General features: G+C 62.7%; 54 protein-coding genes, 4 tRNA genes, 1 pseudogene and 1 riboswitch (1 of these 60 running past the window's edge). Of the genes and pseudogenes, 35 read left to right on the plus strand and 24 right to left on the minus strand.

Going from position 1 to position 54,296, the window contains the following annotated elements:
- Positions 1-104: 104 nt before the first annotated feature.
- Positions 105-1,340, minus strand: a complete 1,236-nt coding sequence (locus HMPREF2912_RS06055; RefSeq protein ID WP_083299142.1) for an HNH endonuclease signature motif containing protein — start codon at positions 1,338-1,340, stop codon at positions 105-107.
- Between the two features lie 196 nt (positions 1,341-1,536).
- Between HMPREF2912_RS06055 and HMPREF2912_RS06060 the strand changes: the two genes are divergently transcribed.
- Entirely contained in the window at positions 1,537-2,115 is a 579-nt protein-coding gene (locus HMPREF2912_RS06060) for an LURP-one-related/scramblase family protein (RefSeq protein ID WP_070596787.1), read from the plus strand.
- On the opposite strand, the gene HMPREF2912_RS06065 is transcribed toward HMPREF2912_RS06060, so the two are convergent.
- Positions 2,112-3,167, minus strand: coding sequence for an HAD-IB family hydrolase (locus HMPREF2912_RS06065; protein ID WP_227485605.1), 1,056 nt, complete (start codon positions 3,165-3,167; stop codon positions 2,112-2,114). The two genes, HMPREF2912_RS06060 and HMPREF2912_RS06065, sit on opposite strands and share 4 nt — an antisense overlap.
- Positions 3,168-3,233: 66 nt before the next feature.
- Here HMPREF2912_RS06065 and HMPREF2912_RS06070 point away from each other — a divergent pair, with 66 nt between their 5' ends.
- The 9 genes from HMPREF2912_RS06070 (at position 3,234) to HMPREF2912_RS06110 (ending at position 12,434) form a co-directional block, all read left to right on the plus strand.
- The gene (locus HMPREF2912_RS06070) at positions 3,234-3,473 is read left to right on the plus strand and encodes a glutaredoxin family protein (protein WP_070533963.1); all 240 of its coding nucleotides are present in this window, start codon (positions 3,234-3,236) and stop codon (positions 3,471-3,473) included.
- A gap of 103 nt (positions 3,474-3,576) precedes the next feature.
- Positions 3,577-4,953: a glutamyl-tRNA reductase gene (locus HMPREF2912_RS06075; RefSeq protein ID WP_070596786.1), complete on the plus strand. Its 1,377-nt coding sequence runs from the start codon at positions 3,577-3,579 to the stop codon at positions 4,951-4,953.
- Positions 4,954-5,844 carry a hydroxymethylbilane synthase gene (gene hemC / locus HMPREF2912_RS06080; protein ID WP_070596785.1) on the plus strand — a complete coding sequence of 297 codons (891 nt, stop codon included), beginning with the start codon at positions 4,954-4,956 and terminating at the stop codon, positions 5,842-5,844.
- Positions 5,845-6,022: 178 nt separating this feature from the next.
- On the plus strand, positions 6,023-7,729 hold the full coding sequence (locus tag HMPREF2912_RS06085) for a bifunctional uroporphyrinogen-III C-methyltransferase/uroporphyrinogen-III synthase (protein WP_070596784.1): 1,707 nt from the start codon (positions 6,023-6,025) through the stop codon (positions 7,727-7,729).
- A 62-nt stretch (positions 7,730-7,791) separates the two neighbouring features.
- Positions 7,792-8,769 carry a porphobilinogen synthase gene (gene hemB / locus HMPREF2912_RS06090; RefSeq protein ID WP_070521091.1) on the plus strand — a complete coding sequence of 326 codons (978 nt, stop codon included), beginning with the start codon at positions 7,792-7,794 and terminating at the stop codon, positions 8,767-8,769.
- A 10-nt stretch (positions 8,770-8,779) separates the two neighbouring features.
- Positions 8,780-9,478 (plus strand): hypothetical protein, encoded by a 699-nt coding sequence (locus tag HMPREF2912_RS06095; RefSeq protein WP_070596783.1) that lies wholly within the window; start codon positions 8,780-8,782, stop codon positions 9,476-9,478.
- On the plus strand, positions 9,475-9,972 hold the full coding sequence (locus HMPREF2912_RS06100) for a tellurium resistance protein TerC (RefSeq protein WP_070596782.1): 498 nt from the start codon (positions 9,475-9,477) through the stop codon (positions 9,970-9,972). The genes HMPREF2912_RS06095 and HMPREF2912_RS06100 overlap by 4 nt, the downstream gene beginning before the upstream one ends.
- Positions 9,973-10,010: 38 nt before the next feature.
- On the plus strand, positions 10,011-11,051 hold the full coding sequence (gene hemE, locus HMPREF2912_RS06105) for a uroporphyrinogen decarboxylase (RefSeq protein WP_070596781.1): 1,041 nt from the start codon (positions 10,011-10,013) through the stop codon (positions 11,049-11,051).
- Positions 11,052-12,434 (plus strand): protoporphyrinogen oxidase, encoded by a 1,383-nt coding sequence (locus HMPREF2912_RS06110; protein ID WP_070596780.1) that lies wholly within the window; start codon positions 11,052-11,054, stop codon positions 12,432-12,434.
- Here HMPREF2912_RS06110 and HMPREF2912_RS06115 read toward each other — a convergent pair.
- The 3 genes from HMPREF2912_RS06115 to HMPREF2912_RS06125 all read right to left on the minus strand — a co-directional run bounded on the left by HMPREF2912_RS06115 (position 12,431) and on the right by HMPREF2912_RS06125 (position 15,729).
- Positions 12,431-14,050, minus strand: coding sequence for an ATP-binding cassette domain-containing protein (locus HMPREF2912_RS06115; RefSeq protein ID WP_070596779.1), 1,620 nt, complete (start codon positions 14,048-14,050; stop codon positions 12,431-12,433). The two genes, HMPREF2912_RS06110 and HMPREF2912_RS06115, sit on opposite strands and share 4 nt — an antisense overlap.
- A gap of 84 nt (positions 14,051-14,134) precedes the next feature.
- Positions 14,135-15,151, minus strand: a complete 1,017-nt coding sequence (locus tag HMPREF2912_RS06120; RefSeq protein WP_070596778.1) for an ABC transporter permease — start codon at positions 15,149-15,151, stop codon at positions 14,135-14,137.
- Positions 15,151-15,729 (minus strand): ABC transporter ATP-binding protein, encoded by a 579-nt coding sequence (locus HMPREF2912_RS06125; RefSeq protein WP_070683568.1) that lies wholly within the window; start codon positions 15,727-15,729, stop codon positions 15,151-15,153. Before HMPREF2912_RS06125 ends, HMPREF2912_RS06120 begins: the two co-directional genes overlap by 1 nt.
- 386 nt (positions 15,730-16,115) lie before the next feature.
- Here HMPREF2912_RS06125 and HMPREF2912_RS06130 point away from each other — a divergent pair, with 386 nt between their 5' ends.
- Entirely contained in the window at positions 16,116-16,739 is a 624-nt protein-coding gene (locus HMPREF2912_RS06130) for a Fic/DOC family protein (RefSeq protein WP_070533937.1), read from the plus strand.
- A gap of 9 nt (positions 16,740-16,748) precedes the next feature.
- Here HMPREF2912_RS06130 and HMPREF2912_RS06135 read toward each other — a convergent pair whose 3' ends face one another.
- Positions 16,749-17,588: an NAD(P)-dependent oxidoreductase gene (locus tag HMPREF2912_RS06135; protein ID WP_070561628.1), complete on the minus strand. Its 840-nt coding sequence runs from the start codon at positions 17,586-17,588 to the stop codon at positions 16,749-16,751.
- Between the two features lie 25 nt (positions 17,589-17,613).
- Positions 17,614-17,684, plus strand: a riboswitch (guanidine-III (ykkC-III) riboswitch).
- Between the two features lie 11 nt (positions 17,685-17,695).
- On the opposite strand from HMPREF2912_RS06135, the gene HMPREF2912_RS06140 reads away from it, so the two are divergent.
- Positions 17,696-18,010: a DMT family transporter gene (locus HMPREF2912_RS06140; protein ID WP_070561609.1), complete on the plus strand. Its 315-nt coding sequence runs from the start codon at positions 17,696-17,698 to the stop codon at positions 18,008-18,010.
- 672 nt (positions 18,011-18,682) lie between these two features.
- Here the strand turns inward: HMPREF2912_RS06140 and HMPREF2912_RS06145 are convergent.
- The 5 genes and pseudogenes from HMPREF2912_RS06145 to HMPREF2912_RS06165 form a co-directional block, all read right to left on the minus strand.
- Positions 18,683-19,227: pseudogene (locus tag HMPREF2912_RS06145) on the minus strand (recombinase family protein).
- A gap of 165 nt (positions 19,228-19,392) precedes the next feature.
- The gene (locus HMPREF2912_RS06150; RefSeq protein ID WP_070521059.1) at positions 19,393-20,688 is read right to left on the minus strand and encodes an ABC transporter permease; all 1,296 of its coding nucleotides are present in this window, start codon (positions 20,686-20,688) and stop codon (positions 19,393-19,395) included.
- On the minus strand, positions 20,685-21,359 hold the full coding sequence (locus HMPREF2912_RS06155) for an ABC transporter ATP-binding protein (protein WP_070521058.1): 675 nt from the start codon (positions 21,357-21,359) through the stop codon (positions 20,685-20,687). The genes HMPREF2912_RS06150 and HMPREF2912_RS06155 overlap by 4 nt, the downstream gene beginning before the upstream one ends.
- Positions 21,356-22,966 (minus strand): permuted SH3 domain-containing protein, encoded by a 1,611-nt coding sequence (locus tag HMPREF2912_RS06160; protein WP_070683570.1) that lies wholly within the window; start codon positions 22,964-22,966, stop codon positions 21,356-21,358. The genes HMPREF2912_RS06155 and HMPREF2912_RS06160 overlap by 4 nt, the downstream gene beginning before the upstream one ends.
- A 223-nt stretch (positions 22,967-23,189) precedes the next feature.
- Entirely contained in the window at positions 23,190-23,669 is a 480-nt protein-coding gene (locus HMPREF2912_RS06165) for a hypothetical protein (RefSeq protein WP_070683572.1), read from the minus strand.
- A 202-nt stretch (positions 23,670-23,871) separates the two neighbouring features.
- Between HMPREF2912_RS06165 and hemL the strand changes: the two genes are divergently transcribed.
- The 7 genes from hemL (at position 23,872) to HMPREF2912_RS06200 (ending at position 30,314) form a co-directional block, all read left to right on the plus strand.
- On the plus strand, positions 23,872-25,206 hold the full coding sequence (gene hemL, locus HMPREF2912_RS06170; RefSeq protein ID WP_070521048.1) for a glutamate-1-semialdehyde 2,1-aminomutase: 1,335 nt from the start codon (positions 23,872-23,874) through the stop codon (positions 25,204-25,206).
- 31 nt (positions 25,207-25,237) lie between these two features.
- The gene (locus HMPREF2912_RS06175) at positions 25,238-25,846 is read left to right on the plus strand and encodes a histidine phosphatase family protein (protein WP_070596770.1); all 609 of its coding nucleotides are present in this window, start codon (positions 25,238-25,240) and stop codon (positions 25,844-25,846) included.
- Positions 25,846-26,451, plus strand: a complete 606-nt coding sequence (locus HMPREF2912_RS06180; protein WP_070521042.1) for a TlpA disulfide reductase family protein — start codon at positions 25,846-25,848, stop codon at positions 26,449-26,451. Before HMPREF2912_RS06175 ends, HMPREF2912_RS06180 begins: the two co-directional genes overlap by 1 nt.
- Positions 26,448-27,254 carry a cytochrome c biogenesis CcdA family protein gene (locus HMPREF2912_RS06185; RefSeq protein ID WP_070683574.1) on the plus strand — a complete coding sequence of 269 codons (807 nt, stop codon included), beginning with the start codon at positions 26,448-26,450 and terminating at the stop codon, positions 27,252-27,254. The genes HMPREF2912_RS06180 and HMPREF2912_RS06185 overlap by 4 nt, the downstream gene beginning before the upstream one ends.
- A gap of 12 nt (positions 27,255-27,266) precedes the next feature.
- Entirely contained in the window at positions 27,267-28,898 is a 1,632-nt protein-coding gene (locus HMPREF2912_RS06190; RefSeq protein ID WP_070683575.1) for a cytochrome c biogenesis protein ResB, read from the plus strand.
- Between the two features lie 141 nt (positions 28,899-29,039).
- Positions 29,040-30,056 carry a c-type cytochrome biogenesis protein CcsB gene (gene ccsB, locus HMPREF2912_RS06195; protein ID WP_070683577.1) on the plus strand — a complete coding sequence of 339 codons (1,017 nt, stop codon included), beginning with the start codon at positions 29,040-29,042 and terminating at the stop codon, positions 30,054-30,056.
- On the plus strand, positions 30,057-30,314 hold the full coding sequence (locus HMPREF2912_RS06200) for a helix-turn-helix domain-containing protein (protein ID WP_070683579.1): 258 nt from the start codon (positions 30,057-30,059) through the stop codon (positions 30,312-30,314).
- On the opposite strand, the gene HMPREF2912_RS06205 is transcribed toward HMPREF2912_RS06200, so the two are convergent.
- On the minus strand, positions 30,311-30,625 hold the full coding sequence (locus HMPREF2912_RS06205; RefSeq protein WP_070521026.1) for a hypothetical protein: 315 nt from the start codon (positions 30,623-30,625) through the stop codon (positions 30,311-30,313). The two genes, HMPREF2912_RS06200 and HMPREF2912_RS06205, sit on opposite strands and share 4 nt — an antisense overlap.
- A 43-nt stretch (positions 30,626-30,668) precedes the next feature.
- Between HMPREF2912_RS06205 and HMPREF2912_RS06210 the strand changes: the two genes are divergently transcribed.
- Positions 30,669-31,010 (plus strand): DUF4229 domain-containing protein, encoded by a 342-nt coding sequence (locus tag HMPREF2912_RS06210; protein ID WP_070533925.1) that lies wholly within the window; start codon positions 30,669-30,671, stop codon positions 31,008-31,010.
- Between the two features lie 8 nt (positions 31,011-31,018).
- Here the strand turns inward: HMPREF2912_RS06210 and HMPREF2912_RS06215 are convergent, their stop codons facing one another.
- From HMPREF2912_RS06215 to HMPREF2912_RS06235, 5 genes are read right to left on the minus strand one after another with little or no spacing between them, the layout of a single operon-like run.
- Entirely contained in the window at positions 31,019-31,903 is an 885-nt protein-coding gene (locus HMPREF2912_RS06215) for a 1,4-dihydroxy-2-naphthoate polyprenyltransferase (RefSeq protein WP_070534067.1), read from the minus strand.
- Positions 31,904-31,908: 5 nt separating this feature from the next.
- Positions 31,909-32,763 (minus strand): metal ABC transporter permease, encoded by an 855-nt coding sequence (locus HMPREF2912_RS06220; protein ID WP_010189755.1) that lies wholly within the window; start codon positions 32,761-32,763, stop codon positions 31,909-31,911.
- Complete coding sequence (locus tag HMPREF2912_RS06225; protein WP_010189752.1) at positions 32,760-33,614, minus strand: metal ABC transporter permease; 855 nt, start codon at positions 33,612-33,614, stop codon at positions 32,760-32,762. The genes HMPREF2912_RS06220 and HMPREF2912_RS06225 overlap by 4 nt, the downstream gene beginning before the upstream one ends.
- Positions 33,611-34,321, minus strand: a complete 711-nt coding sequence (locus HMPREF2912_RS06230) for a metal ABC transporter ATP-binding protein (protein ID WP_010189751.1) — start codon at positions 34,319-34,321, stop codon at positions 33,611-33,613. The genes HMPREF2912_RS06225 and HMPREF2912_RS06230 overlap by 4 nt, the downstream gene beginning before the upstream one ends.
- Positions 34,321-35,247, minus strand: a complete 927-nt coding sequence (locus tag HMPREF2912_RS06235) for a metal ABC transporter substrate-binding protein (RefSeq protein ID WP_070521016.1) — start codon at positions 35,245-35,247, stop codon at positions 34,321-34,323. The genes HMPREF2912_RS06230 and HMPREF2912_RS06235 overlap by 1 nt, the downstream gene beginning before the upstream one ends.
- Positions 35,248-35,354: 107 nt before the next feature.
- Between HMPREF2912_RS06235 and HMPREF2912_RS06240 the strand changes: the two genes are divergently transcribed.
- Positions 35,355-36,044, plus strand: coding sequence for a metal-dependent transcriptional regulator (locus tag HMPREF2912_RS06240; RefSeq protein WP_070683581.1), 690 nt, complete (start codon positions 35,355-35,357; stop codon positions 36,042-36,044).
- Here the strand turns inward: HMPREF2912_RS06240 and menE are convergent.
- The 6 genes from menE to dcuC form a co-directional block, all read right to left on the minus strand.
- Entirely contained in the window at positions 36,041-37,189 is a 1,149-nt protein-coding gene (menE, locus tag HMPREF2912_RS06245; RefSeq protein ID WP_070683582.1) for an o-succinylbenzoate--CoA ligase, read from the minus strand. The two genes, HMPREF2912_RS06240 and menE, sit on opposite strands and share 4 nt — an antisense overlap.
- 11 nt (positions 37,190-37,200) lie before the next feature.
- Positions 37,201-37,362, minus strand: coding sequence for a hypothetical protein (locus HMPREF2912_RS12995; protein ID WP_168164088.1), 162 nt, complete (start codon positions 37,360-37,362; stop codon positions 37,201-37,203).
- A 21-nt stretch (positions 37,363-37,383) separates the two neighbouring features.
- Entirely contained in the window at positions 37,384-38,364 is a 981-nt protein-coding gene (locus HMPREF2912_RS06250) for a 1,4-dihydroxy-2-naphthoyl-CoA synthase (protein ID WP_070596767.1), read from the minus strand.
- A 364-nt stretch (positions 38,365-38,728) separates the two neighbouring features.
- Positions 38,729-39,190, minus strand: coding sequence for a DIP1984 family protein (locus HMPREF2912_RS06255; protein ID WP_070516481.1), 462 nt, complete (start codon positions 39,188-39,190; stop codon positions 38,729-38,731).
- A 161-nt stretch (positions 39,191-39,351) separates the two neighbouring features.
- Positions 39,352-39,954, minus strand: coding sequence for a hypothetical protein (locus HMPREF2912_RS06260; RefSeq protein WP_070683584.1), 603 nt, complete (start codon positions 39,952-39,954; stop codon positions 39,352-39,354).
- 63 nt (positions 39,955-40,017) lie between these two features.
- The gene (gene dcuC, locus HMPREF2912_RS06265) at positions 40,018-41,427 is read right to left on the minus strand and encodes a C4-dicarboxylate transporter DcuC (protein WP_070533911.1); all 1,410 of its coding nucleotides are present in this window, start codon (positions 41,425-41,427) and stop codon (positions 40,018-40,020) included.
- A gap of 97 nt (positions 41,428-41,524) precedes the next feature.
- On the opposite strand from dcuC, the gene HMPREF2912_RS06270 reads away from it, so the two are divergent.
- The 7 genes from HMPREF2912_RS06270 to HMPREF2912_RS06300 are packed head-to-tail and all read left to right on the plus strand — an operon-like array spanning position 41,525 to position 49,585.
- On the plus strand, positions 41,525-42,535 hold the full coding sequence (locus HMPREF2912_RS06270; RefSeq protein WP_070521283.1) for an o-succinylbenzoate synthase: 1,011 nt from the start codon (positions 41,525-41,527) through the stop codon (positions 42,533-42,535).
- 48 nt (positions 42,536-42,583) lie between these two features.
- The gene (locus HMPREF2912_RS06275) at positions 42,584-44,935 is read left to right on the plus strand and encodes an ATP-binding cassette domain-containing protein (protein WP_070683586.1); all 2,352 of its coding nucleotides are present in this window, start codon (positions 42,584-42,586) and stop codon (positions 44,933-44,935) included.
- 10 nt (positions 44,936-44,945) lie between these two features.
- Positions 44,946-45,548 carry a hypothetical protein gene (locus HMPREF2912_RS06280; RefSeq protein WP_070683588.1) on the plus strand — a complete coding sequence of 201 codons (603 nt, stop codon included), beginning with the start codon at positions 44,946-44,948 and terminating at the stop codon, positions 45,546-45,548.
- Positions 45,541-47,232: a 2-succinyl-5-enolpyruvyl-6-hydroxy-3-cyclohexene-1-carboxylic-acid synthase gene (gene menD / locus HMPREF2912_RS06285; protein WP_070683590.1), complete on the plus strand. Its 1,692-nt coding sequence runs from the start codon at positions 45,541-45,543 to the stop codon at positions 47,230-47,232. Before HMPREF2912_RS06280 ends, menD begins: the two co-directional genes overlap by 8 nt.
- Positions 47,233-47,676, plus strand: coding sequence for a DUF3592 domain-containing protein (locus tag HMPREF2912_RS06290; RefSeq protein WP_070596761.1), 444 nt, complete (start codon positions 47,233-47,235; stop codon positions 47,674-47,676).
- An 8-nt stretch (positions 47,677-47,684) separates the two neighbouring features.
- Positions 47,685-48,884, plus strand: a complete 1,200-nt coding sequence (locus HMPREF2912_RS06295; protein ID WP_070596790.1) for a glycosyltransferase family 4 protein — start codon at positions 47,685-47,687, stop codon at positions 48,882-48,884.
- A gap of 11 nt (positions 48,885-48,895) precedes the next feature.
- Positions 48,896-49,585 carry a demethylmenaquinone methyltransferase gene (locus HMPREF2912_RS06300; protein ID WP_070562613.1) on the plus strand — a complete coding sequence of 230 codons (690 nt, stop codon included), beginning with the start codon at positions 48,896-48,898 and terminating at the stop codon, positions 49,583-49,585.
- A 5-nt stretch (positions 49,586-49,590) separates the two neighbouring features.
- Here HMPREF2912_RS06300 and HMPREF2912_RS06305 read toward each other — a convergent pair whose 3' ends face one another.
- Complete coding sequence (locus tag HMPREF2912_RS06305; RefSeq protein WP_070683592.1) at positions 49,591-50,829, minus strand: geranylgeranyl reductase family protein; 1,239 nt, start codon at positions 50,827-50,829, stop codon at positions 49,591-49,593.
- A gap of 93 nt (positions 50,830-50,922) precedes the next feature.
- Here HMPREF2912_RS06305 and HMPREF2912_RS06310 point away from each other — a divergent pair, with 93 nt between their 5' ends.
- From HMPREF2912_RS06310 to nusG, 7 genes are all read left to right on the plus strand, one after another.
- Positions 50,923-51,927: a polyprenyl synthetase family protein gene (locus tag HMPREF2912_RS06310; protein WP_070533895.1), complete on the plus strand. Its 1,005-nt coding sequence runs from the start codon at positions 50,923-50,925 to the stop codon at positions 51,925-51,927.
- 76 nt (positions 51,928-52,003) lie between these two features.
- A tRNA-Tyr gene (locus HMPREF2912_RS06315) sits at positions 52,004-52,085 on the plus strand.
- Between the two features lie 918 nt (positions 52,086-53,003).
- Positions 53,004-53,079, plus strand: a tRNA-Thr gene (locus HMPREF2912_RS06320).
- Positions 53,080-53,113: 34 nt separating this feature from the next.
- Positions 53,114-53,185, plus strand: a tRNA-Met gene (locus HMPREF2912_RS06325).
- A 127-nt stretch (positions 53,186-53,312) separates the two neighbouring features.
- Positions 53,313-53,388 (plus strand) — tRNA-Trp (locus HMPREF2912_RS06330).
- Positions 53,389-53,412: 24 nt separating this feature from the next.
- A complete protein-coding gene (secE, locus tag HMPREF2912_RS06335; RefSeq protein WP_070683594.1) occupies positions 53,413-53,739 on the plus strand; it encodes a preprotein translocase subunit SecE in 327 nt (108 codons plus the stop codon).
- A gap of 139 nt (positions 53,740-53,878) precedes the next feature.
- Positions 53,879-54,296, plus strand: partial view of a transcription termination/antitermination protein NusG gene (gene nusG, locus HMPREF2912_RS06340; RefSeq protein ID WP_070520979.1) — the start only. 488 nt of this gene lie beyond the right edge of the window; 418 of the gene's 906 nt are visible here — the first part of the coding sequence; it begins with the start codon at positions 53,879-53,881; the stop codon falls past the right edge of the window.

A 54,296-nucleotide genomic window follows, 5' to 3' on the forward strand; every position in this document is an offset into this window, starting at 1 on the left:
TATCGATTTATCCACACGAAATGTCCCTTAAGCCCCCTTCTATCCGTCATTTCAGACGACCTCTCCGTCGTCTCGCACGACGTCGTTTCAGACGACGACGCCGCTTAGAACGGAATGTCTTCCTGCGGTGCGCTTGGAGTGTGGGGTTCCTTGGCAGCGGCCTGCGCTTCCTTAGCTTCCTGCTGGGCAGCTTCCTCTTGGGCGCGCTCGCGGGTGGCCGTGATTTTCTGGGCTACCGTCTGCGCCCACCGCTTCGCTTTCTTTGCCAGCGGGCCGGTCGGCTCCGTCGTGGCCCACGTCCCGTCCTCGTAGAGCCACACCATATCCCCGGTGTGTGGGTCCATGATGTAGTGCGCGCGCCCATCAGTCTTCATATTGTGATGGTGTTGGCACAGGCTGGCCAGGTTGCGCGGGTGCGTGGCGCCGCCGTCGGCATAGTTGATGCGGTGGTCCATCTGGCACAGGTAGGCCGGCCGGTTGCAGCCCGGAGCGCGGCAGGTGCCATCGCGGCCTTCCACATATTTGCGGATGAGCTCTGAAGCTATGTAGCTGGCTGATTCCGGCGGCTGGGAGGACAGGTCGCGCGTGCGTGTGGCGGGCATGTCCTGCGATGTCCATCCATACCCTTGGACAAAGGTAGGAGCGTTGTCGATGTCACTAGCTTGGTAGGTGTGCAGAATGATAGTCGCCGGTGGAGAGATGCTGCCGGCGATGAGCTTCTTTAGGGCATCGGCCTGCGAGAGCCCGTTCTCCTTCGCCGCCTGTTTGATGTAGCCATCCAGAATCATCCCCGTGGCACTGTCCGTGTTGAGCTCAAGGATGCCGCGCTCGCCAGTATCGGTAAAAGTATAAGAGTCCTTCTTCGGCGAATCGCGGAAGGTAAAAGCTTTATTGATGCTCTTGCAAGTATCGCGCACCTTACGCCCAATCTGCGCCGGTGTAGGGAAGACTTGATTCGGGGAGGTAGGGGTGAAGAAGGTGACCAGGGAATCGTCGATAAGCGCGAGCGTTTCCGGAGGAAGCTTGCCCAGCTTCGTCAGGGTGCGGTCGATGGTGATGAGCGCCTTCATGTCCAGCAGAAACTGACTGTCCTGCAGGGCCTTGACCTGCGGTAGTTCCGTGAGGCGGTGCACGGCCAGGCAGCATTCGCTCACGGTGTAGTCACCGACGCCGAGCTTGGCGACGAGCCTCTGGCACGCAACATCAAAATCCTCATCGAGATCTGGCATGGCGGCTACCCATGAGCGATAGTCCGCGCGGCGGGCGGCGCTGCGCTCCACGGCGAGGGTGCAGTCAGGGTTCATATGGGAAAAGTAGGCGGTTTGAGTGGCGGTGTTCACGGTGTCCCCTAGGTTTATGGTATCGCTTGTATGTTCTATGAGCACTATAAGACACGCCCCGGACATCTACTATGACCTGGGGAATGTAGGTGTTTCCTCGAGGTATTTGAGACATACAAGCGCCCTCTTTGCATCAGGTGGGGAGTATTGTCTTCCGGCCCCACAGGAGTCCGCTGCGTACGTATGATGGCGAACTATGTTGCCTAGACTCTTGACCCTTGACAACCTGGTTATCTCACAGACAAAGTCCTTCATGCAGGATCAGTTCCTGATCGCCGATGAACAAGGCGTGCCCGTGGGCACCATCGTGCAGTCGTCGAGCATGAAGGACATGTTCTTCAATGCCTCCCGCAGCCTCGAGGTTGCCTTCACGGATGAGCAGGGCAATCCGCAGCAACCGCTCATGGTGATCAAGGATCCGCCGAACTTCGTGCGGGATACCTATGAGGTGTATTTGCCGGGCGTCGAGAAGCCCATGGCAGTGGTGACCAAGAAGTTCTCCCTGCTAAAGACGCGCCTGACCTTGGAGATGGAAGGCTTCCCAGAGATTGAAATTGAAGGCGATGTCTGGGATTGGAATATCCAGATCAACAGCCAGGGACAGCCCCTAGCGGAAGTGCGCAACGAATGGTCAGGCGTGGGGCGGTTCCTAGCCGGGAAGAATACCTACAAACTCAGCATCGCGCCGGGGCTCGACCCGCAGCAGCATGCGGGGCTCATCGGTGCGGTCATGTGCATGGATATGCTGCGCACCAAGCAGCAGAACAGCAGCTAGCGGCGCACCATGCGCCAGCTTCCATAGGAAAAGAGCGCGGTGGCCAGCGCTGGGAGGCCATAGGTGCGCACGGCCTTGCGCACGGAGCGGTAGTCGCGGATGAGCCAGCCTTTTTCCTCGGCGATATCGCGCAGCTTGGAATCCGGGTTAATGGCCACGGGGGTTCCCACCATGGAGAGCATCGGGACGTCGTTGGAGCTGTCGGAGTAGGCGGTGCAGCGCTCAAGGTCGAGGTTCTCCAAGGTGGCCAGTGCTGCCACGGCGTGCTTTTTGCCCGAGCCGTGGAGGATATCGCCCACGAGGCGGCCGGTGAAGCGGCCATCTTTTACTTCCGCCACGGTGCCGAGCGCGCCCGTGAAACCGAAACGCTGCGCCAGAATCTGCGCTAGCTGCACGGGGGTTGCGGTAACCAGCCATACCTGCTGGCCGGCATCGAGGTGCATCTGCGCCAGCTGTTTTGTGCCCGGGTAGGCCTTGCGTGCCATGGATTGGTCCACGATGCTCTCGCACAGGGCCACCATCTCATCCACCGAGCGGCCCTTGACGAACTCGAGCGCCTGCACGCGCCCGGCGGCTACGTCCGCGGCATTCTCTGAACCGGAGACGCGGAATTTGAGCTGCTTCCACGCGATGGGAAGGATCTCAGAAAGCTTGAAGTAGCGGCGGCGCGCAAGCCCCAGCGCGAAGGCTACGAGCGAGGAGCCTTGGATCAACGTGTTATCCACGTCGAAGAAGGCGGCGGCGCCAACGTCCTGGGGGATGTCTGGGTCGGGCTCAGTGATGGAGCGTGAACCCGCCGATTCGAAGGATCCCCGGACGGAATCCACGCCAGAGGAAAACGCATCCAGGTCAATGCCAAAGAGGTGTTCCACCGCCGCGGCTGCCGACGCCTCACCTGCCGCCCGCTGGTGCTCCTCACCCAGCGGGGCAAAGGCCTGTTGCTCCAAGAAGTTACGTAGGTTTCCCCTGCTTGCGGTCCAGTTGGCAAGGAACTCGCGGGGAGAATCGGGCATACCGGGAGGCAGGGGGAGGGGCACGCGTTCAGCTTTCATGGGGCGGGCAGACTAACGTGTCCATAGTAAACCGCAAACCGTTCTACGTCCTATCGAGGAGTTTCTATGTCCCACGTCGTCGAGCTGATGGTGCGTACTACGTGTGGCTCTTGCGCGCGAGTGCTCGAGCAGATTACTCCGGTGGTCCAGCAGGCTGGTGCGGAGCTTAACGTGCGCACGGTGGATGAGGATGCGGAGCTGGCCATGGAATATGGTGATCGCGTCCCCGTTGTAGTGATTGATGGGGAGGAATTCTCCTGTTGGGAAGTGGACAATGAGGAGCTAGCGCAGGCGCTGGCGCAGTAGTTTTTTCGGCGTTCCCGCGAGTTTCGGAAACAAGCAGAAGGCTAGTAGTCTTTTGGATGATCTATGTCATCCAAAGGGATGATAAACAACTGGAGGGTAGTGCATGAGTGTGCTCGTCGTGGGCATGTCGCATCAGTCGGCGCCGGTGGCGCTGCTGGAAAAGCTGAGCATGGACGAGACCGTGCAGAACCATACGTGCCGGACCATGGTGTCGGCGGGCTCGCTGAGCGAAGCGATGATTATCTCCACGTGCAACCGCCTGGAGGTCTACACCGTTACCAATTCCTTCCACACAGGCGTGCAGGATGTCGTGCGCAACCTCGCTGAAGTCTCCGGCGTGGGGGAGGAGGAACTGCGCTCCTACCTTTATGTTCGCTATGCCGACGCCGCCGCTGAGCACCTCATGATGGTGGCCTCGGGCTTGGACTCGATGGTGGTAGGTGAGCAGCAAATCATCGGCCAAGTCCGTACCGCCTATCAGTTCGCTGTCGAGCAGGGAACCGTCGGGCCGCGCATCCACGCGCTGGCCCAGTGCGCGCTGCGCACCGGCAAGCGGGTGCATTCCGAAACCGAGATCGATGAGGCGGGCTCCTCCATGGTCTCTTTCGCTTTCGATCAGGCCCTGAGCCGCATGGGCACGAACGATCTCGACGGCAAGCGCGTGCTGATCTTGGGGGCGGGTGCAATGGCCTCGCTAGCGGCAACCCACGCGGGGCGCTTGGGAGCACACCTGGTTATTGCGAACCGCACCCTGGCTCGCGCCCAGCGCGTGGCGGAACATGCCCATGAAGCGGGCGTCTATGCGGACGTCGTTGAGTTCGCGCACCGCGCCCAGGCTTTGCGCGATGTGGACATGGCGATTTCTGCCACGGGCGCCCAGGATTTCACCATTTCAGCGGCCGACGTCGAGCGCTACCACGTGGCCGACCGTGAGCTCATGCTCGTGGATCTCTCGCTCCCTCGCGATATCGATGATGCGGTGGCAGATGTCGAGGGGGTCGACCTCGTCAACATCGAGAGGCTGAGTAATTCTTTGCAGGCGGCCGATACTGACCTTGCCGCCGGCACCAGCCCCCACGCGCAGGCGCGGCGCATCGTCAATGAAGAGCTGGAAGCCTATGCTTCCGAACAGCGCGTCCGCGACGTCGTCCCGGCGGTATCGGCGCTGCGCAAGCGGGCAGCGAACCTGGTTCAGTGCGAGGTAGCGCGGCTGGAGCAGAAGCACCCAGAGCTGGATGAGCGCCAGATGGGAGACATCAACCGTGCTCTCAAGCGCGTTGCGGATAAGCTGCTCCATGAGCCCACGGTTCGTGCGAAGAAGCTCGCAGCCAACTCCGGAACGGTGAGCCACGAGACCGCGCTACAGGAACTCTTTGGGCTCCAGCTGGAGGGCAGCGGTGTGGCCATTGACGTGGCGGAGCTGCCGGATGCCGCGCAGATGGAAGCCGCGGAAAGCACTAAGGAAGAAGAGGACGCATAGATGTTGAAGATCGGCACCCGAGGATCCCTCCTGGCCACCACGCAGTCGGGGCACGTGCAGGAGTGGCTGCAGCAGGCAGGCTATGAGGCAGAGTTGCACATCGTCACCACGCAGGGGGATGTCAACATGGCGCCCGTGGAGCGCATCGGCGTGGGCGTATTTACGCAGGCCCTGCGTGAGGCCGTCGCCCGCGGCGAGTGCGAGATTGCGGTGCACTCCTTCAAGGATCTGCCCACGGCTGCCGACGAGCGCTTCGACCTTGTGGTTCCGCAGCGCCAGGACATCCGCGAAGCGCTTATCGCCCGCGATGGCCTGACCCTCAAGGAACTGCCGGAGGGCGCTCGCGTGGGTACCTCCGCGCCGCGCCGCATCAGCCAGTTGCGGGCGCTGCGCCCGGACCTGGACATTCGTCCACTGCGCGGCAATATCGATACCCGCATGGGCAAGGTCACCGGTGGCGAGCTCGATGCCGTCTTCCTGGCCTACGCAGGTCTCGTACGCGCGGGCTATGCCGATCGCGCCACCGAGGTCTTCGACCCGGAGGTTTTCATGCCCGCCCCGGCACAGGGCGCGCTGGCCATCGAGGCAGTGAAGGGAACGGAGGCTGCACAGGCCATTGCCCTGCTTGCCGACGCCCCCGCCACCGCCGCCACCCGCGCCGAGCGCACCGTGCTCTCCCGGCTAGAAGCCGGCTGCACCGCGCCGGTCGCTGCGGTCTCTCACTGGGAGGGCGAGCAACTGGTCGTGCGCGGCGGAGTCTTCGCCCTCGATGGTTCTCGTCAGCTCATCGCTCAGGCCCAGGGCGAGGCCAGCGAGGCAGAAGAATTGGGGCGCGCGGTCTCCGAGGAGCTCTTCGCGCAGGGAGCTGCAGACCTCCTGGCAGCGGAGTAATCGCACGTAATTTTTGCTTTGGGGCCTTTTCCTTTAGTGTGTATCTAGCACACAATCATTGAGAGCAATGATTTAGGCCCCCTTAACTCGCGAGTGAGGGGCTTTCTTGTCTCCATTTCCCGCGCCTGCCACGCGTGGCGCCGGGGCACTCGGAATCCACAAACTAGAAAAGAACCTTATGAGCAATGCCGTGCCGGATACCCAGCCTGAGCTGGGTAAGTCTGATCTGGGCAAAGTCGTCTTCGTCGGTGCCGGCCCAGGCAACCCCGACCTGCTGACCGTTCGCGCCCGCGAGGTTCTGGAGACGACAGCCAACGTTGTTACCGACGCCGCCGTGTCCCAAGGCGTGCGCGACATGGTGGCGCAGCAGGTGCCGGTTCCGCAGGAGCTTCTCGATGCCGCCGAGGAGGAGTACGAACGCATCTGCGCCGCTGCGAAGGAGGCGGGTGCGCGCCGCAAGCCGCCGCGCCCGGCTCCGCCGACGGCAGCGGTGTTTGAGGAGGCTGCGGGGGACGTCGTCAAGCAACTGCGTGAGGCGCTCGAGCGCGCCGAGGGCCACGACGTGATCCGCCTGGTCACCGGAAACCCGCTCAACCGCGAGTCCATCAAGGCGGAAATCACCGCCGTGGCCAATGCGGGCATGGAATTCCAGGTGATCCCGGGCATGTCCCTGCCTTCGACAGTTCCGTCTTTTGCGGGTATTGCTCTCGGTGCGACCTATACCGAGGCCGACATCACCGAAGGTGCGGATTGGGACGCGCTGGCCACCGCGACGCAGCCGCTGGTTTTGCAGGCCACCGCAGAGGATCTGCCGGTGATTTCCGCCGAGCTGGTGGAGCGCGGGATGCCCGCGGAGACGGAAGCCTACGTCACCGTCCACGGAACCACCCGTCTGCAGCGCACCCACGAGACCACTCTGGGCACGCTGGGCAAGCTCGACGCTGAGCTGCCGGGCGAGCTCGTCGTCACGCTGGGCCGCAGCTTTGATGATCGCTCGAAGTACTCCTGGTGGGAGAACCGTTCGCTCTATGGCTGGCGCGTGCTCGTGCCGCGCACGAAGGAGCAGGCCGCGGCGATGAGCGCCCGCCTGGCTGGCCACGGTGCCATTCCGCAGTCGGTGCCCACTATCTCCGTGGAACCGCCGCGCAACCCGGCGCAGATGGATCGCGCCATCAAGGGCATCGTCGAAGGCCGCTACAAGTGGGTCGTGTTCACCTCCGTCAATGCGGTGAGCGCGGTGTGGAAGAAGATCGCGGAACTCGGCCTCGATGCCCGCGACTTCGCCGGTGTGCACCTGGCGGCGGTGGGGCAGAAGACCGCCGATGCGATTCGCGCCAAGGGCATGGTCCCGGAGCTTCTGCCGCCGGCGAGGAAGCAGAATGCCGAGGGCCTCGTGGAGGTCTTCCCTAATTACGTTGAGGACATCGACGCCGTGGGCCGCGTGTTGCTGCCGCGCGCGGATATCGCCGGCGAGACTCTGGTGAACGGCCTGTTGGACTTGGGCTGGGAAGTCGATGACGTGGTGGCCTACCGCACCGTGCGCGCGGCCCCGCCGGCGGCGGAGATCCGCGACATGATCAAGTCCGGTGGCTTCGATGCGGTGGCCTTTACCTCGCCGTCGACGGTGCGCAACCTCGTCGGCATCGCAGGCAAGCCCCATGCCCGGACCATCATCGCGTGCATCGGCCCCTCCACCAAAGCGGCGGCCGAGGAGGTGGGGCTGCGCGTGGACGTGGTCCCGGAGGTCGCGGATGTGCCGACGCTTGTCGACGCCCTCGCTGACCACGTCGCCGCCCTCCGCGCCGCCGGCAACCTGCCCGCTCCGCGCAAGAAGCGCCGCTCGCGCAAGAAGTCGGCGTCGACCACAGCTGGGAAGGCAGATTAGGGGCGACTAGAGTCGAGAAAGTACTTTTGTTTTTCTCGTAGCTCAAAGGAGAGTTTTTACTCATGAGCATTGCTCGCCGCCCCCGCCGCCTGCGTCAGAACCCGGCTTTTAGGGACTTGGTTGCGGAAACGTCGCTGCGCCCCTCTGACCTCATCCTCCCGATGTTCGTCGTCGATGGTCTGGATGAAGCCCGCGAGATCCCCTCCATGCCGGGCGTAGCGCAGCACAGCTTGGATTCCCTCAAGCGCGCCGCCCACGAGGCACTTGACGCCGGCGTGACCTGCGTTGACCTTTTCGGTGTGCCGCGTGAGGAAGACAAGGATGCAACCGGCTCCGTGGCTTGGGACCCGCAGGGCATTCTCAACGTCGCGATTGCCGAGCTGCGCAAAGAGTTCGGCGATGACCTCATCGTGATGGCGGATACCTGCCTCGATGAGTTCACCTCGCACGGTCACTGCGGTGTGATCGATGACAAGGGCCGCGTGCTCAACGATGAAACCGTCGAGCTCTACCAGGACATGGCCCGCTCCCAGGCCCGCGCCGGTGCGCACATGGTCAGCCCCTCCGGCATGATGGACGGCCAGATTGCCGCCATCCGTGAGGCCCTCGATGAGGCCGGCCATGAGGACGTTGCCATCATGGCCTATTCCGCCAAGTACGCCTCCGCCTTCTTCGGCCCCTTCCGCGATGCCGTCGGTTCCTCCCTGGAGGGCGACCGCCGCACCTACCAGCAGGATCCGCGCAACTTCCGCGAGTCCATGCTGGAGGTGGACCTAGACATCGAGGAAGGCGCGGACATCGTCATGGTTAAGCCTGGCCTGCCGTACCTCGACGTGTTGGCCGGTGCCGTGGAGCGCTCCTCCGTGCCGGTAGCCGTGTACCAGGTGTCCGGCGAGTATGCGATGATTCAGGCAGCCGCCCAGAACGGGTGGATCGATGGTGAGGCCGTTATGCTGGAGTCCTTGACCGCGTTCAAGCGCGCGGGCGCGGACCAGATCCTGACGTACTTCGCCACGGACGCCGCCCGCTTGCTCAAGTAAAAGGAGAATCGTGACGTTCAGCCCGAACACGGCTTCGTCGGCACAGAAGCCGGCGAAGCAGGACAAGGAGCCGGATAAGGAGAAGGCCACTCGCACCGAAGCCGTCTCCCTCATGCTCAAGGTGTGGGCCGTTGCCTTGCTGTTTGAGGTGGTGCACCTAGTCCTGAGCATCGTGCTGACCCTGATGAATAGGGACGAGCTCTTTGCCCAGGCGCGCACCACCGCGGAGTCCGCAGCGGAAAAGTCCGGGCAGGACGTCAGCGATGCCCTCGTGCAGCTCGTGGGCTATGGCTCGGTGGCGTTCAGTTCGCTGATATCGCTCGCCATCGTCGTCCTGCTGGGCATCATGCTGGGCTTGATCCACAAGAACTCCACGGCGGCCGGCACCGGCCGGCGCCTGTGGTTCGCCTTCTCCCTCTACTTCGCCCTCCGCGTGCTTATCGTCTTCATGAGCAGCCCCGCCGGGGCGAGCGTTCCGGACTGGCTGTTCGTTCTCGATGGCGGCGTGCAGATCCTCGTCGGCGTGGCCGCCGTCATGGGCTTGATCTTCTCCTCCAAGGAAGAAGTTCTTGAGTACACCGGCGAGATGGAACAGATGCGCCAGATGCGCAAGGAGATGGAAGAGCAGCGCCGCCAGGAAAACCTGGAGGAGCGCGAGAAGAAAAACAAGGACAAGGAGAAAGAAAGAGACAAGGACGGCAAGCGATGAATGACCGCCCCGGCCCCGCGGACTATAACCGCCGTCCGCGCCGCCCCAAGAGGCAGGGCGAGCAGGATTTTTCAACTTGGCCTTCCCAGCTGCGCATCTCCTATTGGGTCTTTGTGGTTGCCGCCGTTGTGATGTTGACCGCCGGAATGGTGGGACTCTTTGGCTCCTATGGCTCGGTGACGAACCCCGAACTCAGCCCAGAGCAGGTGGGCTATATCCGTTTCAATACGCGCTTTGCTGCCATTTCTCATGTGGTGAGCGCTGTCATCATTGCGGCGTGCTCCGCGCAGTTAGCAAACGGTTCGGTGTGGGCGCGCCGCATCACTACCGCGGTTTCCGCCTATGCCATGTTCGTCAGCATAGCGGCGCTGATTGCCGGCGTGGGCGGGCTGCTCTTGTTGCTCATTCCGATGGCGCTCATGGTGGGAATCTTCTTCCTCTTTCATCCAGAGTCGACGGCGTTCATTAAGGCCCGTCGGGCGCAGAATTCCTGATTGGCGCCCACTCCAACTTTTGATTCATAATGGACGGTATGTCTCGTCTGTCTGCCGCGCCGCTTATTGAGGCCGCTTCCGGCCGCACCCCGTCCCGTCCACCCGTCTGGTTCATGCGCCAGGCGGGGCGTTCTTTGCCGGAGTACCGCAAGGTCCGTGAGGGAATCAGCATGCTGGATTCCTGCTTCATGCCGGAGCTGCTGGCGGAGATTACCCTGCAGCCAGTGCGCCGCCACGACGTCGACGCGGCCATCTTGTTCAGCGATATCGTCGTCCCGCTCAAGGCCGCGGGCGTCGGCGTGGAAATCGTCCCCGGACGCGGCCCAGTCATGGATGCGCCCGTGCGCACCAAAGCAGATGTGGCGAACCTGCCTATCCTCGACGTCGACGTGCCCGAGGTGCGCCAGGGCATCGAGATCATTCTGAACGAGCTCACCGACAAGCAGGCACTCATCGGTTTTGTCGGCGCGCCTTTCACTTTGGCTAGCTACCTCATTGAGGGCGGCCCCTCGAAGAATCATGAGCGCACCAAGGCCCTGATGCATTCCGAGCCGGACATCTGGCATCAGCTCATGGAGCGCCTGACCCCGACGATCATCTCTTTCCTTCAGCTCCAGCTGGAGGCGGGAATCGATGCGATGCAGCTTTTTGATTCCTGGGCGGGCTACCTCAACGAGCGCGACTACCGCGAGTTTGTTCTGCCCTATTCAACGCAGATCCTTAAGGCCGCGGAGGGCCGCGTGCCGCGCATTCACTTCGGCGTGGGAACCGGCGAGTTGCTCGGCGCGATGTCGGAAGCCGGTTCGGAGGTCATGGGCGTGGACTACCGTGTGAGCATGGATGCCGCCGCGGCACGCGTCGATGCAGACATCCTGCAGGGCAACCTTGATCCAGCTTTGCTCTTTGCCGGCGAGGATGCGGTGCGCCAGGGCGTGCGCACCATCAAGGCAGAGGTCGCCCGCGCAAGGGAGCGCGGCGACGTGAAGGGACACATCTGGAACCTCGGCCACGGGGTTCTGCCGACTACCGACGCCGACGCCATCACTCGCGCCGTCGCCATCATCCACGAGGAGGGCTAAATGAAAATCGCGATCATTGGTGCTGGACTGGCGGGACTCACCGCCGCGTGGGAACTCAAGCACAACACCGAGGGCTCCCATGAGGTTTATGTTTTCGAGGCGGCCGGCCGCATCGGCGGCAAGCTGCACACCGTGCCGTTTAATGGCGGGCCGACGGACATGGGCGCGGAGGCCTTCATCCGCCGCCGCCAAGATGCCGTGGACTTCTTCACGGAGCTGGGCTTGGAGGATTCCTTCGTGGAACCCAACAGTCAGCTGCGCCCCCGCGTGTATACCGGCGGCGAGCTGCACTTCTTGCCACAGGGCGGTGTCATGGGTATTCCTTCCGCGCCGCAGGACTTCTTCTCCGCTGCCACCAATGAGCGCATCACCAACGAGCAGCCCTTTGAGTGGGAAGTCGGCGGGGATGTCTCCGTGGGCAAGCTCGTGCGCCAGCAATACGGCGATGACGTGGTGGACCACGTGGTCTCCGCGCTCCTCGGCGGTGTGTACTCCTGTACGGCCGATGACCTGGGCCTCCGCGCCACGGTTCCGCACCTAGCGGCCACGCTGGACTCGCTGGCGAAAGAGGGCCCGGTAACCCTGTCGGCGGCAATCAAACAGATCGAGTCCGGCCGCAGCCCGGCCGAAGGCTCCGTCTTCGGCACCTTCAAGGGCGGCTACGCCGAGCTCTACGAGGCCCTGGCTGAGAAGTCCGGCGCGCAGATCCACCTGGACACCTTCGTCTCGGGCGTGACGCGTAAGGGTGATGCCTTTGAGGTCAAGGGCGCGCCGGGGGATATCGGCCCCTTCGACCGCGTGCTCTTTGCCACCCCGGCTCCGACGACCGCGCGCCTGCTCAAGGCCGTGGCTCCGGAGGCCGCCCAGGAGTTGTCTTCTGTCCAGCTGGCCTCCTCTGTAGTCGTCGGCTTCAACTTCGCCTCCGCCACGGACCCGGAGGGCAACTCCCTTCCGGAGGCCACCGGCATTCTCGTCGCCTCTGACGAGCCCGGCGTGCGCGCCAAGGCTTTCACGCTCTCATCCAATAAGTGGCCGCACCTGAACGAGCGCGAAGGCTTCCTCGTGCGCGCCTCCTTCGGCCGCTTCGGCGATGACGCCCTCGTGCGCGCGGAGGAGGATGACCTGGTGGACTATGCCCTTGATGACCTGCAGAAGATCACCGGCTTCGACGGCCGCGCCGCCGGCGTGGAGGAGATCTACACGCAGCGCTGGTTCGGCGGCATCCCCCGCTATGACGAAAAGCACCTGGCTACCGTTGCCGCCGTGCGTGCCGCGCTTGCCGACGTCCCCGGTATCGCCACCGCCGGCGCTTGGGCCGATGGAGTCGGCGTGCCCGCCGTCATCGCCGGCGCCCGCGCTGCCGCGCAGGCGCTCGTCAGCTAGCTCTCCGTCCCTCCTTGTGGTGCCTTCAGCTCTTCGATGGAGTTACGTAGTCGCTCTGCATTGCGAGGGGAACGCAGAAGGTATTCCGTTTCACGGAGCGAGTTGTAGTCATCCATGGAAACGGTCGTTGTGAGGTTGAGCTGCTCGCACACGTGCTCGTCGTGGCTGACCAGGATGAATGCCCCGCGGTAGCTCGTGAGCACCTCAATCAGCCAATCGGTGGTGGGGATATCGAGGTTGTTTGTCGGTTCGTCGAGAAGCAGAAAGCGCGGGGCTGGGTCGCTGAGCAAGACGCGGGCGATTTCGACGCGGAAGCGCTCGCCACCAGAAAGCTGGCCCACTGGCTGGTGGATCTTGTCGTTGATAAAGAGCATTTGGGCCAGCTGGTCGCGCAGGAACTGCGGGTCCGCGTTGGGGTTGGCCTCCCGCACGATGTCGAGCACCGACTTCTCCTCAGGCAGGACGATGCGTTGGCGGATGTATCCGCAGGGCAGCGCGTACTCGACGTCGCCGCGGGCGATGCGGTTGAGGAAGGTGGTCTTGCCGCTGCCGTTGGGCCCGGCGAGGCGAACACGCTCAGGGCCAGTAATGCTGAGCAGATCGCTGACCAGCACGCGGGTGCCCACGGGCAGCTCAGTGCCGGGGAGGTCGATGTGGACATGGGTGTCGTCGCGAAGCGCGCGCTGTGCCTTGTCATGAGCCGACAGGGCGGCAGCCACTGCATCGTTGGCCTGTTGAGAACGCCCAGCGGCCGAGCGCTCAGAACGGTTCTTGTCCAAGCCCATGGCCATGCCGGGTTTGCGCTTCGAGGCGGCGAAGTTCTTGCCGCGGCGGGCATCGCGCGCAATGCGGGTCTGCATGGCGGCGCGCTCGCGGATTTGTTTGCGGTGTTCGGCCTTGGTCTCTCGGACCTTGGCCTGCGCGGAATCCTGCTCGGCATCAATCGCTGCGCGGTAGGAGGAGTAGTTTCCCTCGAACTCGCGAAGTGTTCCGTGGTAGAGCTCCGCAATGCTATCCGCGTGCGCGAGGAGCTCGCGGTCGTGTGAGACGACGAGAACCGGCATCGGCGCGGTGCGAATGAGCTCGAGCAGGCGCTGGCGTGATGAGGAGTCCAGGTTGTTGGTGGGCTCGTCGAGGATGAGGAAATCCGGCTTGCGGAAGAATGCGGCGGTCAGTGCCACGGTCACCGCTTCACCACCCGACAGTGTTCCGATAGTGCGCTCTAAGGGGAAGGGGATACCCGCAGCGTCGAGAGCTGCTTCAATACGTTCTGCTAAGTCCCACTGCTCACCAACAGTGGCGGCGAGCTCTTCCGAGTATTCGCCAGCCTCAATGCGGGCAATGGCGTTGAGGACTTCGGTCGCGCCAAAGACATCGGCGATGGTGCTAGACGTATGGAGGCCTAAATCCTGGTCGACATAGAGGACTGAGCCCGCGGATACCGTTCCCGAAGTCGGGGCAATGAGGCCTGCAAGTACCTTGGCTAGCGTTGATTTTCCGGAACCATTCGCACCGACCAAGCCCGTGAAGTGCGAGGAAAACGTGCCGGTGAGCTCCGTGAAACAGGGGGTGCCGTCGGGCCAGGTGACGGTGAGATGAGAAAAAGAAATAGGCATGAAGAAATCCACCTTCGAGTAAGTCGCGTAAAAAGTGTGACGTCGAATTAGGAAAAAATCTTCATGCCCGAAAGACTAGCCCGGCTAATACCCCAGCGCAAGGGCCGCCACACCAAGACCGAGGGCGCCGCGGGCAATGTAGTGCAGCACCTCGGGGGAGAAGGAGACACCGAAGCCGCCGCTGTCCAGCATGGACATGCTGTCTACCTGTGCCGGGCGGGAACGCTTAAACGACGCCCAGCTAAGACCGGCGATGATGAGCACCACTGCGATGGCGGAGAGCTTCCACACCAAGAGGAGGACACCAGCACCAAGGAGTGCCGTGCCCACAGAAGCGATAAGGGGAAGGCCCCAGTCGGGCCATGCATCGTCGCTGACGCGTCCGAAGGAGGCGGCGCGCCCAACCGCCGCGCCGACGATGCTCCACGCGGACATGAATCCGACGATAGCCAGCGCCCCGAGCTGTGGGGCGAACCCCAATGACAAACCGAGGGCCGCGAGCGCACCGACGCCGATGTACCACCGTCGTCCCAGACGACGGAAGAAGAGCCCCGTCAACGTGGAGGGCGCATGGGCGCGACGAGGAATCCAGGCCGACTGGCTCGCAATGGCATCAGAGGTGACCTCCGAATCAAGCAGACCAAGGCCGGATCCACCGACCAGGCGCGTATGCCCAGCGCTGAGAAGCGAAGCCAGCGTGAACGAGCGCCACCCCACGACGAAACGCAGGGCCGGGACTGTCAGCGCGAACCACGGGGATAGCCCGGTGGACACGCAGATGCCGAGACCTAAGACCCCGAACCCGATCAGCTGCGTCCATGTGATCCAGTCGGTACCGCGGAGTTTGCCGCGTGGGCGATCAACGTACACCCAGCGTTCCCGCGACAGCGCGCGCAGGGGATAGAGAGCCTCGGTGAGCACCATAAGCGCGAGCACTCCCACGATGCCGGCAATAGGAGCGACGCCCGTCAGAGTGATGCGCGTTGGGATGATAGGCAGGACTGCGCCGACTTCTTGCCAGACTGTATAACCGAAGCCGATGAAAATGCCGGCGAGGATGAGGTACCAGATGCCATCACCCAGCCGTGATAGCGCGCGCATCACAGCTGCACCACCTCGTCGCAGGCCTGGGTGATCGTGTCGGAATGCGAGGCCACGACGATGCAGCGATTCTCCTCCTCGGCTAGGTAGCGCAATTCGCTTGCGAGGAACTCGGTCCAGGTGGCGTCGAGGTGGCGCTCGGGCTCGTCGATAAGCACTGCGCGCGCCGGCTGGTACAGCTGTGCGGCCAGGAACACGCGCTGGCGCTGGCCCGAGGACAGGCGCGAGGCAGGGTGTGGAAGGAGAGGCTCAAGCGCCCAGAGCTCGCAGAGCTTGGCGACGTCCACCCCTGTCGCCTTTCCTATCAAGTCCAGGTGCTCGCCCACGGTGAGGTCGGGGAGGAAAACCGGCTCAGCCACCGTAAGTACAGCACCCGGTTGCTCCTTCGTGCCGACGGGATGGCCGTCGCACTCCACTGAGCCTTCGAGAGGCGCAAGCTCACCGCCGAGCGTGGCTAGCAACGTGGATTTACCTGAACCGTTGGGCCCAGCGAGGCCATAGATGCGGCCTGGGGCGAAGTCCTTCTCAAGATGTCCAAGGGGCGTGGAATGCCCATAATCGGCGTCGATGGAAAGCATTGCTGGGCGGCGTGCTCCTTACATTGGGCGGCTAGACAATAGTTAAAACTTATTTATGAAGTTTAGCAAAATGCACGCCCCGAACGTTCTTTTCGAGGTGGGAAACACCCTTGGGATTGGTGTCATGAGCTGCTAAAATGAGAGAAAATGTAGTTGAAAACTCGGGAGGATAGCAATGTCGGAGCCTGTTCAAATTGAAAGCAGCAGTAGTAGCGGCCGTGATCCGTTAGCGTTGAGTGATGCTGCGTTGCGTCTAGCAGGCCACGATGTGACTGATGAGTACGTGCGCCAGCTGGGCCGCGAGGTGGCTGCAGGGACATTATCTGCCGACGAAGCTATCGCTCGTGTTCGGCGAGCTTCGCTGAAATAGAGCGCGGGGGAGAAACATGAGCGGGGGCTGGGAGAGCTATTTCATTCCAGGGACCAAGGTTCTGAAGAATCGCTTGGGGTTAGATGACGCAGAAGAACTACGGATCTTGGAAGAAAAGCTTGTATTTCTTCGGATAACCGAGTTGGAGTCGGCACCTGTGGAAGGTGCTTTTGACTACGCGCACTTCAAGGCTATACATCGACATCTTTTTCAGGATGTGTATGACTGGGCGGGTGAAGAGCGGACTGCCCCTACAGACCAGTTCATGATTAAGGCTGGGCATGCCTACTATCCGGCGGGGCCGGAAATGACGAAGGCAGCAGAGAAGCTGTTTGCGGGGCTGGCGAAGGATGATTTTCTGCGTGGCCTAGAGATTGATGAGTTTGTGACCAAGCTGGCGGAGCTGTGGGGCGAGCTCAATGTGGTGCATAGTTTTAGGGAAGGCAATACCCGTACGCAGACGGTGTTCTTTGATGCGCTGGTTACGGCGGCAGGATACCAACTTAATGTGGAGCGGCTAGCGAGTGATAGCCGCGTACGCGCGGAGTTTATTGCCGCGCGCTTTCACAGCCAGGACACGGGGGATAACGCGCAGCTGGAGGAGGTGCTGCGCGGGCTCGTCGGAAAGCGCAGTGCCTAGCTCTCGAGGCTAGCCCTTGTTGCGGAAGACGAAGATGGAGGAGAAGTCCTGGTCGCCGTGGCCCATGGCCTGCTGTTCCTCAAAGCGCTCGATGGCGGCGGCCACTGCAGGCAGCGGCTTGTTGGCGGTCATCTCCATGAGCTTGGCGTCCTTGCACAGGGCATCCACGGTGAAGTCACCCGGAGTGGTGTTGCGCTCGCCGGTGATGAACGGGCCCTTCATGTTCTTCATGAAGGCCAGGCCGGTGATGTCGAGCATCTCGAGGATGACCTCGGAATCGAGGCCCTCGGACTCGCCGAGGTGGAGTGCTTCCAGCACGCCCTCCGCGGTAACGGCAAGTGCTAGGTTGGCCAGGAGCTTGCCAATCGCCGCGGTGGCGGCGGACTCCACGCCGATGAGCTTGTTCTCATCGGCCCACGGCTCGGCGATGGTCATGGCGAGCTCGCGGCGGTCGTCGTCAGGCGTGCCCACGTAAATGCCGAGCTTGCCCTCGCGCGCTGGGCCCAGCGAGCCGACGACGGGCGCGTGGACATAAGAGTCAACCGCGGCGGCGAATTCGCGGGCGGCGTCGGGGGAGACGGTCGTGGTATCGATCCAGGTCACGCCGTCCGGGATGAGGTTGGCGTCAATGACTTGCTCACGGATGTCATCGGGGCCAAAGAGCGAGGTAATGATGACCTCTGCGCCTTCTACGGCGGCGGTGGGGGAATCGGCGAGGGTAGCGCCGGACTCGACCAGCGGCTGCGCGCGCTCGGCGGTGCGGTTCCAAACGGTGAGCTCATGGTTCTTGAGGAGGTGTCGGGCGAGCTCGGTGCCCATGCGGCCAGTACCTAGGAATGCAATCTTCATGCCGCCCAGTGTGCCATTATTGTGGGCAGGCTCGCCGCGATTCATGCGAGCCCCGGACGAGGGAGCCGTACCCGGTGACGCGACAAGACGGCCAGAAAGGGCTGGCCATGTCGTGGTTCGTGTTGATTTTCTCTGGTGCTTTCGAGGCCGTGTGGGCGGCGGCTCTGGATAAGTCGGAGGGCTTTAGCCGCCTATGGCCTTCGGTAGTATTTCTTGTTGCCTGTGCCATTTCGATGGGCGGGTTGGGCTGGGCCATGAAGTCCATCCCCGTGGGCACCGCCTACGCGGTGTGGGCCGGCGTGGGCGCGGTGGTCACCGTCATCTATTCCTTCGCCGCCGGACATGAGGCGGCAACCGTATGGAAGGTTCTGTTCCTCGCCATGATCATTGGTGGGATCGTGGGCCTGAAGGTGGTGCATTAGGAGGCGTCGTCGTTTGAAACGACGAAGAAGAATCAATATATCGGTGAGTGGATGCCTATGTACTTGCGTAGTAGGCTTCTGGATATCAAGCCGCAAGGCAAATAGGCTCTGGCCCCAGCGATGCTGGGGCCATCTTTTATTTGGCCTTAGCTAGCCCGATAGAGAATTTGCCAGTCATAACACACTAAAAGTCGGCCACCGCAACACCGAACAACATTGGCCAGGGCCTGCTCTCCCCTTAAGTTGACTTGGCGAAAGAATAGGGTTGCTAGGTTGAAAATAGTTCCAAATTCCGGATATTGAAAGGAAAAATATTGTTGTATATGGTGCCCGGACTGCTAGCTGGAGTTGTCTTCTACTTTATTCTCACAGCGCTAAATTGGGGCGTTGAGACAATATCGTCAAAAAGATACCGGTTACGAGCGTATGGCCGACTCCTCTTCCAGTGCCTTGCCGCTATCGCTTACACCATTTTTTGGTCACTGCTGGCGGCGGGGGCGATTCGGCAACTCAGATGCAGGTCAGCGGTTTCATACTGGCTGGATGCATCTTAAGCCTCATCACATCAATTACAGATAGACCTCACACCCGGGAAAAAGCCCAAGCAAATGAGCATGAAGACGAATGAGAGTCCTGACGTTCGATCCAAGCCCATAGTCCTCTGATGCATACTTATCTCTCCTGTTTGAAGTAGGTATACACCGTGGTTCTACCGATGCCGAACCTGCGGGCCACTTCCGCTTTAGGAACGCCTGCCCCGACCCATTCCTGCGCCTGGGCAAGCTGTTCATCAGTAAGGGCTTTCGCCCGGCCTTTGTATACGCCGCGTTCTTTTGCTCGCGCAATGCCTTCCGCCTGGCGCTCGCGGATAATGGAACGCTCGAACTCGGCGACAGAACCAAGCAGACCAAGCATGAGTTTGGCGATGGGTGTGGAGGTCAAGGAGTAGGTTTGACCCTCTTTGAGAAACTTCACGGACACCTCACGTGCGGTGAGGTCATCGACTAGGCGGTGGAGGTCGATAAGGGAGCGTGCCAGTCTGTCCATGCTGGTGACTATGAGTTGGTCACCAGGGCGCAGGTAGTTGAGTGCCCCATCGAGGCCGGGGCGGTGCGTGGAGGAGCCACTAGCAGTGTCGGTGAAGCAGCGAAAGACTTTTTCTTTTTCAATGCCGCTATTTGTCGCTCTAGGTTTTGGTCTTTGGAGCTAACAAGAATGGCCTAGTTCTTGCTGTATGAGTTTCATGAATGCCTCTTGATAGTGGAAGTACCGGCAAGAGGGGATTGGGGTGCGAAGAACTCAAAACGCACCGCTTATCCAAGATGGAGTCCCCCGAACTTTTGGGCTTTAGAATACCTGATAAGTCGGGAGGATGAGTGGGATCATTCGTAGCGCAGCGCCTCAATCGGGTCCAGCTTCGCGGCCTTTCCGGCAGGGTAGTAGCCGAAGAAGAGGCCAATAGCCAGCGAGAAGAGCAGCGAGAGGATGACCGCCCACAGCGGCGGCGCTACGAGTGAGCCGATGGCGGCCGCACCCGCCATGCCGGCTGCGGTGCCGATGGCGATGCCGATGAGACCGCCGATGAGGCAGACCACGATGGCCTCCGTGATGAACTGGATGCGGATATCACGGCGGCGTGCGCCAAGCGCTTTGCGGATGCCAATCTCACGGGTGCGCTCCGTGACGGTGATGAGCATAATGTTCATCACGCCGATGCCACCGACGAGCAGCGAGATGCCGCCGATGGCCGCGAGTACCAGGCTCATCGTGGTGAAGATCTGGTTCAAGGACGCGAGGTCATCGCTGAAGTCAGATACCTTGACCATGTAGTCGGGGTTGTCTTTGTAGTAGCTATCGAAGACGCGCTGCAGGTTGCTGGCTACCGCGGCCTTATCCAAGTCCGGGTTGCCGCGAACGGTGACCTCGCTGAAGGCGGTGCCAGCACCCGGGGAATCGGAGAACTCGGCCTCGAGCGGGTAGGGAACGAAGGCGGTTTGGCTGGGGCCACCGCCCACCAAAGGCCCGGTTTGCGGTTCCTCAAAAACGCCGACAACGGCGAGCTCAAGGGGAGAGGCCTCCTGGCTTTCAAAGCTCACGTATTGGCCAATGGCGTCTTCAGGAGCGCCGAAAAGCTTGGTGGCGGTTTCCTTATCCAGCATGGTCACTGCCCGGCTGGAATCGATATCATCCTCGCTGAGGAAGCGTCCGGCCACGATGGAATAGGAGGAGCCGGAGACATAGTCCGGGTTGGTCGGGCGGACCAGGAGGTTGGCAGTCTCCTCCCCGGATTCGCCCTCGACCACGAGGGCGCCGGAATAAGAGCTGTACTCGCCGATATTGATGCCGGCGATCTGATCTCCCAAGACCTCCTTGGCGCGGTCCAACATGTCCGGGGTGAGCATGGAGGACTCGTCTTCGACGAAGCCGCCGCCCATGAAGGGATCATCGGCTTCTTCCTCTTCGCCCTCCTCAGGGCGCTCCTTGACCTGAACGGTGAAGTTATTAGCACCCACCTTATCCAAATCCTTTTGCACGGAAGACTGCAAGGAGTGGCCGAGCGTGACGATGGCGATGACCGCGGCGATGCCGATGATGACGCCCAACAGAGTCAACGCCGAGCGCATCTTGTTGGTGCGCAGGCTGGTCAGCGCCATCTTGGTGGATTCAGCAAAATTCATGACAACACCCCGTCCTTCATCGTGACGGTGCGGCTGCATTCATCAGCCAATTCCGGGTTGTGGGTAATGAACAAAATGGTCTTTCCATGCGTGCGGTGCAGTTCGTGGAAGAGGTCCATGACCATGCGGCCGGTCTGCGAATCCAGCGCGCCGGTGGGCTCGTCCGCTAGGAGAATCTCCGGCTGGTTGGCCAAGGCGCGGGCCACCGCCACGCGCTGCTTCTGACCACCGGAGAGCTCATTGGGCAGGTGGTTCATGCGGTCGGACATACCGACCATCTCCAAAAGCTCTTGCGCGCGCTGGGTGCGCTCGTGAGCCGAAACGCCCGCATAGACCATGGGCATCTCCACGTTCTTCAGCGCGGACATGCGGCCGATCAGGTTGAAATTCTGGAAGATGAAACCGATTTTTTGGCCGCGGAAGGAGGCCAGTTTGTCGTCGCCAAGCGCCAGCGCATCCACCCCAGCCAGCTGGTACTCGCCGGAGGTGGGGCGGTCGAGCAAGCCGATGATGTTCATGAGCGTGGACTTGCCGGAGCCGGACTGGCCCACGACGGCCACGAACTCGCCCTCCTCCACGCTGAAGTCGAGGCCGGGGATGACGGTCAGCTCGCTGTCGAGGCCCTCGTTGAAGCGTTTGACGATTCCCCGCATCTCAATGAGGCGGCTCATGCGTTCTCTTCCGCAGCATCGGATCCATCGACGGAGGCGGACATGCCGACCATGTCCTTGTGCGTATCCGCCTGGCTGATGACGGTCTCGCCCTCCTTGAGGCCGGAGGCGATGGCGGCGGAGAAATCAGATTCACTTGCGATCTTCACCTCGCGCGCCTGGATCGTTCCGTTGTCGACGACGAGGACGTTCTTCTTGCCGCCTTCTTCATAGATGGCGGAGAGCGGCACGGTGATGGCGTTCTTGTCCTTCTCCGTAATGATCTTCACCTTCGTGGTGGAACCAAGGCGCAGGCCCTCGCGGTTGCCATCGACGCGGATGTGCACGGGGAACTCAGGCTTGGTGGAACCAGATGGTTTGCCGGAGCCGCCACCTGCACCGGCTTCTACCTCAGGTTGTTCGGCCGTGGGGGAGATGAAGGTGACCTTGCCTTTGTACTCTTTGCCGGGGCTCGACGGCGAGGTGAACGTGACTTCGTCGCCGACCTTGATGCGGGCGATGTCACCCTCCTTGACCGTGGACTTCACCAACAGCGAGGAATCATCCGCCACCGTGAGGATGGGGCCTTCGGCGGGCATGCCGGCTTCACCACTGACGGAGGTGACAACGCCAGCCAGAGGGGAGCGCAGGTCGGCCTGGGAGAGCGTGTACTCCAGAGGCCCATTCTCCTTGGCGTTGCTGGCGCTTGCCGACGCCGCCGTCTCCACCGCATGGTTTACTGCTTGGGACTGGGAGGCGATTTGGTGTTCGATGGCCAGGTTGCTGGCCTGCAGTGCACGCTCGGCATCGGAGACGGCCTGGTAGGAAGCGGCGGTGGCGCGCTGCTGTTCGCCGAGCTCGCGGTCGATGCCGCGGAGGAGGCGGCCATAGGATTCCTCGGATTCCTTCAATTGGCGCTCGGAGTCTTGCACGGCTTCATCGGAATCGAGGTAGCTCAAGAAAGCGCTGGCGGTGTTGATGCCGGAAGGGTCCTCGGTGGCGGTGCCGATGGAGGCCAGCGCGGACTGGAAGGACTTGGACTCGGCATCGCGCACCCCGGAGCGCGCCTGCTCGACGGCCGCGCGGGCTTCGGCAACCTCGGGGCGGTCGCCCTTGGTGGCGAGGGCATCATCGAGCTTGCGCTGCGCCTCGGCGTACTCGGTCTGCGCCGAATTCACGGCGGACTGGGCGCTATTGACCTCGGGGTTGAGGCCTTGGTCGAGGGAATCTTGAAGCTGGCGCAGCTGAAGCTGGGCGTCCTCGATCTGGTGGACGGCCTCGAGCTTGCCTGCCTCTTGAGAGGTGCGCTGGGCTTCGAGCTCGCGCTCGGTTTCCGTGGTGTCCATGCGGCCGAGGAGCTGCTGGGCCTCGACGCGGTCACCCACCTTCGCGTCCAGGGACTGGATGGGGCCGGTCAGCGAGGTCGTCAGAGAAATCTCGCGCTCGGCGGAGACGGTGCCGGTGGCGGAGACGGAACTGATGAGGTCTTCCTTGGCGGTTGTCGTGACATCGGTAGCGGTGAGCTGAATGTCGGAGGAGCCGCTGGTCAGTGCGTACATTCCACCACCGCCTGCGAGGAGAACCGCAGCGATAGCGCCGGCGGTGATGCCGAGAGCTTTCTTGTTCATGAGTCCCTTACTGTCAGGTAAACGCCGTCATTGAAAATCGGGTTCAGCTTAACTCTCGGCTATGCTTCCTGTCATGTACAGCGGGGGAATATAGGAGGTAGATCAGGGTCTACCCTTAGTTGGTGTGGGGCCATGAGGACTGGTGACGTTTCGATCAACTAAGGGTCCGAAAATGGGCGGTTTTCTGCCACTATTTGATCGAAACGTACTTGGCATCGGCCTTTTAGAAGGGCACATCGATGCGTATATCCTCCGCGCGCGGCAGCGGGGGAAGCGTCGGTATGTGGTCGAGGCCGGCTTGGACTTCTGGCGGGATGGGGATGGACGTGGGCACCCGCGGGGGCTCGGGCAGTTCCAGCTTGGGCCTGGGCCGCTGCGGTGGGGCCGGACGGGGTGCTGGTGCAGGTGCGGGCGCTGGCGCGCGGACGGTGACGGTTTCTACCTGTGGTGCTGGGGTCTCGATGGTCGTGGGTATGGGCGCTGGTGCCTCGGTTACCGGTTCTGGTTCAGCTGGGGCGGGAGCAATGGAGGTGGTGTCGCCGAAGCGGTTGACCGGCTGGGGCAGGGCATTCGGCTCCCAGGACGTCGGTTGGGCCGAGGTGGTAGGGCTGGGTTCGGTGCGCGGAGCGGGTTCCGCCTGGGTGGCAGCGCAGGCAGACAGTGGAAGGCAGGCAAGAATGACAAGAAAACGGCGCGATGCCATGGGAATCCCCCTTAAGTAGTGCCTCTCCACAGCGCACCCCAGCGCTTAAATAAGGAAAGGCAGAATCAACAGTGTGCTGCCAGCATAGCGCCACAGTAGCGGGCGCGCAGCGCGAGCGATTGCTGCCGCTTAGGAGGCAGTGGAGGGAGGACGGAAGGACACAAGGGGACTCAAACTTTTGTATAGGGCTAAAACCGATACAATGTGGGCTATGCCTAACTCCAGCCAGCGAAATCAGCAGAATACGTCCCAGTCCGCCGAGTGGTTCGAGCGCGCCACGAAGGTCACCCCGGGTGGCGTGAATTCCCCGGTCCGCGCCTTCGGATCCGTGGGTGGCCAAGCCCGCGTCATCGCCCGTGGCGAGGGCTCGCGCCTCTGGGACATCGACGGCAACGAGTACGTCGACCTGGTTAGTTCCTATGGCCCGATGATCCACGGCAACGCCCACCCGGCCATCGTGGAGGCAGTCCAGAAGGCGGCTGCCGATGGCCTCTCCTTCGGCGCGCCCACCGAGGGCGAGACGTTGCTGGCGGAGCACATCGTCAAGCGCACCGCGGTGGAGCAGGTGCGCCTGGTCAATTCCGGTACCGAGGCCACCATGTCCGCCGTGCGGCTGGCCCGCGGTTTCACCGGCCGCGCCAAGGTCCTGAAGTTTGAGGGCTGCTACCACGGCCACGTGGATGCGCTGTTGGCGTCGGCTGGCTCCGGCGTGGCCACCTTCGCGCTGCCGGATTCCCCGGGCGTCACGGGTGCCTCGGCCGCGGACACCATCGTCGTCCCGTACAACGATCTCGACGCCGTCCGCGAGGCCTTCGCCGCGCACCCGGGAGAGATCGCCTGCATCATCGCCGAAGCCGCGGCGGGCAACATGGGCACCGTGGCCCCGGAGGAGGGCTTCAACGCGGCACTCAAGGAGATCGCGCATGCCGACGGCGCCCTGCTCATCCTCGACGAGGTCATGACCGGTTTCCGCACCTCCTACAAGGGCTGGTTCGGCGTCGATGGGGTAGCGGGTGACCTGGTGACCTTCGGCAAGGTGGTCTCCGGTGGCCTGCCGGCAGCTGCCTTCGGCGGCCGCGCCGACGTCATGGCTTCCCTCGCCCCCGCCGGCCCTGTCTACCAGGCGGGCACGCTGTCCGGTAACCCGGTGGCGATGGCCTCCGGTCTGGCCTCTCTGGAGCTGGCCAACGAAGAGTTGTACCCGCGCCTGCAGGCCAACGCGGACTGCCTGACCAGCCTGATAACGGCGGCACTTGATGCCGCCGGAGTGGCACACCACATCCAGCGCGCGGAGACGATGTTCTCCATCCGCTTCGCCGAGGGCCAGGGCCGCAACTTCGCCGATATGCAGGCGGCCGATACCTGGCGCTTCGCACCCTTCTTCCACGCACTGCTGGAGGGCGGCGTGTACGTTCCGCCGTCAGCCTTCGAGACCTGGTTTGTGTCTGATGCGCTCACGGACAATGATTTTGAGGTAATCGAGGCAGCTCTCAAGCCTGCCGCCCAGGCCGCCGCCAGCGCGCAGCGCCCGCAGTAAACCAACCATTTGAGGGGATAGACACAGGTATATGTCCACCACCATCGTCCACTTCGTCCGCCACGGCGAGGTTTATAACCCGGATAAGATCCTTTACGGACGCATCCCGGGCTATCACTTGTCCTCCCGTGGGCATTCCATGGCCGCACGCACAGCGAAAGCCTTCGAAGGCCATGACGTGACCTACCTGGCGGCCTCGCCGCTGCAGCGCGCGCAGGAAACCGCGCTGCCGATTGCGCAGGTGACGGGCTTGGAGGTGGACGTCGACAAGGGCGTCATCGAGTCCGGCAACCGCTTCGAGGGCTTGCGCACCAAGGGCTGGAATTCGCAGCTGTGGAATCCGCAGCGCTGGCCGCTCATGGTCAATCCGCTTGAGCCCTCGTGGGGCGAGCCTTTCGAGGAGATCGCCGCGCGCATGATGGACGCCGCCGAGCGCGCCCGCGCCAAGGCCGAGGGACACGAGGCCATCGTGGTTTCCCATCAGCTGCCCATCGTCATGGTGCAGCGCACCGTGTTGGGCAAGCGCCTGGCCCACGCGCCGTGGGACCGCATGTGCGCGCTGGCTTCGGTGACTTCGCTGGTCTACCGTGACCGCGAGATCATCGATATCTTCTACTCCGAACCGGCGCAGGACATCTAATGGGACGCAGAACTATCCGCGCCGCCGCGGCCGGTGTCCTTGCTGTGTTTGCCTTGGCTGGCTGCTCGCAAAGCGAGGAAAACGCGCAGAACGCCGTGGCTTCCGGCGGCACCTTCGAGTTCATCTCGCCCGGCGGGCAGACCACCATCCGCTATGCGGAGGAAGACCGCAAGCCGCTCAAGGATTTCTCCGGTGAGGACCTGCGGGATGAGTCCACGACGATCAAGCTTTCGGATTTCAAAGACCAGATCGTCGTCCTCAACTCCTGGGGTCAGTGGTGCGCGCCGTGCCGCTCCGAATCGGATGACCTCCAGGCCATCCACGCGGAGCTGCAAAAGCGCAAGGTAGGCACCGTACTGGGTATTAACGTCAAGGACTTCAACCCGGAGATTTCCCGGGACTTCCTCACCGATAACGGCCTGGAGTACCCGTCCATCTACGACCCGCCGTTTAAGACGGCCGCAGCGCTCGGCGGCGTGCCCACCTCCGTGGTGCCCACCACCATCGTGTTGGACAAGCAGCACCGCCCGGCCGCGGTCTTCCTCACGGAGATCACGGAGCAGGACGTCCTCGACGTCGTGGACGAGCTGGAGAAAGAACAGTGATCCTAGCCGCTGACGGAATCGGGCAGAGCTTTGCCGACGCCGCCGCGGCCGGCCCGCTGCTGCTAGGAATCCTCGCCGCAGCCGCCGCCGGGCTGGTATCTTTCGCCTCACCCTGCGTGGTGCCGCTGGTGCCCGGCTACATCTCCTACCTGGCCTCCGTGGTCGGCGGTGAGGTCACCCACGACGAGGAGCTCGGGGTCGGCGTGGGCAAGCGTCGGCAGTGGGCCGTCGTCGGCGCCGCAGCACTCTTCGTGCTGGGCTTTACCGTCATCTTCGTGCTGGCCACGGTTTCGGTCTTCGGCGCCATCTCGGCGCTGCGGCTCAACGCGGATACCCTTATGCGCGTCGGCGGCATCATCACCATCCTCATGGGTGTGGTGTTCATGGGCGTGGTGCCGGTGCTGCAGAAGGACACCCGCATGGCACCGCGGCGCTGGACCACGTGGCTGGGCGCGCCCCTGCTCGGCGGGGTTTTCGCCCTGGGCTGGACCCCGTGCCTGGGCCCCACGCTGGCTGCCATCATGTCCGTCTCCGTCGGCACCGAGGGAACCACCGCGCTGCGCGGCACCATCCTCATCATTGGCTACTGCCTGGGCCTGGGCCTGCCCTTCCTGCTCGTGGCACTGGGCTCCGCTAAGGCCATGCGCACCGTGACCTGGATGCGCAAACACTCCCGCGCTATCCAGATCGTTGGCGGCATCGCCATGATCCTCGTCGGCGTGGCGCTGCTGACCGGGCTGTGGGGAGATTTCATCAACGCCATCCGCCAGTGGACCGTGTCCTATGGCGCGACGCTGCTGTAAAGGAGATTTTTCGTGAGATATATCCGCAAGGCCTGGCACTGGCTGACCAGCATGCGCACCGCGCTGGCGCTGCTCTTCCTGCTGGCCATCGCCGCCATTCCGGGTTCGCTTCTGCCGCAGCGCTCGCTCAATGAATCCAACGTCAATGACTTCATTGAGACCAACGGCAAGGTGGCGGAGATCTACGACAAGCTGCAGCTTTTCGACGTCTTCTCCTCCGTCTGGTTCCAGGCCATCTACGTCCTGCTCATGATTTCTCTGGTGGGCTGCATCATCCCGCGCTCCTGGGATCACTACAAGGCCTACCGCACACCGCCGACGCGTGCGCCGAAGTACCTGGAAAAGATGCCGCTGAATGCCACCGGGCACTCGGAGAAATCCCCGGAGGAGATCGCCGCGGCCACCACAACCATGCTGAAGAAGTGGCGCGTGAGCGAGGTTTCCCCGGAGAAGGACCGCGCGGGTGCCCAGTCCTTCTCGGCGGAGCGCGGCTATGCCCGCGAGCTGTGCAACCTCATCTTCCACATTGCTCTCGTGGCTATCCTGCTCACCATGGCAGCCGGGCGCTTGGTGCATTATGAGGGCCAGGTCATCGTGGTGACGGAGAAGAACTCCCAGGGTCAGACCCAAGAGCAGCCGCAGTCCACGGAGTTCTGTAATACCTCAACCTCCGTCTATGACTCCTTCCGCGCAGGCCCGCTTTTCGACGGCACGGGTCTCCACCCCTTCTGTTTTAAGGCCCACGACTTCACCGCGGACTACCTGCCTAATGGCCAGGCGGAGATGTTCACCTCCGATGTGTCCTATGCCGCCGGCGATGATATCTTCACGGACCCGGAGACCTGGGAGGATTACAAGCTGCAGGTCAACCACCCGCTGCGCATTGATAACAACCGCGTCTACCTGCAGGGCCATGGTTTTGCGCCGACGATGACGGTGGAGTGGCCCAACGGCGAAAAGCGCACGCAGACCATCCAGTTCCAGCCCAATGACACCACGTTCTTCCTCTCCTCGGGCGTGATGCGTTTCGATCCGCCGTCGGGCATGTACCCGGACCTGTTTGAGCGCCGCCAGAACCAGATCGCTATCCAGGGCCTGTTTGCGCCGACCGCCGAGTGGTCCGGTGAGAACGGTAAGCTGCTGCAATCTTCCTACCCGGCGATGCTGGATCCGGCGGTGGCTATCGATATCTACCGCGGCGATGCCGGCCTGGACACGGGCAAGCCGCAGTCCTTCTTCTCCCTCGATTCCAGCCTGGTCCACTCGGGCCAGCTGCAAAAGATCGACCGCGTCAACCTGACCCAGGGTGAATCGGTCACGCTGGACGACGGCACCAAGGTCACCTTCGACGGTGCCTCCGAGTTTGCGAACTACCAGGTTTCCTATGATCCCTTCCAAAGCTGGGTTCTGGTGTCCGCGCTGGTCATGCTGGTATCCCTGGTCGGCTCGCTGGTGATCAAGCGCCGCCGCGTCTGGGTACGCATCCGCCCGGGTGCCAACGGCGGCACCGATATCGAGATGGGCGGGCTTGCCCGCACCGACCGCGCGGGCTGGTCCGAGGAGTTCCACAAGCTGCACCGCGAGCTTTTGGAGTTGCCGGATCCCGATGACGTGGAGGAGGACGAACTCTACTCCGCCGACTAAAGGCGCGGACCGTATCCTTCAAAAGTTGGATACTGCAGCGGTTGAGGGGTAGCCTTATGGGCACCATAAATCTCTCCGTTCATGCAGCCTCGTGCGTGGAGCACGGGGTAGGCACGATTGTGAAGGCAAGGTTTCCCACTCATGCAGGTTGATCAGAATCTGTCCAACTTCTCAGACATCGCGGTGCAAACCGCGTTCGTCGTATATGCGCTCGCCTTGGTGCTGTCCCTGGTGTACTACGGCCGGATGCAGAGCATCATTGAGGCCATGCGCGCCCGTACCGCAGCTGCACCGCAGCAGCGTGAGCTCGCCACCGTGGGCGCTTCGGCAGATGGCGCCGTGCTTGGCGACGTTCCCCCAACGGCCAGCACCGCAGACGATGATTTGGTGAAGAAGCAGGAGAACGCCGACAAGCTCGGCGGCATGACGCAGATGCTGCTGTGGCTGGGCATCGCCCTGCACCTGGCGGCCATCGTGCTGCGTGGTTTGGCTACCGGCCGTTTCCCGTTTGGCAATCTCTACGAGTACATGCTCATGGTGACCGCCGGCGCCATGGTGGTGGCGACCGTCGCCATGCAGCGCAAGGAGTGGCGCACCCTGTGGCCGTGGCTGCTCACGCCAATCCTGGCGCTGATGTTCTACGGCTCCACCAAGCTCTATGCGGAATCCGCTCCGGTGGTTCCGGCGCTCCAGTCACACTGGCTGCCCATCCACGTCACCGTGGTTTCGCTGGGCGCATCCATCGGCGTGGTCTCCGGTATCGCTTCTTTGCTCAGCGTGCTGCGTGAGTTCCAGCCTAAAGGCGTTGAATCCGGTTTCTTCGGCGCGCTTGCCCGCCCGCTTCCTTCAGCTAAGAAGCTGGACCGCCTGGCCTACCGCCTGGGCGTGGTGGCGCTGCCGACCTTGGGCCTGGGCATTGTGCTGGGTGCTATTTGGGCCGAGTCCGCGTGGGGCCGCTACTGGGGTTGGGATCCGAAGGAGACCGTGTCCTTCGCCACCTGGATTCTCTACGCTGCCTACCTGCACGCCCGTGCGACGCCGGCCTTCCGCAAGGCCGCGCCATATATCAACATCGCGGCGATGCTGCTCATGGTGTTCAACCTGTTCTTCATCAACATGGTTGTCTCCGGCCTGCACTCCTACGCGGGGCTGAACTAAATGGCGGATATTCATAAGCCACGGCACAAGCCCGGCAAACCGGCGGGCGATAACCCTCAGCTCATCGCCCTGGGTGAGGGCTTTGCGCAGCGCCGTCGCGAGCTGGGCATCCTGCAACAGGACCTGGCTGGGAAGGCCGGGATTTCGCGCTCCACGCTGCATACCATTGAGCACGGTGGCTCCGGCGTGCGCTGGGAAAAGGTCGTTGCGGTGGCCGAGGCCCTCGGCCTCGAGATGACTTTTATACCGAAGGACTAGGCTTCTTTCCCCTTAGAGTCTTTGCCTTCAATGTCCTTGTCCTCGGGGGCCTTGGGCTCCTGCTGCCCCTGTGAGCGCCGCCGGCGTTCTTCCTCTTTGCGCTGGGCCTCCCGCTCCTTGGCGCGGCGCTCCTTGAAGCGCTGCTTCTCTAGGTTCCACAGGAATTCCTCGTCATCATCGGGGCCCTTGATTGCCGGGCGCTGCGGCTGCTGCGCCTGCTGCACCTTCTTATTCCAACTCGACGGACCAAAAGCCTTCCAGACGAGGACTGCCGCGAGGACAAACAAGAGTAGTAGTATCAATCGACCCATGCGTTGTATTCTACGGAATGCCCGCGAAGCAAAAGTGAGAATTATGAGCCAGACAGAAAACACCACCAACGCCTCCCAGAACCCCGACCCGCCCCAGCCGGACCCCGCGCTCAAGCGCCGCTCCCGCGTCGCTTTGTGGAAGTATGGCGCGGCCCGTGTGGTGCTGTTTATCGTGTTGACTGTAGTGATTCAGCTACTGGCGATGGCGGTGCTCCAGACCTTTCCGCTGCTGGTTTCCGCGCTGCTGGCGTTGTTCGTGGCGCTGCCACTGTCCATGCTGCTCTTTTCCACGTGGCGCGTGGAAGCAACCCAATCCCTGGCGGAGTACTCCGCGCAGCGCAAGGCCCACAAGAAGTGGGTCCAGGAGGAGCTGGCTGGCCGCTAAATCAGAGGCTAAACCAGAGCCAGCGCTACTGCGTTGACAACCGCCCATACCAGCATCGCGCGGCCAGTCATACCGAGCACCGGGATGAGTTTGGGTCCGCGCGCACCGCGGTTGACGGTGCGGATAGCGCCCAGTGCGAGGGGGAAGTAGAGCAGGGAGGCCAGCGCTGCCCAGGAATCGAAGGCCAAGCCCACGGTGAGCAACACCGGGAGCAGCAACAGGGTCATGAATAGCGTGCGGGACTTCTTATCACCCAGGCGCACAGCCAGGGTGATCTTGCCGGTGGCCTCATCGGAGGGGATGTCCCGGATGTTATTGGCCAGGTTTACCGCCGCACTCATACCGCCGATACCCACGGCTAAGGCAAGGCCTGTCCACGTGATGCGGCCGGCCTGTGTGTACTCGGTACCTAGGACCGCGACGAGCCCGAAGAACACGAAAACGGCGATTTCTCCGAACCCGCGGTAGCCGTAGGGATTCTTGCCACCGGTGTAAAACCAGGCGCCGGCGATACACACAGCGCCGACGAGGATGAACCAAGCCGCGTTGGCAGCCAGGGAGAGCGAAATGCCCGCGATAGCCGCCACGCCGAAGCAAGCGAAAGCAGCGAACTTGACGTGCTGCGGCTTGGCCAGTCCGCCCCCGGTAAGCCGCTGGGGGCCGGTGCGGTCATCATCGGTGCCGCGGATGCCATCGGAGTAATCGTTGGCGTAATTCACGCCGATGATAAGCGCCCAGGCCACGATGAGCGCCAGCAACGCCCGGCCCCAGTGCAGGCCGTGGGCCGCGGCAGCGGCACCGGTACCAGCGATAACGGGAGCAAAGGCATTGGCCCAGGTGTGCGGGCGAGCACCCTGGAGCCAATCGGCAGGAGTGGCGGAATAGGCAGACATGCTCACTATTGTGCCACTGGTGTGGTGTGCTGCGGCAATGAGCTGGTGCGTTGGCGAAAGCGGTAGATGATGAGCACTGCAACGAAAATAACGGCATTGGTGACTGTCATTGCGGCAGAGGTAGCCGCGTCAAGGACATAGGCAACCCAAAATCCCACGACCGCGCTGATAGCGGCAACGCCACAGGCGGTCAACACCAGCGTGGGCACGCGCTGAGTAAGCAGCCGCGCGGTCATCGTCGGGAATACCATGAGAGCGATGACCAGCATGGCACCGGCAGCGTGAAAGGCGGCGGTGGCGGTGCAGGCAACCACGGTCATAAATATGATGTGAAGAACGCGCGTGGGCACCCCGCGTGCGGCACAAAAATCGGCGTCAAAAGTCGTGGCGGATAAACGCGGCAGTGTAAGGGCGAGGAAGAGAGCATTGATACCCAGCACTGCGGCCATGATGTAGCAATAGTTGGGATTGGAGAAGGCCGCGAGGTTGAGATCACCGACGAGAACGGCGTGGACATCAAGGTGCACGTGGCTCATGTGCGTAGAAATCAGGATGACTCCGGCGGCAAACAGGGCGGGAAAGACCAATCCGAGGGCGGAATCAGCAGTCACCAGCGGGCTGCGCTGTAGTGCGTCAGTTCCCAACGCCACCACCAAGGCGCCAGCGGCCGCGGTAACGAGCAAGATGGGTGAATCTAGATCTGCGGTAAAGAGGTAGCCGACGGCAATTCCGGGAAGGACGGCATGGCCGATGCCGTCGATAAGCATGGCCTGGCCTTTGAGGACAACAAAGGTGCCGGGGATAGCACAGGCCAAGGCCGTCAGAACGGCAAGGAGACAAGCGGTCGCGGCGAGGGTCATGAGGCTAGCTTTCTACTGGTGAGGCTGATAGTGACGAGCGCCGCCTGAGCCAGGACGATGACCGGACCGGTGGGCAGCGGGCCGTGCGCAATGGAGACATAGCAGCCGAGAGCAGCGGTGGCCGCGCCGAAGAACCCGGAGAGCGCGATGAAAGGTAGCAAGCGCGTGGTCCAGGGGCGGGCAGCGGCGGCAGGGCTGATGACCACGGCGACCATGAGCACTACGCCGACGACTTTGACGCCGAGCACCGTGATGGCGGTGAGGGCGAAGAAACTAGCCGCGTTGAGGAACGAGGTGCGGATGCCGGCTACCTGGGCAAAACTTGAATCAAAAGTGACTGCGGCCTGCCGGGTGTGAATGAGGAAAAGAAAAAGCAGCACGCAGCCACCGATGATGAGTGTGGACCGTACATCCGCGCGAGTGAGCGTGGAGGCATTTCCCAGCAAATAATCCTGGATTCCGGCCTTGCCAGGCAATGGTCGGCGGGAAATATACTGCATGAGCAGCATTCCCACCGAGAAAAATGTGGTTAGCGTGGCCGCCATCGCAGTGGTTTGCCCCAGGGGAGTTAACCGCGGGATGAGGTGAATGCACCCCACCGCGAGGGTTCCGGTGAGCAGGGCGCCGCAAGAAAGAAGCCAGACATTTCGCCCGTCCCAGCCAATGGCGGTGGCCACGAGGAAGGCGGTGAGCAGTCCAGGCAGGGAAGAATGCGAGATGGCATCGGCCAGCAGGCTGGTGCGGCGAACATATACCAGTGGGCCTAGCGCGCCAGCGCAGCCACCGATGAGCACGGTGCCCAGGAGTGCCTGGGTATAGGTGTAGTTCTGAAGAAGCTCGAGTGGGTTCATGATGGCAGGGAAAACATGTCGGCAATGGCGGACTCGGTAAGTACCTGCTCGGTGGGGCCAGCAGCAATGAGCCGGCCGTGGCCGACCATGAGGACCTCATCGCAAAAGTCGGCGACCTCCGCCAGGTTGTGATGCACCAGCAGGATGGTCACGCCGTTCTCGCGCAGTTCCTTGAGTACATCCATGATGGCGCGCTGACTCGCGGCATCGACACCAGCGAAGGGCTCGTCGAGGATGATGAATTCCGGCTCGCTAACGAGCGTGCGCGCCAACAACACGCGCTGGCGCTGACCACCAGACAGGGCGGAAATCGGCAGCTGCGCGTGTGCCTGCATTCCGGTGCGGGAAAGCGCGGCGTGAGCGGCGTCTTTGTCAGCGCGGCTGGGCCACTGCCACCAGCGCAGCCCGGCGGTGCGGCCCATCAGGGCGATGTCGAAGGCGGTGGCAGGGTAATTCCAGTCGATATCCGCATGTTGTGGCATATATCCGAGACGCTGCCGAAAATGTGCCAGATCGACGCCATCGAAGGTCATCGACCCGCAGGCTAGAGGCGGAAGGAGCCCTACCAGCGTGCGGACCAGAGTAGACTTTCCCGACCCGTTCGCACCCACCAGCCCGGTGATAGTCGCGGGGGTGAGGGTGAAGGAGGCGTCGTGAAGCACCGGCGTGCGGGGATAGCCGGCGGTGAGGTTTCCTACGCTGAGCATTAGCTTAGTGCTTTCGCCACGGCGCTAGCGTTATGTTCGAAGGCTCCGAGGTAGGTATCGGTTGGGGCTTCCGGGCCGAGGGTATCGGCAAAGAGCTCTTCATCCGAGATGGTGACTGTCCAGTTGCGGGTTTCTACGGCTTCCTTGAGAGAAGTGATGGCCTGTGGGTTCGCCTGGTTATCTTGGAAGATAACGGGGACCTTCTTCTCCGCGATCGTATCCGCGAGCTCGGAGATCTCAGTGGCGGACTTGGTGGCTTCGGTGGTCACGAAGTCGGTGGCTTGGACTTCAAAGTCGAAGGTCTTGCCGAAGTAGTTGAAGGCGTCATGGCCGGTGATGAGGACGCGCGGGGAGGCGTTTTCGAGTTCCTTAGCCGCTTTGTCATGCGCGGCTGCAATCTTGTCTTCATATTCATCGGCGGCCGCGGCATAGTCTTCGGCATTGTCAGAGTCGATTTCGCCGAGTTTGGTGCCGATGTGATCGACGACCTGGCTCCACAGCTCGGGGCTATTCCAGATGTGCGGGTCGTAGAGTTTTTCGCCCTTGTCACCTTGCTCGGGCCACGGCAGAAGGTCAGCAGTATCGAGCTGTTCGCCGACAGCTAGCTGCTTCTCACCGAGGGAGGAGAGCTGGTCCACCATTTGCGCCTCGAGGTGAAGGCCATTCCAGAGGACGAGGTCGGCGTCCTGCATCTTTTCAATATCGCGCGTGGTGGGCTGGTAGGTGTGCGGATCGCCGCCGGGACCGACCATGGTGGTGATGTCGGCGTCCGGGGCGATATTGGCGGCCGCATCAGCCAAGTAACCAGTCGTGGCGAAGATCGTCAGATTGTCGTCCTGGGCTTCGGCGGAGTCGCTGCTGGTGCAGGCAGTCAGCGCGGTGGCAGCCACGAGGGAAGCGAGGGGAAGCGCAATAAGTTTCTTCACGGGAAACCTCTCTTATTAAAAGTGAATGTCGATGTTCAATAGATTGAACTTGAAAGAGCATAAGTCCTGAAACCTTTGGAAGCAATAGGCTGAACTACGATGGGGGTATGCACATCAGTGAGCTGCCCGAACGCACCCAGGATTACCTCAAGATCCTCTGGACCTATGAGGAGAAAGAGGGCGCTAATACCGCGATGCCGCTGGGGGACCTAGCTAAAGCGGCGGGGCAGAAGCTGCCCACCACGTCGGAGGCGGTCAAGCGCCTGGCCGCGAAGGGGCTGGTGGAACACGAACGCTACTTCGGTGTTCGGCTTGTTGAGGAAGGCCGGCGGCTGGCTGTGGCAATGGTGCGCCGGCATCGACTCCTGGAAACCTTCCTCGTGCGCACTCTGGGCTATACCTGGGATGAGGTGCACGATGAGGCGGAAATGCTAGAGCACGCGACGTCCGACAGGCTCGTTGAACGCCTCGATTCTTTCCTGGGTAACCCCGCCCGCGATCCGCATGGTGATCCCATACCTGCCCCGGATGGCACTGCCGAGCCGGTCTCGCGCATTACGCTTATCGACGTCCCCGCGCAGACCCCCGTCACCGTGGAGCAGGTCACTGACGCTGACGGCGAATTTTTGCGCTACCTGGATAAATATGGAGTGCGGCCGGGAGTGGAATTGACCGTCGTTGCCCCCTCGGTTGCGGGTGTGCTCGAGGTTGCCGTCGACGGCGGTGCGCACTTCCCCCTCGGGGAATCCGCTGCGCGCGGCATTGCCGTACGCAGCTTTGGCGAAGCGGAGGCTTAGCTGTCCCACATGCGGGCGACGGCGAGGCGGTCAACCTTGCCGGGACCGGTGGTGGGGAGCTGGGCCAGGCGCTTGAAGTCCTTGGGGATTTGCCACCGGGGAAGGCCACTATCGTCGAGAGCCACAAGGATATCGCCGACATCCGCCCATCCGGTATAGGCAGCGACGATCATCTGTCCCAAGCGTGGGTGGGGGATGCCGACCACGCACACGCCGTCCACTCCCGGCACGCGAAGGATGTGCTGCTCGAGCTGCTCTGGGTGGAGCTTGAGCCCGCCGGTGTTCAGGATGTTGTCGAGGCGCCCGGTGACGGTGAGGTGGCCGTCGTGAAGCGCGCCGGCGTCGGAGGTAGCAAACCACGAGGTACCGGACTCATCGACCATGAAGGCATCTGAGTCCACGTTTCGATAGCCCTGCGCAATCATGGGCCCGCCAAGGTAAATGCGCCCCTCGTCGCCGATGCGAACAAGAGCGCGATCGAGGGGACGGCCGTTGTAGACGCATCCACCGGAAGTTTCTGAGGAACCGTAGGTGGTGACGATATTGATGCGCAGCTTTTTCGCAGAGTCCAATAGTTGCGGGTGGGTGGCAGCACCTCCGACGAGGATGGCATCAAAGGTGCGCAGGGCCTCGATTCCTTCTAGCGAATCCATGGCCTTGGCTAGCTGCATCGGGGTCAGGCCCGTGTATGAGCGATCCCCAGTGGCGGCCAGCTCGTGCGCGGCGCGGGCGAAACTGGGGATGGAAAAACCTTCCGACAGGTCAAGGCAGAGCGGCTCCACGCCCGCGACGAGGGAGCGCACCAATACCTGGATGCCCGCGATATGGGAGGCGGGCGTGGCTAGTAGCCACTGACCGGTGCCGCCTAAAGTCCGGTGCGTGGCATCGGCACTAGACACCAAGTTGGCGGCCGTGAGTTGCGCGCCTTTCGGCGTGCCCGTGGACCCGGAGGTGGCCACGACCAGCGCGATGGAGGAATCAATAGGTTCTCCTGCGCGCATGTGGTTGCGCAGGAGCTGCGCGCGGGTGCGGTCCTCTGCAGGGGCGGGCAGGAAGGTGGCTTGTCCTGCGATGGCCGCTTCCAGATCAGGGAGGATGGCGGCGGGGTCATGTGGATTGACAGGCAGAGGGGAGAGGATGGTCACGGTTAGCTAGGTTACCGCCCGCGGTGTTCGTAAGGGTTGATGAGCTCATCCTCCTGATCGAAGGGGCGCTCACCATCCTTTTGGGCCTGCTGGATGTGGCGCAGCATCCACACGCGGGAACCGATGACGGCAACGAGCGCGATGGCCGCGAGGGCAATGGAAAAATAAAGCACGTCAGGCTCTCCTTGGGGGAACTAGTAGTAGTACGGGAAGTCATCCCAGTTGGGCTCGCGCTTTTCCAGGAAGGATTCCTTGCCCTCGACGGCTTCGTCGGTCATATAAGCCAAGCGGGTGGCTTCGCCGGCGAAGACCTGCTGGCCCATGAGGCCATCATCGGTGAGGTTGAAGGCGAACTTGAGCATGCGCTGGGCGGTGGGGGACTTCATGTTGATCTCGCGTCCCATCTGGATGGCGGCGTCCTCCAGCTCGGCGTGGTTAACTACCTCGTTGACGGCACCCATCTCGTACATGCGCTGCGCGTCGTAGGTGCGTCCCAAGAAAAAGATCTCGCGGGCGTACTTCTGGCCCACCATCTTGGCCAGGTAGGCCGAGCCATAGCCGGCGTCGAAAGAGCCGACGTCGGCGTCGGTCTGCTTGAAGCGGGCTTCCTGGCGGGAGGCAATGGTCATATCGCACACCACGTGCAGGGAGTGCCCGCCGCCGGCGGCCCAGCCGTTAACCACGGCGATGACCACCTTGGGCATGGTGCGGATGAGGCGCTGGACCTCCAGGATGTGCAGGCGGCCGCCCTCAACTTTTTCGCGGGCGGTGTCGACGGTGGATTCGTCGGCAGTCGCGTCATCGTGCGCGTGCTCGGTGGCGTAGCGGTACCCGGAGCGGCCGCGAATGCGCTGGTCACCGCCGGAGCAAAACGCCCAGCCGCCGTCCTTTTGGGAGGGCCCGTTGCCGGTCAGCAACACCGTGCCAACATCTGGCGTGCGGCGCGCGTGGTCCAGCGCGCGGTAGAGCTCATCCACCGTGTGCGGGCGAAACGCATTGCGCACCTCGGGGCGGTCGAAGGCGATGCGGACGATGCCGTCCTTGCGCTGTGGCTTTGGGCCGTCGCTGATGAGCCGGTGATAGGTGATATCCGTCAGGGCCTCAAAGCCCTCGACGGGGCGCCAGAGCTCCGGCTTGAAAGGGTTATCGGTGCTGTAGTTCTTCTGCTCGCTCATGGCACACCAGCTTAATTGGAAAGCAGTGCGCCGGAAGTATAGTCCCCATTCCCAACCCTCACCCACACTCTCCGCCCAGCGCGGCGGTGATAAACAATAAACAATACTGCGGGATTATCCCCGTCAATGTGCACGTGTACTCCGTACCAGCGCGGTACACCATACAGTGGGACGGAATCGAACCTCCCTGCCTTCTTGCGCTACGAAGGCGCCTGAGAAGCACTGGACTTTTCCCTGCCCAGTAAGGGTTGCGCTCGCTGCGAAGAGTGTGGGCTACCGTCGTGTGCGGCTCAGCGCACACGACATGACTAAATGTCGAACGACATGACGTGCCGCAAGGATGCGGCACAACTAGCGGCAGTCGCTATTTAGTTATCAGTTCCGTATTCCAGTTCAGCTGCTGGATGCGGGTATCCAGTTCGCGGTACTGGCGGGCCAGATCATCGGCGCGCTCGCGCAGCTTCGGCACGGGCACGGTGGCCACGAACTTGATCTCGGAGCGGGAGTAGCGGTCGTGGCGCGCACCCGCGCGCTCTGCCAATCCCTGGTAGATGCGGCGCTTGCGCAGCAGACCATCACGAAGTGCCAGCGCCTCCATCAGCGAGATCTCTTCGTCGAACGGGGTGGCCGTGTTCGTGGCGTTGATGGCGATGACAAGCTCGTCGATGCGTTTGGTCACGCCCTCGAGCTCACGGAGGAGATCCGTCGGGTTCTCATCCGGTTCATCGCCTTCCTGTATGCGGACGGTTGCCGCAAGCCGGTCACTCAGCGAGTTGAGGCGCTCCTGCGCCTGGGCGCGCTCGGCCAAGGCTTCAGCAAGTAGCATGGTTCCTCCTTTAACCCTTAATGGGATTGATTGTCTGTGCAATTGTACGGCAGGCAAGAGGCTTCGCCGTGCGGTCGTGACACTTCTAACAAATAGTGCCCCAAAACTTCGATGATCTGGGGCCTTATTTGATCGATATGTACGTCATGTTCGGTTGCTCGCTACGGCTGACCTTCGGTAGACAGCCGGTTGGTCCACGTCTGGCTATTGGCCTCTTCAAAGCTGGCGTAGACAGAGTTGTCGCCGTCGATGCCGCAGTAGAAAGTTCGAGTGTCAGAGCCCATGGCGCAATACAGGTCGTAGCTCTGCTTTGTCGCCGGGCTCGCTACAGAAATGCGGGTGTTGTAGGAGCCATTCACGGTAGAACTGCGCTGCGACCAGGTGAAGGTGTGCTTGATGGCCTCATCAAACATAGCGGCGGCGAACTCACAGGAGGTGTTTTCTCCTGCGTGGATCTTGTCTCCTTGATTGGTATAGCCGCATGCACCGCCGACTTGCCCGACGTTGATGTTGTGGCCGCCCGGGTTGGGGTTGGCGTTGTCGTCCGCGGCGGGAGTGCCGCTCGGGGCATCGTTAAGAGTCGGCGCGGGGCCGCTGTCCTCGGGGGCCTCGGAAGTGGAGGCAGTCACTGGGGCCACAACGGAGGTTAATTGGCTGTCGGCAGAAGCCTCACTAGCAGGTGTAGAGGAGTCAGAAGTATCGCCGCAGGCGTTCAATGCAATTCCGGCGGCAACGAGTAAAGAGAGAGTAGAGAGTTTTCGCATGAGTTGTAGCCTAGCGCCCCGCATGGTGGTTTAAAGGGGCGCTAAGGCCACAGCCGGGGAGTGTTACCCAATAAACATGAACGCAAACAGCGTGTTGAGCACCGTCGCCACAATCATGGGCACGGAGGTGCGCTTGACCAGCTGGATGGGGTTGACCTTGATGGCGCCGGCAACAATGAGCACCGCGGCGTTGACCGGGGAGACCTGGCGCATGAGGTTGGACGTTCCCCAAATGGCGGTGAGCATCTGCGGGGCGTGGATGGAGGTCTGCGAGGCCAGGTTGGGCACTACCTCAGAGAAGGCGAAGTAAGGCGCGGTGCCGGAGCCGGTGAGTGCTGCCATCGCGGCGGTGGCGGCGACGAAGATGAGGACGATGAGGACGGCGGCGCCGGAGGAGCCTTCGGCGGCGTCGATAAGCATGTCAATGACGCCCATCTGCGTAATACCTTCCACCAGGACGGCGGCGGCAACCAGCAGGGCCACGACGCCCGCAGCGCCCTCGCCCATGCCCTTGAAGAAGCTGGAGATGGAATCTACCGCACCCGTGACGGTGCGCTTGCGGATGGACTCGATGATCATCGCGATGAACAGGGAGACCACGGTCACCGGGAGGATGCCGCCCTCAAAGGGGATAACGCCCATGCGGTTGAGGATGGCGGAGATGATGATGAGCAGCAGCGGCATGAGCGGGAGCACGGCGTAGTAACCCGGCAGGGAGGCGGCGCGGGCGATGGCTTCCTCAGTGGCTTTATCGCACATCGAGTCAGCGGTGACTTCACCGGAGGCCAGGGCTTTGCGGGCATCCGCCTTATCGCAGCGGTGCTGCCACCACATGTGGACGAAGGCCGTGATGAGCAGCGTGGGAACCGTGGCGTAGGCGACGGCGCCGTAGACGAATTCCGTCGGAGTCATGTTGGTGAGATCGGCGCCCTGAATGAGGCCGGCCTCCAGCGGGGTGGGAACGATGGTGGAGGAGGTCACCACGATGGCGCCCACGGTCAGGGGTGTCAGGCCCGCAGCGATGAGTGCTGGAAGGAGCGTGGCCACGAGCAATAGGGAAAGCGCTGCGGCCGAGGGGATCACCAGTGAGAGCAGCGTGCCCAGGATGAAGCCCACTGGGACCAGCCAGTAGGAGCCTTTGAAGCGCTTGAGCGGTGAGGAGAGCACCACGACCGTCTTGGCATCCGCGCCGATGTGGCGCATATAGGACACAAAGCCGAAGAGCACCATAATCGCCATACCGATGCCGGAGAAGCGCGACTTGAACAGCGCGTCCACGACGAGCAGCTGGTCGTAGAAGGCATTGCCGGTCGCTTCAATTTCTGTGGTTCGGAAGTCCGCGCGCCCAGTGAGAGCGGCGAGCATGAGCAGGATTACGCCAACGGCAAAGATGGAGGCCGCGGCGTGGACTTTCTTATAGATGAGGTAGACAACTGCGGCGATGGCCAGTAGCGCGATGAGAAGGTAGAGCATGTAAAGATCCTTCTTCTGGTTATATCCACTTACTGTTTAAAGGTAACACCGGCTATGACAGGTGTCGCGTTGAACCCCCACACGTACGATGAAACTCATGCATATTGATGACGTCCTCGACCGCGCCCACGTGGTATCCCTTCCGCTCGCCGTGAAGTTCCGCGGCATTACGACCCGGGAAGCATTGCTTATCGATGGCCCCGCGGGCTGGGGTGAGTTCGCCCCCTTCCTGGAGTACGGGGCGGAGGAATCCGCCCGCTGGCTCGCCGCCGGGCTGGAAGCGGCCTACGAAGGCTTTCCGGAACCCGTGCGCGAGTGGGTAGAAGTCAACGGCACCGTCCCTGCGGTTCCTGCCGAGCAGGTGCCGGAGGTCATGGAGCGCTATCCCGGCTGCCGCACCTTCAAAATCAAGGTGGCGGAGAAGGGGCAGACCCTAGAGGACGATATCGCGCGCGTTCACGCTGTCCGCGCCTACATCGAGGCACAGGGTCGCGTGCCGGTTTTGCGCGTCGACGCCAACTGCGGCTGGAGCGTTGAGGAAGCCGTCACCGCGGCCAAGGAGCTCATGCCGCTGGATTACATGGAGCAGCCGTGCAAGACCGTTGAGGAACTCAAGGAGGTGCGCACCCAGCTCATGCGCGCCGGGATTTTCGTGCGGGTGGCGGCGGATGAATCTATCCGCAAGGCCAGCGACCCTTATCGGGTGGCGGAATTGCAAGCGGCTGATGTCGCCGTGGTTAAGCCCGCGCCGCTGGGCGGGGTGCGCAAAGTACTCGAGGTAGCCTCCCACCTGCGCGAGCGCCACATGGACATCACGGTGGCCTCTGCCCTGGATACCTCGGTGGGAATCTCCATGGGACTTGCCGCAGTGGCCGCCTTGCCGCAAATCTATGACGACGAAGACATCGACGTCACCCCGGCCGCTGCGGGCCTGGCCACCGGGTCGCTGTTCCTGGAGGATGTGACAGCACCACGCGAGCTTGTCGACGGTCACCTGCGCGCCGAAGCCCTCACCCCCGACCCGGATCGCCTGAGCACACTCGCCGCGCCGGGCGAGCGCCGCGAGTGGTGGTTCGAGCGCGTGCGCGAGTGCTGGCCGCACCTTTAAAAACACAGCTCACGGTACATGTCCGGAGGGCAGCGTAGGCTGGCGGGCATGACCATTTCCGTGAAAGACGCGCACCTGCACAACCTTCGCAACGTGGATGTGGACCTTCCACGCGGCCAGCTCGTGGCCGTGACGGGGGTGTCCGGTTCCGGCAAGTCCTCGCTGGCCTTCGGCACCATTCATGGCGAAGGCCAGCGCCGCTACCTGGAATCCGTCGCGCCCTTTGCTCGACGCCTCATCGCTTCAGCGGTGGACCCGCAGGTCGGCCGCATCGAGGGGCTGCCGCCGACGGTGGCGTTGCAGCAGTCGGCGTCGGCAAGCAGCGCGCGCTCCACCGTGGGCACGATCTCCGCCATGTCTAACTCCGTGCGCCTTCTTTACTCGCGCTGCGGTGACAACCCGGAGGGCCTGTACTCCGATTCCTTCTCCCCGAATACCCCAGAAGGCATGTGCCCGGAGTGCCAGGGCACCGGCGTCGTCCACGAACCCACGGAGGCGTCCATGGTGCCGGACCCCAGCCTGAGCATCGAGGAAGGCGCGATTGCTGCGTGGCCCGGAGCCTGGGCGGGCAAGAACTTCCACGACATTCTGCAAGAACTGGGCTATGACTTGGATTCACCGTGGGAGGATTTGCCGAAGAAAGACCGCGAGTGGATCCTCTTCACCGAGGAGCGCCCGGTGGTAACCGTCAAGCCGCGCCGCGGGGCGGATCAGATCCAGCGCAATTACGAGGGCACGTGGCGCTCCGTGGCCAGCTACCTGACCAAGACCTATGCGGAGACGAAGTCGGATACACTCCGCGCCCGCGTCTTGAGCTTCATGGAAACCCGCCGCTGCGATACCTGTGACGGGCGCCGGTTGACGGTCAAGGCGCTCAAGGTTACCTATGCCGGGCTGCCTATCGACCGTTTCAATGCCCTTCCGCTCAGCGAAGCCTTCGAGCTCCTCAAAGCCCAAAAGCCGCAACCGAATGACGCGGAAGATCTGCTGCTTAAAGCGCTTCTCCCCGCCTTTGAATCGGCCCTGGAACTCGGCCTTGGGCACCTTAGCTTGGATAGGCCGACGGAGACGCTCTCGGGCGGTGAGGTCCAACGCCTGCGCCTCGCTGCGCAGCTGCGCTCAGGGCTCTATGGCGTGACCTATGTCCTGGATGAGCCGTCGGCGGGCCTGCACCCAGTGGAGAGGGGCGCGGTGCTCGACATGTGCCGGCGCTTCATCGCGGAAGGCAACTCGGTGCTGTTGGTGGAGCACGACATGGAGCTAGTCAAGCACGCCGATTGGATCGTGGACGTCGGCCCGCTCGCCGGTGAGCGCGGCGGCCAGGTGGTGTACTCGGGCCCTGTTGCCGATTACATAGAGGCGGCGGACTCCGCCGATACCCCGACCGCGCGCGCCTTGGCCCGCCCGCGCCCCACGCCCAAGGCCGATGCGCGCCCGGCACACGGGGATATCGCGCTGCGGAAGGTGCACTCGCACACCATCGATGGCCTTGACGTGGACTTCGGGCTGGGCCAGTTCACGGCCATTACCGGACTGTCGGGTTCTGGCAAATCTACGCTGCTGGCCGCGCTCCAGGGCACGCTCACTGGCCCGGAGTGCCCGGAGCAGGTCAAGCGCGTGGTCTCCATTACCCAAAAGCCAATTGGCCGAACCCCGCGCTCCACGGTGGCGACGTACACCAACCTCTTCGACAACGTGCGCAAGCTCTTCGCCGCCACCCCGGAGGCCAAGAAGAAGAAATGGACGGTTTCGCGCTTTTCCTACAACGTTAAGCAGGGTCAATGCCACACCTGCGGCGGCGCCGGCCAGATCGAGGTTGAGCTGGTTTTCCTGCCCGGCTCCTATACCCAATGCCCGGATTGCCAGGGGCAGCGCTATAACGATGACACCTTGTCCATCCGCTGGCAGGGTAGGACCATCGCGGACATCCTTGACCTCACGGTGGAAGAAGCCCTGGAAGTCTTTGCGGATGAAGCACCGATTCTCCACGCGCTCCAAACACTGGAAGCGGTGGGGCTGGGCTACCTGCGCTTAGGCCAGGGCGCCCCGGAGCTTTCCGGCGGTGAGGCCCAGCGCATCAAGCTCGCCACGGAGCTGCAGCGCTCCCGCAATTCGCGCCGGGGTCATACTGTCTACCTGTTGGATGAGCCGACCGTCGGTTTGCACCCGGCCGATATCGACCTACTTATTTCTGAGCTGCACTCGCTGGTGGATGCCTCCCACACCGTCGTGGTGGCAGACCACGACCGCCACCTCATCGCTGGCGCGGACCGAGTCATTGAGATGGGCCCGGGCTCCGGTACGGAGGGCGGAAAGATCGTGGCGGATGGCACGCCGGGCGAGGTCGCCGCGGGACTAACCCCCACTGGCCGGGTGCTAAGTGGCAAGGGTGCACGATAAGGTAAATCCCATGACCCACAACAACGGTGACAACGAGACGCGGCAGTTCGGCCGCGTCACCGGTGAGAACGAAACCCGCCAGTTCGGCGCGCCGCAGCAGCAGCCGCCGCAGCGCCCCCAGCAGCACTTCCCGGAGCCCGGTTCCCAGGGCACGCAGTCCTTTGGCCAGCCCTATCAGCAGGGCTATGACCAGGATTATCAGCAGCCGCAGTACGACCCAGTCCCGTCGAGCTACCAGGTGGAGCAGCCGAAGAAGGGCGGGGGAGCCCTGTCCTATGTCTTCGCGGCCATCGCTGCTATCGCCGTCGTTTTCGCCGGCGTGCTGTTCTTCCTGTGGCGCGGTGCGGCAGCGGATGCTGACAAACCCGCCCCGGAGCCGGTTACCGAGACCGTGACCACCGAGGTTCCCACCACGGTGACCACCACCAAGAGCTCGCCGCGGGATAACCTCCCCACCGATATTCCGACGGAGCTGCCGACGGAGCTGCCGCCGGACGTCCAGGACCGTGTGGACCAGGGTGGAGCCGAATTGGAAGGGTTGATCAATGACCTCTTCGAGCAATTCGATTCGGGCATGGAAGAGCTCGATACGGGTGGTGCAGGCAATGCCTAATACTGAATCTCACACCGAGCCCACTGCCTCCGCGCAGCCGGAGTCGATGCAGCTGGCCGAAGCACTGGCGGCCCAGCTTTCGCGGCACCTCACCGACGTGGTTATCTGCCCGGGTTCGCGCAACGCACCGCTGTCTTTGGCGCTTCTCGCGCGCAGCGATATTCGCGTGCATACCCGCCTGGATGAGCGCTCCGCCGCCTTCGCTGCTTTAGGTTTGGCACGCGTCCAACGCCGGCACGTCGGCATCGTGATGACCTCCGGCACCGCGGTGGCTAATGCCCTGCCCGCGATGGTGGAGGCGCATTACTCGCATACCCCGCTGGCCGTCATCAGCGCGGACCGGCCGGCCCGCTTGGTGGGCACGGGGGCCTCCCAGACCATCGAGCAGCCCGGCATCTTCGGCGTGTATGCGGAGACCACCCAGGTGGAGAGCACGAGTGATATCCCGCTTATCGCGGAGCGCTTTTTGAATGACCGCCAGGTGCACATCAACGTGGCTCTCGATGCCCCGCTGGTAGGCGAAGAGCTGCCCAGCACCCCGACGGATTACACGCAGCACCGCGCGCACACCCCGCGCTGGTCCAATCACGGCGAGGTGGCCGTCGATCTCAGCCGCAACACGCTCGTCATCGCGGGCGATGAGGCCTGGGAGGTCGAGGGGCTGGAGGACGTCCCCACCATTGCCGAGCCCACTGCACCCGCGCCCTATCACCCGGTGCACCCGGCCGCGGCGCACCTCTTCCGCCGCGCCCAAGTCTCCGCCAATGATTACGTGGTCAACACCAAGGTGGAACAGGTTATCGTCGTGGGCCATCCCACCCTGCACCGCGGCGTCCTGGCGTTGCTCAGTGATCCCGATATCGACCTCATCTGCCTGTCCCGCACGGAGGATTTCACCAACCCGCGCGGTGCGGCTGCGCAGTTGGGCACCACCGTCAAGACCAGCGGCGAGCCCACGCGCGAATGGATGAAGATCTGCGAAGGCGCCGCACAGATGGCGGCCGAGGGTGTACGCGAGGTCCTCGCGGAGGCCACAGGCGAGGACGCCACCAAGCCCGAGATCGGCTTTACCGGACTCCACGTCGCCGCCGCGGTGGGGGACACCCTCGCCGTCGGCGACACCCTCGTGCTCGGAGCCTCTAACGCGGTGCGGGATGCCTCCTTCATCGGTCTGCCTTTCGACGGCGTGGAAACCTACTCGCCGCGCGGGGCCGCCGGCATCGACGGCACCGTCGCGCAGGCCATCGGTATCGCGCTGGCCACCCAGTCCCGCGAGGCCGACGCGCCCCGCGCCCCGCGCACCGTCGCCCTCATGGGGGATGTCACCTTCCTCCACGACGCCACCTCCCTCATCCTCCCCGAGGACAACCCGCGCCCGGAGAACCTCACCATCGTCGTCTCAAACGACGACGGCGGCGGCATCTTCGAGGTGCTTGAACAAGGCCGTGAGCCCCTGCGCCCCTCCTTCGAGAGGGCCTTTGGGACGCCGCATGGGGTGGGCGTCGCCAAGCTGGCGGAAGCCTGCGGCGCTGAGCACCGCGAGGTGAGCTCGGCGCAGGAGCTGCTCGATGTTCTCGCAGAGCTCAAGGAATACTCCACCGGGATCACCGTCGTGGAGGCACACACCACCCGGTCCTCGCGCCGCGCGCTGCAGGAGGCTCTGAACGCCAAGGTGGGTCAGTAAATGCCGCGGCGCCGGGTGCGCCAGCTGATCCTGGTGTTGTATGCCGCAGCACTAGTGGGCATGGCGGGTATGGTGATCGGCCCTTTCTTCAATGACCGCACCATCGGCGCCAACCCCGGGCGCGCCCTGGCCACGGTGACGGATGTCGGCACCTTGCGTACTTTCGTGGACTTCCAGGACTCCGAAGGGATCTACCACACCCCGCCCACCGGCCTGCTCTATCCCACTGGGCTGGGAGAAGGCCAGCAGGTGTGGGTGCTCTACGCCAAGAGCAACCCGGACCTGGTCAAGGTAGAGGGCCGGGAATGGACGCTATCGATCATTCCGGCGCTGTCCTCCGCGGCCGTGGCTACTCTGATTGCCGGCGCGTGCTGGTGGGGGAGCGGGAAAATTAACCGGAATTTAGTACGTGCGTTACCAACCGAGCACTCAGAAAAGGAATGATGGGGCGCATGCGTGTAGCCATCGTCGCGGAATCCTTCTTGCCTAATGTCAACGGAGTGACCAACTCCGTGCTGCGTGTCCTCGAACACCTCCACGAGCACGGCCACGAGGCCATCGTCATCGCCCCCGGCGCCCGGGACGGGCAGGAGGAGATCCCCGATTACCTCGGGTTCACCATCGTGCGCGTGCCCACCGTGCGTGTGCCGCTGGTGGATTCGCTCCCGGTTGGCGTTCCTACGTCCGCCGTGGACGAGGCGCTGCGCGAGTTCAAACCGGACATCATCCACCTGGCCAGCCCCTTCGTCCTGGGAGCGGCGGGAGCATTTTCTGCACGTCAGCTGCGCATTCCGGCGGTGGCGCTATACCAGACCGACGTGGCCGGTTTCGCCACCAAGTACCACGCTTCCGCACTGGCCTATGGGGTGTGGGAGTGGCTGCGCACCATCCATAACGCCTGCCAGATGACTCTCGCGCCGTCCTCGCTCACCATCAGTGACTTGGAGAAGCACCACATCAAGAACGTGCGCCACTGGGGCCGCGGTGTGGACTCAGAGCGCTTCCACCCCTCGAAGCGCTCGGCGGCGTTGCGCCGGAGCTGGGATCCCACGGGGAAGAAGAAAATCGTCGGCTTCGTCGGCCGCCTGGCCGCAGAGAAGGGCGTGCACCGCCTGTCCGCGCTTAACGGACGCGAGGACATCCAACTCGTCATCGTTGGTGATGGCCCAGAGCGCCCGCTGCTGGAGGCCCAACTGCCGGACGCGGTATTCACAGGCGCGCTGGGCGGCGAAGAACTCGCCGCAGCCTATGCATCCCTGGACATCTTCGTCCACGCCGGTGAGTTCGAGACCTTCTGCCAGGCCATCCAGGAAGCGCAGGCCTCGGGCGTGCCCACCATCGGCCCCCGCGCGGGCGGCCCGGTGGACCTCATTGAGGAGGGCTATAACGGGCTGCTTCTCGACGTTTCCACGTTCGTCGAGGACCTCCCCAATGCCGTCGACGCGCTGCTCAACCCGGAGATCCACGAAGAGCTGCGGGAGAACGCTAGGCAGTCGATTGCTTCCAAGACGTGGCCGGCGCTATGCGAGCAGCTGCTGGGCTATTACGAGGAAGTTTTGGAGAATGTCCGCGAGGTGCCGCTGACCATTTTGGGCCAGCGCCCGGAGCTGCCGCGCTGGGCCGCTCGCGCCCTGGGGGCGCGCGTGGCCTAGACTAGGCGCTTGTGTCTAAGGCAGATCTGGATAAAAAGCCCTTCGATGTTGCGCGCATGTTTGACGCGGTGGGCAAGAAGTACGACATCACCAACACGGTGCTGTCCTTTGGTCAGGACGCACGCTGGCGCCGTCTGACGCGCGAGCGGCTCAACCTGAAGCCGGGGGAGAAGGTCCTCGACCTGGCTGCCGGAACGGCTGTTTCCACGGAGGAGCTGTCCAAGTCCGGCGCGTGGTGCGTGGCCTGTGATTTTTCACTCGGCATGCTCGCGGCTGGCGCGGAGCGCGATGTGTCCAAGGTGGCCGGCGATGGAATGCGCCTGCCTTTTGCGGATAACACCTTCGATGCGGTGACCATCTCCTATGGTCTGCGCAATATCCACGACTTCGAGCTGGGCCTGCGGGAGATGGCGCGCGTGACCAAGCCCGGTGGGCGCCTGGCTGTGGCGGAGTTTTCTAAGCCAGTCATCCCGGTCTTCGGCACCGTCTACAAGGAGTACCTGACCCGCCTGCTGCCGCCGATTGCCAAGGTGGTCTCCTCCAACCCGGAGGCCTATATCTACCTCGCAGAATCCATCCGCGCGTGGCCGGAGCAGCACGAGCTAGCCGCCGCCATCAACCGCAATGGCTGGGAACAGGCGGGCTGGCGCAACCTGACGTGTGGCATCGTGGCGTTGCACTCCGCGGTGAAGCCGGCCTAAAGGCCTTAGGCCCAGAGAGGCGTATCCCGGCGCAGCGCAGAGACCGCCCCGCCCGCCAGCCGCCAGGCGCGGGCGAGCAGGTCCTTGTCCTCGTCGGTGATGAGGTTGCCCATGAGGCGTGCGGCGGCCGGCATGAGCATGCGGCCGATGGGGCCGCGCATGGCCACAGGTCCGGCGAGCGGCAGGAACTGCGGATAAGTCAGCAGGCGCGCTGCGGTGCGGGCGAGCAGGAAGGCCTCGCCGTACTCGGCGCGCAGACGCTCCGGCCACGCCAAGGTCAGGTCCTTAGTGCCGAGCATCTCTACGGCTAGTGCTGCCGTCTCCAAGCCATAATCGATGCCCTCGCCGTTGAGCGGATTGACGCAGGCGGCGGCGTCACCAATCAGCATCCAGTTTGCGCCGGCTACCCCGGACACCGCGCCGCCCATGGGTAGCATCGCCGAGGTGACGTTGCGTAGCTCGCCCAAGCCCCACTCCGAACGCTGCTGCTCAGCGTAGAAATCAAGCGCCTTCTTGGTGTTGAGACGAGCCGGGCGGGCGGCGGTGGACAGCGCACCCAAACCGATGTTGACCCCCTGTCCCAGCGGGAAGATCCAGCCATATCCGGGTTGTACGACCCCCTCGGGGTCCTTGAGCTCCACGTGGGAGTGCATCCACTCCTCGCCGTCGTGGGGCGAATCGGCGTAGGCGCGCGCGGCGATGCCGTAGACCTCCTCGCGGTGCCAGGTGCGGCCCAGCTGCTTGCCAAAGGTCGAGCGCACGCCATCGGCCACGATGACCCACCGCGCGCGCACGCGGCGCTTGCCCACGGAGAACTCCACCAGCCGGTTGCCCTCGAGCTGCGGGGCCGTCGCCGTGCCGGTGAGAAGCTGCGCGCCGGCTTCTTGGGCGGCCTCAACGAGCAGCGCATCGAATTCATAGCGCGGCAGAGCCGTTCCCACCTGCGAGGGGTATGTCGACGGCCACGGGGCGGTTACGGTGCCGCCGAAGCCGTGCAGCTTGAGCCCGCGGTTGCGGTAGGAGGCGTTGACCTCGATGCCGAGGAGCTCCAACTGGTGCATGGCGCGAGGAGTCAGCCCATCGCCGCAGGTCTTGTCGCGGGGGAAGGGGGAGGCGTCGACAAGCAGTGTGTCATGGCCGGCGCGCGCGGCGTGGATAGCGGCGGCAGCGCCGGCGGGCCCGGCGCCTACGATGGCGACGTCAACAAGGGTGGAATCGATCTGCTCCGACATGGGGACTATCATTGCACGGGATAGTGGCCACAAGTGTGTTGAGGGCCGTGCCATGGGCTACGGTAGGTAAACACTAGGATTTTTGAGCTTAAAGGAACACGTTTAATGTCACACGGCCAAACTCACGCCAAGCACGTGGACTTGGGGGATGCGCAGCTCACCGAGCGTATCAACGCCGGGATGGCTGCTGTAGAGGACCTGCTGAACACGGAGCTCGACCGCGGGCAGGACTTCATCAAAGACAAGGTGCGTCACCTCTCCCTGGCTGGGGGCAAGCGTTTCCGCCCGATGATGGCGTTGCTGGCTTCCGAGTTTGGTGAACGCTCGCAATCGCCTGAGGTGATTAAGGCGGCAACCGTGGTGGAAATGGTCCACGTGGCCACGCTCTATCACGACGATGTCATGGATGAAGCGGAGCGCCGCCGCGGCGTGGATTCTGCAAATTTCCGCTGGACTAACTCGGTGGCGATTTTGGCGGGCGATGCCCTCTTGGCGCACGCTTCGCGGCTGATGAGCCAGCTGGATACTCACACTGTGGAGCACTTCGCGGAGACCTTCGAGGAGCTTGTTACCGGCCAGATGCGCGAAACCATCGGTGCCGGCGAAGCTAACGCCGTGGAGCATTACACGGCGGTCATCCGGGAAAAGACCGCGGTGCTCATCGCCTCCGCCGGCTATCTGGGTGCTTACCACGCTGGCGCCGGCCCGGAGCAGTGCGAGGCGCTGCGACAGATCGGTGCGGCCGTGGGCATGATTTTCCAGATCGTCGACGATATCATCGACATCTTCTCCGATCCCGAGGAGTCGGGGAAGACCCCGGGCACGGACCTGCGCGAGGGCGTGTTCACCCTGCCAGTGCTCTATGCCCTGGAGGAGGAGGGTGAGGTCGGCGACGAGCTCCGTGCCCTCCTGACGGGCCCGCTGACCGATGACGCCTCCGTGAAGCGCGCCATCGACCTGCTGTGGAAGTCCGGCGGCCGGGACAAGGCGCTTGCCGACGTCAACGCATACCTGCGCGTTGTCGAAGACCAGCTTTCCCTGCTGCCCGAATGCACGGCCAGCGAAGCCCTGCGCCAGTTGGCGGACTACACGGTCCAGCGCGTGGGCTAATAGGTGCTCCTGCCAGGCGATTTGCATGTCGGGCGGGACTTCGTAGTAAAGTACATAACCGCACTCAAGAGTGCATGCCAGGTTGCCCGAGCGGCCAAAGGGAGCGGACTGTAAATCCGCCGGCATTGCCTTCAGAAGTTCGAATCTTCTACCTGGCACAGAATGAATCCCGCAGACGCAAAGATGTGTCTGCGGGATTTTTCGATCCCCGGCATAGGGCTAGGGGGTTAAGGGTCATTTCGATCAAATAAGGGGCCCGAGCCCCGGGGAATTGGGACGCTATTTGATCGAAATGTCGCTCCGTCGATTGAACGGTCGTGTGCCCGGCTTAGTTGTCGGCTTAAGGGTCAAAATGTGTGTCTGGCTCGGCGTGTCACCGGGGCTAGATTTGGCCACTTCCAGGCCGGCTGACTGGGCATAGACGATGTTAGTGAAGTCCTAATCGTTGAGATAGCCGGTACGGCCGACGGTGCGCTAGGAAACGCCGGACAGGCAGCAACTACTACGCCGCCGTCCCAACGTGCGCGACACTAGAGCCATTTCATTAAGCCAGTTCCGTTCAGGTTCTCGGCGCAGCGCAGCAGGCGATGGGCTGGGCAAATAGTGCTGCATTGGTGACATCGGGGGGAATCTTGTTGGCCAAGAATCACCTGGTTTATACCGCCATCGGTCGAAGCCTCAGCTGTTCGATTCATTGCATTTTGTATCTCCGCCGCAGTGCTAGTGTGGTCGATTTCTAGCATTGAATCACCACACCACCGCCGGCTACCACAGGTAGGCAGCCACACCGTGGATTTAGCATCCCAAAGCCAGATATATGCTCCCAAAGCGTATATTCTGCGAGAACCTACAGTTCAGACCCCAGAAATCCCCGATTCCAGACACACTTTCTGACCCTTAACCCTAGTTGTCGTCTACTCGGCACGGTGTTTGCTCTGGTGTGTTCTTGGGGCGCTTAAAGGCCCTAAAAACATGTCCCATACTGGCGATTTGTGTTGTTTAAGCGTTTCGGGTTAATCTTTTCAAGGCTTCAACGAGAGCACAGCGGATGAAAGTCCGTTACTCAAAGAGGCTGTGCCCCCTTAGCTCAGTCGGCAGAGCGTTTCCATGGTAAGGAAAAGGTCGACAGTTCGATTCTGTCAGGGGGCTCCATTCATGTTTCTGGAAGGTCCCAGAAGGTGAATATGGCGGTGTAGCTCAGTGGTAGAGCAAGCGACTCATAATCGCTGTGTCGCGAGTTCAATTCTCGCCATCGCTACCGGGAAAGAAAAGCGCCCGCACACGGGCGCTTTTTCATTACCGACTCCCAGCCTTATACGGCACGTGGTTTCCATGGGGAATCACCGTTCTGGTAGGGTTGTGCGTTGTCCCAAAAGGGCACGCAAAGGGGCGTGGCGCAATTGGTAGCGCAACGGTCTCCAAAACCGTAGGTTGCAGGTTCGAGTCCTGTCGCCCCTGCCACATCACTTCAAGGAGGGAATCGCCGTGAGCGATGAAAAGCAGCCGAGCACCGGGGCCCCGCGCCCAACCGGCAAGCGTCAGCTCTCTGGCGCAGCGACCACCTCTACCGATTCCTACACCGACAAGCGCGTCGTGCGCGTTGAGGATAAGAAGGAAGAATCCTTCGGCGGTTCCGTCGGGTCCTTCCCGGGCGAGGTCGTCTCTGAGATGAAGAAGGTCGTCTGGCCTACCGGCAGGGAAATGCTGCAGTACGTCCTCGTGACCTTTGCCTTCCTCATCGTCCTCACCGCCTTGGTGTGGGGCGTGGACACGCTGACCGGCCTCGGAGTTGAAGCAATCCTCGCGCCTTAGTAAACTAATTTCATACTTTCATCCCGCCGCCTTCCCGCTAGCTCGACTAGGGGAAACGGCGGGATACTTTTTGCCCTAGTCCCGCCGAGTAACCTGGTTGGGGACTAGAAGAATGAACACAATTTTGGAGTAGCAGACAATGAGCGAAGAAAACACTGGCACCTCCCTCGAGCAGGCCATGATTGATAACGTCCAGGAACAGGCCGCGGAAGCGGTCGAGGCTACTGAGGAAACCCAGCAGCCGCAGGAGGAGCTTTCTGCCGAGGAGAAGGAAGCCGCCGAGAAGGAAGCTGCTACCAAGGCCGCTGAGGCCGCCCTCGGCGGCGGCTCGGACGAGGCTGAGGCTGAGGGAGCGGGGGAGACGTCGCCAAGCGCTGAAGCAGATGCCGCTGCCGCCGACGCCGAGTACAAGACCCGCCTGCGCGCATTCACCCGCGAACTGAAGAAGCAGCCGGGCAAGTGGTACATCATCCAGTGCTACTCCGGCTACGAGAACAAGGTGAAGACCAACCTGGACATGCGCGCCCAGACCCTTGAGGTGGAGGATTCCATCTTTG

The sequence above is a fragment of the Corynebacterium sp. HMSC056E09 genome, from assembly GCF_001813425.1.
GTDB classification, from domain to species: domain Bacteria; phylum Actinomycetota; class Actinomycetes; order Mycobacteriales; family Mycobacteriaceae; genus Corynebacterium; species Corynebacterium hesseae.

What these genes read in the sequence shown, in the direction of transcription:
- HMPREF2912_RS06240 (WP_070683581.1), top strand. Translation starts at nt 35,355, where the DNA reads ATGCACATCAGTGAGCTGCCCGAACGCACCCAGGATTACCTCAAGATC.
- HMPREF2912_RS06115 (WP_070596779.1), bottom strand. Translation starts at nt 14,050, where the DNA reads ATGCCTATTTCTTTTTCTCATCTCACCGTCACCTGGCCCGACGGCACC.
- HMPREF2912_RS06130 (WP_070533937.1), top strand. Translation starts at nt 16,116, where the DNA reads ATGAGCGGGGGCTGGGAGAGCTATTTCATTCCAGGGACCAAGGTTCTG.
- HMPREF2912_RS06120 (WP_070596778.1), bottom strand. Translation starts at nt 15,151, where the DNA reads ATGCGCGCGCTATCACGGCTGGGTGATGGCATCTGGTACCTCATCCTC.
- HMPREF2912_RS06270 (WP_070521283.1), top strand. Translation starts at nt 41,525, where the DNA reads ATGCATATTGATGACGTCCTCGACCGCGCCCACGTGGTATCCCTTCCG.
- HMPREF2912_RS06220 (WP_010189755.1), bottom strand. Translation starts at nt 32,763, where the DNA reads ATGACCCTCGCCGCGACCGCTTGTCTCCTTGCCGTTCTGACGGCCTTG.
- HMPREF2912_RS06175 (WP_070596770.1), top strand. Translation starts at nt 25,238, where the DNA reads ATGTCCACCACCATCGTCCACTTCGTCCGCCACGGCGAGGTTTATAAC.
- HMPREF2912_RS06085 (WP_070596784.1), top strand. Translation starts at nt 6,023, where the DNA reads ATGAGCAATGCCGTGCCGGATACCCAGCCTGAGCTGGGTAAGTCTGAT.
- HMPREF2912_RS06275 (WP_070683586.1), top strand. Translation starts at nt 42,584, where the DNA reads ATGACCATTTCCGTGAAAGACGCGCACCTGCACAACCTTCGCAACGTG.
- HMPREF2912_RS06070 (WP_070533963.1), top strand. Translation starts at nt 3,234, where the DNA reads ATGTCCCACGTCGTCGAGCTGATGGTGCGTACTACGTGTGGCTCTTGC.
- HMPREF2912_RS06140 (WP_070561609.1), top strand. Translation starts at nt 17,696, where the DNA reads ATGTCGTGGTTCGTGTTGATTTTCTCTGGTGCTTTCGAGGCCGTGTGG.
- hemC (WP_070596785.1), top strand. Translation starts at nt 4,954, where the DNA reads ATGTTGAAGATCGGCACCCGAGGATCCCTCCTGGCCACCACGCAGTCG.
- hemL (WP_070521048.1), top strand. Translation starts at nt 23,872, where the DNA reads ATGTGGGCTATGCCTAACTCCAGCCAGCGAAATCAGCAGAATACGTCC.
- HMPREF2912_RS06160 (WP_070683570.1), bottom strand. Translation starts at nt 22,966, where the DNA reads ATGAACAAGAAAGCTCTCGGCATCACCGCCGGCGCTATCGCTGCGGTT.
- HMPREF2912_RS06205 (WP_070521026.1), bottom strand. Translation starts at nt 30,625, where the DNA reads ATGGGTCGATTGATACTACTACTCTTGTTTGTCCTCGCGGCAGTCCTC.
- hemB (WP_070521091.1), top strand. Translation starts at nt 7,792, where the DNA reads ATGAGCATTGCTCGCCGCCCCCGCCGCCTGCGTCAGAACCCGGCTTTT.
- HMPREF2912_RS06225 (WP_010189752.1), bottom strand. Translation starts at nt 33,614, where the DNA reads ATGAACCCACTCGAGCTTCTTCAGAACTACACCTATACCCAGGCACTC.
- HMPREF2912_RS06065 (WP_227485605.1), bottom strand. Translation starts at nt 3,167, where the DNA reads ATGAAAGCTGAACGCGTGCCCCTCCCCCTGCCTCCCGGTATGCCCGAT.
- HMPREF2912_RS06135 (WP_070561628.1), bottom strand. Translation starts at nt 17,588, where the DNA reads ATGAAGATTGCATTCCTAGGTACTGGCCGCATGGGCACCGAGCTCGCC.
- HMPREF2912_RS06110 (WP_070596780.1), top strand. Translation starts at nt 11,052, where the DNA reads ATGAAAATCGCGATCATTGGTGCTGGACTGGCGGGACTCACCGCCGCG.
- HMPREF2912_RS06250 (WP_070596767.1), bottom strand. Translation starts at nt 38,364, where the DNA reads ATGAGCGAGCAGAAGAACTACAGCACCGATAACCCTTTCAAGCCGGAG.
- HMPREF2912_RS06310 (WP_070533895.1), top strand. Translation starts at nt 50,923, where the DNA reads ATGTCACACGGCCAAACTCACGCCAAGCACGTGGACTTGGGGGATGCG.
- HMPREF2912_RS06215 (WP_070534067.1), bottom strand. Translation starts at nt 31,903, where the DNA reads ATGTCTGCCTATTCCGCCACTCCTGCCGATTGGCTCCAGGGTGCTCGC.
- HMPREF2912_RS06255 (WP_070516481.1), bottom strand. Translation starts at nt 39,190, where the DNA reads ATGCTACTTGCTGAAGCCTTGGCCGAGCGCGCCCAGGCGCAGGAGCGC.
- HMPREF2912_RS06230 (WP_010189751.1), bottom strand. Translation starts at nt 34,321, where the DNA reads ATGCTCAGCGTAGGAAACCTCACCGCCGGCTATCCCCGCACGCCGGTG.
- HMPREF2912_RS06155 (WP_070521058.1), bottom strand. Translation starts at nt 21,359, where the DNA reads ATGAGCCGCCTCATTGAGATGCGGGGAATCGTCAAACGCTTCAACGAG.
- HMPREF2912_RS06100 (WP_070596782.1), top strand. Translation starts at nt 9,475, where the DNA reads ATGAATGACCGCCCCGGCCCCGCGGACTATAACCGCCGTCCGCGCCGC.
- HMPREF2912_RS06295 (WP_070596790.1), top strand. Translation starts at nt 47,685, where the DNA reads ATGCGTGTAGCCATCGTCGCGGAATCCTTCTTGCCTAATGTCAACGGA.
- HMPREF2912_RS06260 (WP_070683584.1), bottom strand. Translation starts at nt 39,954, where the DNA reads ATGCGAAAACTCTCTACTCTCTCTTTACTCGTTGCCGCCGGAATTGCA.
- HMPREF2912_RS06060 (WP_070596787.1), top strand. Translation starts at nt 1,537, where the DNA reads ATGTTGCCTAGACTCTTGACCCTTGACAACCTGGTTATCTCACAGACA.
- ccsB (WP_070683577.1), top strand. Translation starts at nt 29,040, where the DNA reads ATGCAGGTTGATCAGAATCTGTCCAACTTCTCAGACATCGCGGTGCAA.
- HMPREF2912_RS06165 (WP_070683572.1), bottom strand. Translation starts at nt 23,669, where the DNA reads ATGGCATCGCGCCGTTTTCTTGTCATTCTTGCCTGCCTTCCACTGTCT.
- HMPREF2912_RS06305 (WP_070683592.1), bottom strand. Translation starts at nt 50,829, where the DNA reads ATGATAGTCCCCATGTCGGAGCAGATCGATTCCACCCTTGTTGACGTC.
- HMPREF2912_RS06210 (WP_070533925.1), top strand. Translation starts at nt 30,669, where the DNA reads ATGAGCCAGACAGAAAACACCACCAACGCCTCCCAGAACCCCGACCCG.
- menD (WP_070683590.1), top strand. Translation starts at nt 45,541, where the DNA reads ATGCCTAATACTGAATCTCACACCGAGCCCACTGCCTCCGCGCAGCCG.
- dcuC (WP_070533911.1), bottom strand. Translation starts at nt 41,427, where the DNA reads ATGCTCTACCTTCTCATCGCGCTACTGGCCATCGCCGCAGTTGTCTAC.
- HMPREF2912_RS06125 (WP_070683568.1), bottom strand. Translation starts at nt 15,729, where the DNA reads ATGCTTTCCATCGACGCCGATTATGGGCATTCCACGCCCCTTGGACAT.
- HMPREF2912_RS06290 (WP_070596761.1), top strand. Translation starts at nt 47,233, where the DNA reads ATGCCGCGGCGCCGGGTGCGCCAGCTGATCCTGGTGTTGTATGCCGCA.
- HMPREF2912_RS06200 (WP_070683579.1), top strand. Translation starts at nt 30,057, where the DNA reads ATGGCGGATATTCATAAGCCACGGCACAAGCCCGGCAAACCGGCGGGC.
- HMPREF2912_RS06075 (WP_070596786.1), top strand. Translation starts at nt 3,577, where the DNA reads ATGAGTGTGCTCGTCGTGGGCATGTCGCATCAGTCGGCGCCGGTGGCG.
- HMPREF2912_RS06150 (WP_070521059.1), bottom strand. Translation starts at nt 20,688, where the DNA reads ATGAATTTTGCTGAATCCACCAAGATGGCGCTGACCAGCCTGCGCACC.
- hemE (WP_070596781.1), top strand. Translation starts at nt 10,011, where the DNA reads ATGTCTCGTCTGTCTGCCGCGCCGCTTATTGAGGCCGCTTCCGGCCGC.
- HMPREF2912_RS06180 (WP_070521042.1), top strand. Translation starts at nt 25,846, where the DNA reads ATGGGACGCAGAACTATCCGCGCCGCCGCGGCCGGTGTCCTTGCTGTG.
- HMPREF2912_RS06280 (WP_070683588.1), top strand. Translation starts at nt 44,946, where the DNA reads ATGACCCACAACAACGGTGACAACGAGACGCGGCAGTTCGGCCGCGTC.